We start from the raw sequence: 55,274 nt of genomic DNA on the forward strand, positions 1-55,274 counted from the left end.
AAAAGGCCCGCCCCCGCGCCTGCGCCCAAGCTTCCAGATGGACTGCCTTTGTGCCTTCCATATCCGACATGAGCCCACCCAGAAAAACGATGGTCGGCCCTGCCCCTTCGGTCTTGTGATAAGCCAGTCGCCGCCCCTGCGGCGTCTCCAGAAAATTCGTCGCTGCCATGAAACCTTCTTTCCGTTTACTGCATCATGCACGCCCCACCCCCGAGTGCAATTCCGCCCACTTCATCTTTTTTCAAATACTCCGGGGAGCGCGAGGGGCTGGCCCCTCGCCCCTACACTTGACACAGGCATATCCACCTGCCACATCAGCCAGACGCAAATAACCCGCAACCGGGCGTTCAGTGGGCGCCAAACCGACGAGGAGAGCCGACATGGCCCTGGATTCAAAATCCGTCTCTCTCACTTTCCCAGATGGCAACGCACGTTCCTATGACGCAGGGGTTACGCCTGCGCAGGTGGCTGCCGATATTTCAAGTTCGCTGGCCAAAAAGGCCATCTCGGCCACCGTTGACGGCAGGCACTGGGATCTGCAATGGCCGATCGAAGCCGATGCACAGATTGCCATCCACACCATGAAGGATGACGCACAGGCCAATGAGCTGATCCGCCACGATCTGGCCCACATCATGGCCCGCGCCGTGCAGGAGATCTGGCCTGCGACCAAGGTTACCATCGGCCCCGTTATCGAAAACGGCTGGTATTATGACTTCGACCGGGAAGAACCGTTCACGCCCGAAGATCTTGGCCTCATCGAGAAAAAGATGAAAGAGATCATCAACAAGCGCGACCCTGTCACCACCGAGGTTTGGGATCGCGAGCGGGCCATCGAGTTCTACAAGGCCAATAACGAGCCCTATAAGGTTGAGCTGATCGAAGCCATTCCCGGGGAAGAGCCGTTGCGCATGTACTGGCACGGCCACTGGCAGGATTTGTGCCGCGGTCCTCATCTGCAACATACCGGTCAGGTTCCCGGTGATGCGTTCAAGCTGATGTCCATCGCCGGTGCCTATTGGCGCGGCGACAGCAACCGCGCGATGCTGCAGCGCATCTATGGCGTGGCCTTTACAGGCAAAGAGAAACTGAAAGACCACCTGCATATGCTGGAAGAGGCCGCAAAGCGCGACCACCGCAAACTGGGTCGCGAGATGGACCTGTTTCACATGCAGGAAGAAGCCCCCGGTCAGATTTTCTGGCACCCCAATGGCTGGACCATCTACACCCAGTTGCAGGACTACATGCGCCGTCAGCAGCGCAGGGGTGGGTATGTCGAGGTGAACACGCCGCAGGTCGTTGACCGCAAGCTGTGGGAACGTTCAGGCCACTGGGACAAGTATCAGGAAAACATGTTCATCGTCGAAGTCGACGAGGAACATGCCCGCGAAAAGGCCGTCAACGCGCTCAAACCAATGAACTGCCCCTGCCATGTCGAGATTTTCAAGCAAGGTCTGAAATCCTATCGCGACCTGCCTCTACGTATGGCCGAGTTCGGATCGTGCAACCGGTACGAACCCTCTGGCGCATTGCATGGCATCATGCGGGTGCGTGGGTTCACGCAGGACGACGCCCATATCTTTTCAACCGAAGAACAGATCGAGGCGGAGACCGCCGAGTTCATCCGTTTCCTCAGCGTGATCTACAAGGATCTGGGATTCGAGGATTTTTCGGTGAAGTTCTCTGACCGCCCCGAAACCCGCGCCGGATCGGACGAGGTCTGGGACAAGGCCGAGGCGGCGCTTTTGTCCGCCACCCGTGCCGCCGGGATCGAACCGGAACTGAACCCGGGCGAAGGTGCATTCTACGGGCCGAAACTGGAATTCGTGCTAACGGACGCCATCGGGCGTGACTGGCAATGCGGCACCTTCCAGGTCGATTTCGTTCTACCCGAACGGCTGGACGCCACCTATATCGGCGCAGACGGGGCCAAGCACCGTCCCGTCATGTTGCATCGCGCCACGCTGGGATCCTTCGAACGCTTTATCGGTATCCTGATCGAGGAACACGCAGGCAAATTGCCGTTCTGGCTGGCCCCGCGTCAGGTCGTCGTCGCGTCCATCACATCTGACGCGGACGACTATGTCGCCGAAGTGGTCGAAACCCTGCGTTCTGCGGGTGTGCGGGCCGAGGCGGACATCCGCAATGAAAAGATCAACTACAAAGTCCGTGAGCATTCGGTCGGCAAAGTACCTGTCATTCTGGCCGTCGGTCACCGCGAAGTTGACGAACGTACCGTAAGCGTGCGGCGACTGGGTGAAAAACAGACCCAGGTACAACCGCTTGATGCTGTAACAAATGAGCTGGCACGCGCCGCCACCCCGCCAGATCTGCTGTAACAAACAGCGCCATATCCAAAAAAATCCGACCCCTCATATGGGGTCGGATTGTAACATTTCACCCTTTCTTCATCAAAAACAGTGTATTACGCTGCAAGGGGGCAGGCCGCCCCATGACGCGCTTGTGAGACACGGGCTCGTGAATTCAACTCTGCCCACCAAGCCACTACCTTTGTCATTGTCACAAGCAGACATACCCAGTCATCAAGAGGATTACCGAGATGTCGAAAACAGCTAAATCCCTGGTTATCGCAACCGCAGTTGCAGCCGCCGTATCGGGTGCCGCAACCACAGCCAGCGCACAGGCAAAAGAAAAGTGCTATGGCGTATCGCTGGCCGGTCAGAACGACTGTGCCGCAGGCCCCGGCACCACCTGCGCAGGCACCTCGACCGTTGATTATCAGGGCAACGCATGGACCCTGGTTGACGCAGGCACTTGCGCCGACATTGAACTGCCTGCGGAAGCAAACGGCACGCCGCGCAAAGGTTCGTTGGAAGCGCTGGAACGCGACCTGCCGGCATAAGATCGGCCTGACGATTTCAAGGGGCGGGCACCATCGCCCGCCCTTTCCCTTTCGTGATCAAGGAACTGGCCCATGTTGGATGACACCCACCGGTCAAACCGCCTGCCCGCAGCACCGGGCGTTGGCTACAAGCCGCAGCATTTTGCTCAGATACTTGAACACGCACAGCCCGTTGCATGGCTGGAAATCCATGCCGAGAACTATATGGGCGACGGCGGGCGGCCCTTGGCGCAGCTGCGGCACCTTTCCGAACATTTCCCAATCTCGGTCCATGGCGTTGGCCTGTCCATTGGCGGTGAAGGCGCGCTGGACCCCGATCATCTGGCCCGGCTGAAACACTTGGTCGGCTGGCTGAACCCCGCAAGCTTTTCCGAACATTTGGCTTGGTCCACCCATGACAGCCATTTCTACAACGACCTGCTGCCCCTGCCCTATACAGACGAAACTCTAGCGCGGGTTTGTGAACATATCGATCAGGTCCAGCACACTGTCGGGCAGCAGATGCTGCTGGAAAATCCGTCCAGCTATCTGGCCTTCGAGGAAAGCACCTGGTCCGAACCTGATTTCCTGAGGGAGATTGCCAAGCGCACCGGATGCGGCCTGTTGCTTGACGTAAACAATGTCTTTGTCTCAGCCACCAATCTGGATTTCTCGCCGCAAGGTTATATTGACGCTTATCCGCTTGAAAAAGTGTCGGAAATTCACCTTGGCGGCCATGATGAGGATGAAGACGATCACGGTCATCCGCTGCTAATCGACAGTCACGGACGAGAAGTGGTCGACCCGGTGTGGACTCTGCTGGATTATGTGCTGGAGCGTTCGGGGCCAAAACCCGTTCTGATCGAATGGGACACGGATGTGCCGGAATGGCCCGTTCTGCGGGATGAGGCCGTTCGCGCGCAATCCGCACTGGACCGGATACCGGTATGAGCGTTTCGCAATCTGAATTCCGCGCGGCCATGATGGATGCGTCAGCGCCCGTTCCCGGTGGATTACTGGATGGCGGCGCGCGCCCTGCCGGTCGCAGGTTCAGCGTGTACCGCAACAATGTTGCGGTGTCGCTGACCGAGGCGATGCATCAGGCGTTTCCCGTGATTGCCAAATTGCTAGGGGCGCAGAACATGGATGGGCTGGCTGGGATTTTCCTGCGTCAACATCCGCCCTCCTCTCCGCTGATGATGTTTTATGGCGAGGCGTTTCCTGATTTTCTGGCCGGAATGCCTCAACTTTCCCACCTTGGATACCTGCCGGACGTGGCCCGGTTGGAGATTGCCTTGCGCAAGTCCTACCACGCCGCCGACAGCGAACCTGCACCGGCAGATGTTCTAGCCGTCGAGCCCGAACAGGTCATGCAGGCCCGGTTGCAGTTTGCACCGGCCATGCAGTTGATCCGCTCGGATTGGCCCATTCACGCAATCTGGCGCTTCAACATGGAAACCAATGCTCCGAAACCGGATGCACGGGCCGAGGATGTGTTGATCACCCGCGCCGAATTTGATCCCACACCCAATCTGCTTCCGGCAGGTGGTGCAGATTGGATCGCCCATATGCTGAGCGGCGACACAATCGGTGAAGCATTTGAAAAAACGACTGCCGAACTGCCTGAATTTGATCTTGGAACCACTCTGGCACTGCTGTTGCAGGGCGGTGCAATAACCTCTGTGACTATCGAAAGGCTGGAGACATGACTGCTTTGATCTCAACCTACAATAACACCATGGGAAAACTGGACCTTGCGTCTGGCTGGTTGACCCCTACGCTGGCACGACTGGTCTTTGTTGCGGTTCTTCTGGTTTATTACTGGAACTCAGCCATGCTGAAGATCGACGGATCGATCTTTTCGCCTTCGGCAGGTGCCTTTGGACAGATATTCCCTAAAGCGGCCGAGGCTGTTCTTTATGACGTCTCCCAAATTACGTTCTTCCAACGCATCGTCATCTTCATGGGAACAATTGCCGAATTTGTTCTTCCGACCCTTCTTCTGGTTGGACTATTCTCGCGTCTGGCGGCTTTGGGCATGATCGGTTTTATCTGGGTACAGACACTTGTCGACGTCACCGGCCATGGCGTGAACCTGGGCAGCCTGTTCGACGCGGCGCCGTCCCTGATGGATCAGCGCACGATGTGGACTTTCCTGATGCTGGTGATCGTCATCAACGGCGCAGGGCCGATCTCGCTCGACCGGATCCTTCGCCTTAAGTAACTTAGAAATGTGCCTTGGGCTGGTCCGGTTTTCCCGCGGCCAGCCCAAGTATCCCGGCGATCCCGGCAAATGTGATCGGGAACATGGTGAAAACACCAAAACCAAAGGCGTAGTACATCGCAGCCGCTGATACCAGCAACAAGACCCCGGCAATCAACGCGCGCGCTGGCGCCATGGCCCCGCCCGCGATTGCAAGCAAGGGCGCGATAATCGAAATGGCTTGTACCATATCGGGATTGTCGACCTGGCTTAGAACTCCGTCAATTTCACCGACATGGTCAACCACGACCACCTTCGCATAGCCGAAGAACCCGACGATCACTCCGATCAACCCGGCGATTACACCCAACAACATTGCGGCATTACGCATTGAAAATCCTCATTGTAGCTTTCACGCAGATAAGCACCCGTTCAGGAAATGCCAAGCTGAGCACGGGTTTCAGCTGTCCAACCCAACAACAGCCTGCCATCGACTTCGATCAATGGGCGTTTCATCAGGGTCGGGTGCTCTTTCAAAAGCTCCAAAGGGGGCTTGGCACGCTGGGTTTCGTCCAATCCGCGCCATGTCGTCGATCTGGTATTAAGCAAGTCATTGCCGAACTCGGCAAAGGCCCGTGACAGCACCGAACCCGGCACACCGTCGCTGCGTACATCAGAAAATTTGACGTCTGGCAGCGATTTCAATGCCTTGCGACAGGTGTCACAGTTTTTCAATCCATAAAGCTGCATGTCTTTGACGCTCCTGCCCATGCTTTGATTTTAAGCAATCTTGCCCGCTTCTTGCGGTTATTCTTGATTTTTTACTTCACCGTGCAATGTTGAAAAAGGCGAAACACACGAATTGGACTGTTCAGCCAGTGCCAAAACAACTTTTTCGTGGTGACGCTGACCACAGCCCCCACCAATTTGTGGGACAATGCGTAAGTAGAAGGAGACACGGGACATGCCAACCGGCACCGTGAAATGGTTCAATACCACTAAAGGCTATGGATTTATTGCCCCTGACGAAGGGGGCAAAGATGTGTTTGTACATATCTCGGCCGTAGAACGGTCCGGCCTCACCGGACTCGCAGACAACCAAAAAGTTTCGTACGAGTTGCAGGACGGACGCGACGGCCGCCAAATGGCAGCTGATTTGAAACCACTGTAACGACATCCCGCTAAACACGCGGTTGATCATTAAGGATGACGGCCAATTTCCGGCCGTTATCCATCCCCCACCGGTTTCGTTCCATTACCCTCGCGCGGGCTTGGCGTCGGCGTGGGTATTCCAGTTTTCGCCCATGGCAACGATGCAGGATGTGCCTGTCGCGTAGGTGACAACCATGGTCCAGTCCCCGTGCTGACTTGCCCAGACTTCCATAATCTGTTCCGGCCCGCGAACACCCGATGCCACGCGCCGCGCACCGAACTGCCTTTCCAGTTTCTGATGCAACCGGGGCGTCTGTTCGCACAAAACCTCAGCTATGGGGGACTTGGCCTGCGCAGGCAAGGCGAGACCAAGAAACAGGCATAACAGAGCAAGATGCAAAACGCGGGCCATGGAACAAGTGTAACAATTCCATGACGACACGTATAGACAAAAGCTATGCAACTCGTTAGCTCTATTTGCGAATGATCGCCTCGAACTCACGCCATTCGCGCGCTGTCATCCCCGAGTTTTCTTGCGTGACCGCCTCTCCTGCCAGCATGCGTTGCAGGCTTTCGACCATCTGGGCAGACAGGTTCACCGCACCCAGCCGGTAATCCTCGAACGCCTTATACGCAAACGGCACCCAATCAGCGACGATCTTGCACATCGCCTCGGCATAAACGCGGATTTCATACTGAGCATGCGGATCGGCCCGCAGGCGCAGGAAGTGGAACAGATTATGCAGATCCACCTTCCAATACCATTGCGTATAAACGTTTGCGGGTAGGTTCATGCGGGCCAGTTCACGTGCTAGCCCCTGTTGCCCGTCCTGGCTGATCATGGACTCGTAATTGTCATAGCACCGCGTGCTGTCGGCCTTGAGGGTTTCCAATACGCGCGCGGCCTCTTCGCCTTCCAACGTTGCCCCACGGCCCTGATTGTTCACTTCGGACTGTGCCGCCACATGTTCTGGGGCTGGGATATAAAACTCCCGATCCAGAATTGAGTACCGTGCCGAGTATTCATTCACATTGGCGGTCCGGTGCCGGATCCACTGCCGCGCCACGAACACAGGCAATTTCACATGCAATTTGACTTCGCACATTTCGAATGGCGTGGAATGCCAGTGCCGCATCAGATACCGGATCAACCCCTCGTCATTCTGAACAGATTTGGTGCCTGTGCCGTATGAAACGCGCGCAGCCTGACAGATGGCGGCATCGTCCCCCATATAGTCGATCACGCGGACAAAGCCATGATCCAGAACCTGATGCGCTGTGTACAGGTGGTCTTCCATTCCCGCCGAGACAACTCGACGCGTGGGATGCGATTGCGCGCGTTGCGCGTCGATCTCGGCCTGTTGGTCAGGGGACAGCGGCATCGAATCTTCCTTTCTGGCAATGAGTCGCCCCCTACTATATATCGCCAATTTCGACACAGGAACCGCGATATATGCCGCAGCGGGCGCAAAAAACAAATTGCTGCCGAGGGCTCTATCGACACATCGAGGCTGAGCGCTAAGCTCTTGGCAATGTGAGTCGAAAAAGGATGGCCGAAATGGCGCTGAAATATCTTCACACCATGGTCCGCGTGAAGGATCTGGAAAAATCCATGGCGTTTTACGAGCTTCTGGGTCTGAAAGAAACACGCCGGTTTGACAGTGAAGCCGGGCGATTTTCTCTGATCTTCATGGCCCCTCCGGGACAAGAAGACGCGTCGATCGAGTTGACCTACAACTGGGACGGCGATGACGCGTTGCCAGCCGACAGCCGTCACTTCGGCCATCTGGCCTACGGTGTCGACAATATCTACGAGGTTTGCCAACATCTTCAGAACAACGGCGTTACGATCAATCGCCCGCCAAGGGATGGTCGCATGGCTTTCGTTCGATCGCCCGACAACATCTCGGTTGAGCTTTTGCAGAATGGAGAAGCACTGGAACCAGCCGAACCCTGGGCCAGCATGGAGAGCAGTGGTCACTGGTGATCCGTTGGCTGATAGCGTTTGGGCTGGTCGTTCAGGCCAGCCCTGTTAAGGCCGAGCAATGCCGCTTGGCGCTGGCCTTGGCGATGGATATTTCCGTTTCAGTCGATGAGGCTGAAGATGTGTTGCAACGGCAGGGGTTAGCCGCCGCCTTGATTGCACCCGAAGTGCAAGAGGCCTTCTTTTCTTCACCGATGCCCGTTGCCCTGGCGGTATATGAGTGGAGTGGCCGCTCAACCCAAAATGTCGTCCTGAACTGGACAATGATCGATGACGTTGGTGATCTGCTGTTCGCATCCAGCCAAATCAGTCAATCCGTCAGATCTGACAGCGGATCAGCAACAGCTATGGGCTATGCCTTGGCATATGGTGCAAGTCTTATGGGGCAAGCGCCGCAATGCCTGTATCAAACCATTGACCTGTCCGGTGACGGCACGAACAACGACGGCTATGGGCCTCAGATCGCCTATCGGCATTTTCCCTTTCAAAACACTGTCGTGAATGGGCTTGTGATCAACGCGGCGGATTTCGAGGGAGAGCTGTTCTTGATCCCTTTCTTCGAAAATACCGTCCTGCACGGGCCCGGCGCCTTTTTGGAAATTGCCACCGGGTTTGAAGATTTCGAGCGCGCCATGCGAAAGAAACTGAAACGAGAACTGAGCGGTCTGCAAATCGGAGCATTGCGGATTGAAGGCCCATGATACGTCGCGTGATCGTCTTTCTGGCTTGCCTGATTTCAGGACCTGCCCTTGGCGAGTGCCGCCAGGCCCTTGCGCTAGGGCTGGATGTGTCGGGTTCGGTCGACAGCCGGGAGTACAGGCTGCAACTGGACGGGCTGGCGTCGGCCCTGAGCCGCCCCGAAGTCAGCCAGCTGATGTTGTCGGACGGCGCAACCTCCTTGCGTCTGGCGATCTACGAATGGAGCGAGCGGGGACATGAACGGATGCTGCTGGAGTGGACAGAAGTACGGTCCCCCGCCGACCTGATCGCAATCAGTGATCGTTTGATTCGAAACTCGCGTAGCACAGCACCGCAGGGAACGGCGGTAGGGTCGGCCATGTTATTTGGCTCTTCCCTGCTTGATCAGCAAAGGGGATGCTGGCGCCGTACGCTGGATCTGTCCGGGGATGGTAAACATAACCTTGGACCGCATCCACGAGATGTGAAAGCCAGTTTACGACATGGCGGGATCACGATTAACGGGCTGGTGATCGGCGCTGACGATCCGAAGGAAGGTGATCGGAGATATGTTCAGGTGGGTGAACTTTCAGCTTATTATTCAGCCTGGGTCATTTTGGGGCCAAACGCGTTCGTAGAAGTGGCGCTGGGCTTTGAGGCGTATGAAGAGGCCATGACCCGCAAACTTCTTCGTGAGCTGGACAGTCTTGTCCTGTCTGACGCCCGCCACTGATCAATAGATATACCGTATCTGATCCGTCCAGTACCGTTCAACGCGACGCAGCGAACTGGTGATATCTTCGATGCCTTCAAGCCCAAGCACCCCCCTGCCTTGCAGGCCTTCGGCGTGACGTGCAAACAGCTTGGACACGATATTGCGGATTTCCCTGCCTTGCGGCGTCAGGCGCACGCGAACTGAACGGCGATCAATCTCGCATCTTTGGTGGTGCATATAGCCCATCTCAACCAGTTTCTTGAGGTTATAGCTGACATTGCTGCCCTGATAGTACCCACGGCTTTTCAGTTCGCCTGCCGTGACTTCGTGATCACCGATATTGAACAGCAACAACGCCTGAACCGCATTGATTTCCAATACGCCGACGCGCTCAAACTCGTCCTTGATGACATCAAGCAACAACCGGTGCAGTCGCTCCACCAGGGCCAGCGCCTCAAGATAGCTGGTTATGAAACCCTTGGTCTCTGGCGTGGAGACCTGCATTTCCATACTCATCCGACCCTCCGATTCAGTCGCGCTGTTTGACACACGATGAACCGAAAATCCGAAAAATCGGTTAAGCGGAACTTTGCCTTATTTCTGAAAGGTTTGAGCTATGTCTGCAATCAGGCTGGCAAATCGCGCCGGAGGCTGCACCTGCCCTGTAACCCATTGATAAAGGTCCTGGTCATTTTCATGCAACAGCGCGTCATATACATCCAGCCCGGCGGCATCCATGTCGGCCAGATTGCCCCCCGCATAGGCGGACAGGATAATGTCCATCTCTTTGATGCCGCGTCGCATCGACCGCATTTGCATGCGCTTGATACGCACATCCCGGGGTTCGCTCAATTCTTCTGCTCCAGCATCTGACGCATTTTCTTTTCCAGACGCGCTGCGCGTTCAGAACAGGCGCGCATTTCCGCACGGATGGCGCGCAGTTCGGCCACGGCCGAGGACAGTTCCATACCGCCTTCGCCTTCATCCACAGGCGCATCCATGCCGTCGCCCTCGCCGGTCAACAACCACATGATTGAGACATTGACCATGCCCGCCATCATCGACAGCCTGTTGGCCCGGGGTTCGGACAGATCGTTTTCCCAATCTGAAATTGTCGCCTTTTTGACCCCAAGACGCCGCGCCAGTTGCGCCTGCGTCATTCCCGCGGCTTCGCGTGCGCCTGCCAGACGGTCTCCGAATGTCGCAGAATCCGGACCGTACCAGTCGTTTTCATCATTCATTCGGGTCTCCATCTCACATTGTCTATACTGCTTGATCGTCACTCGGACGCACCCTATGACAGTCGGGCTGAACATACAAACCGAGGCCGAGCATGAGTTTTCTGTCTGCGACACTGTCACGCGTCAAACCTTCACCCACCATCGCAATGACAGCCAAGGCAGCCGAGCTGAAGGCCGCCGGACGTGATGTCATCGGCCTAAGCGCTGGTGAGCCGGATTTTGACACACCCCAGAACATCAAAGACGCCGCTGTTGCGGCCATCGCAGCAGGCAAAACCAAATACACCGCGCCGGACGGCATTCCCGAGCTGAAACAAGCGGCATGTGCCAAGATGAAACGTGACCACGGGCTGGACTATTCGCCGGCCCAGATCTCGGTCGGGACCGGTGGCAAGCAAACGCTGTACAATGCTCTGATGGCGACGATGAATGAAGGCGACGAGGTGATCATCCCTGCACCGTACTGGGTCAGCTACCCCGATATGGTGCTTTTGGCCGGGGGCACCCCTGTTGTGGTCGAAACAACGCTGGGAAACAGTTTCAAGCTGACCGCAGAACAACTGGAAGCCGCCATCACGCCCAAGACAAAGTGGTTCATCTTTAACTCACCCTCGAACCCGACGGGCGCAGGGTACAGTTGGGATGAACTGAAGGCGCTGACCGATGTTCTGATGCGTCACCCGCATGTCTGGATCATGTCGGACGACATGTACGAACATCTGGCCTATGACGGGTTTGAGTTCTGCACCCCGGCCGAGGTTGAACCCGGTCTATTTGACCGGACGCTCACCTGCAACGGGGTTTCAAAAGCCTATGCCATGACCGGTTGGCGCATCGGTTATGCTGCCGGTCCGGTTGAAATCATCGCGGCCATGCGCAAGATCCAGTCGCAATCCACCTCGAACCCCTGCTCGGTCAGTCAGTGGGCTGCCGTCGAGGCCCTGAACGGAACTCAGGATTTTCTGGCCCCGAATAACGAGACATTCAGGCGCCGGCGCGATCTGGTGGTTCGGATGCTGAACGAGATTGATGGCGTCACCTGCCCCACACCCGAAGGGGCCTTTTATGTCTATCCGTCAATCGCCGGATTGATCGGGAAGACGACGCCCGCTGGGACCGTTCTGGTAGACGACGAAGCCTTTGCAACCGCACTTCTGGAAGAGGCCGACGTGGCCGTTGTATTTGGCGCCGCCTTTGGCCTGTCGCCGAATTTCCGCGTCAGCTATGCTACGTCCGACGCGGCACTGACCGAAGCTTGCAGCCGCATCCAGCGTTTTTGTGCTTCTCTGAGGTGACCATGTCCGCCGAACTGCCTGAGTATTACTTTCGCATACGTGAAAACGGTGCTGCGGTGTTTCGGATCGATACGGAAAACCGTCAGCGCCGGATCGAGATGGACCAGATTGCCGTCATCAATATCCGCAATGGCGAGGTCAAGCCGCACGGGCAGCGGACGTTGTCAGACCGGGATCAGGCCGAGATTGCCCAATGGATGGAAGAGCGCCGGGCCCTGCTGGCCCAGCGCGACATTGACGATATCCATCGCGCGGTCGACTATCTGAATCTGACCACGCAATGGGCACAGTCCAAGGCAAGCGACACGCAGCTGGAGGATGTGACAGACAGGTTATTGATGGCCATGCACGACCTGCGTACGGTACTGGTGCGAAAAAAGGCAGATCGGCTGGACAAAGACTAGGCGGGCTCGGCCGATGCCTGTATCTGCTGTACCGAATACATCCAGAATCGGGTCATGAGAAGCACGGCTGCGAAGGCGAGACCAAGCACCAGGCCCAGCCAGACGCCGATGCCGTCCATATGACGGACAAAGCCGAAATAATACGACGCGGGAATCCCTACGACCCAATAGCTGAGCGCCGCCATGACCATTGGGATCTTGGCATCCTGCAACCCGCGCAGCAGGCCCAGCGCAATCACCTGCGCGCCGTCGACCAGCTGAAACAACGCCGCCATGGCAAGCAATCCGGTTCCGATAGTCAGGATTTGGCCCCGCTGCGGGTCATCTGTTTCCATGAACAGGGAAATCAAAGGCTCGGCGCAGGTCAGGAACAGAATGATGGTTGCCACCGACATGACCAGCGACATACCAGTCACGGAAATTGCGCCCTTTTCCAGATGCGCCCTGTCCCGACGACCCAGCGCATTGCCAGCCCGGATGGTCGCCGCATTTGATAACCCCAGGTGAACCATGAAAGTGGCTGACGCCAGATTCAGGGCGATCCCATGCGCAGCCAGCGGGACCTGACCCAGCCAGCCCATCATCACCGCAGAAGTCGCGAACAGTGAAACTTCGGCCAATGTGGTCAAGCCGATGGGTACTCCCAACTTCCATACGCTGGCAAACATTTCCCAATCCGGTCGCCAGAACCGTTGGAATAGGCTATGCTCTGGCAACGTCCGGATCACATAGATAACAACCGCGATCAGCGAAACAACTTGTGTCGTGATCGAGGCGATTGCCGCCCCTGTCACGCCCAGTTCGGGGACACCCCAGTTGCCGAAGATCAGCGCATAATTGGTCAGCCCGTTCACAGCCGCCGCCGCAATTGTGATCCACAAAACAATCTGCGTTCGCTCTAATGCCGCCAGATAGCTTTTCAACACCATCACAATGAGGGCCGGAAACAATCCCCAACCGGCAACTCGCAGATATTCGGCTGCGGTTTCAGCAATTTGCGGTTCCTGCTTCATGGCGATCAGGATCGGATAGGACCACCACAGCAAGGGCATGACAACCACGGCATACAGCAACGACAACCATAGCCCCATCCGGGTCGAGCGGCGAATGCTGGTTTCATCCCCTTCCGCCGCCGCTGTGGCAACCATGGGCATGACGGCCCATCCAAATCCCGCACCAAACAAAAACAACACGAAATAATAACTGTTGGCCAAAGTAACGGCCGCCAACGCCTCGACCCCGTACCAACCCAGCATGATGGTGTCGGTCAAGCCGATTGCGTACTGCGCCAGATGACCGCCAACCAGTGGCAGGCCGAGAACGGCAATAGCCCGAAAATGGGCCGGATATGTCATCACCTTTGTCATCGCTCCAGCCATATGCGCGCCATTGGCGCGGGACAAGAGCGGATCGGCAATATTTCATATTGAGACTTTTATGCCCGACCGTTTCCTGAGGCCGGGCATCTTTGCAATCAGCGGGCGTCGGGGTGCAGAGCCGTACCCAGAATATGCTCGGACCGGTGGATAACGTGATGCGCCTGCCCTACGATCAGCGGGTCAGGCTCGCCCACGATATCGTGATCCTTGCCAGGGTAATCCAGCGAGGACAGGAAGTGACGCATACAGTTCAGGCGCGCGCGTTTCTTGTCATTTGACTTGATGATCGTCCAGGGTGCGTCAGCCGTGTCCGTGTAAAAGAACATGGCTTCTTTCGCCTCGGTATAATCATCCCACTTGCTGAGGCTCGCCTTGTCGATGGGCGACAGTTTCCATTGCTTCAGGGGGTCGGTTTCGCGGCTTTTGAAACGGCGTTGCTGCTCTTGCTGTGTAACTGAGAACCAGTATTTGTATAGCTGAATGCCCGAGCGCACCAGCATCCGTTCCAACTCGGGCGTTTGCCGCATGAACTCAAGATATTCGTTGGGCGTGCAGAACCCCATGACCCGCTCCACACCAGCGCGGTTGTACCAGGACCGGTCATAGAACACCATCTCGCCCACGGTCGGCATCTCCTGAATGTAGCGCTGGTAGTACCACTGGCCTTTCTCTTCCCAGGTGGGTTTGTTCAATGCAACAACACGGGCCTGACGCGGGTTCAGGTGCTCCATGAACCGCTTGATCGTACCCCCTTTGCCTGCCGCATCGCGCCCTTCGAACAACAAGACAAACCGCTGCCCCGTTTCCTGCGCCCACAGCTGAACCTTCAAAAGCTCGGCCTGCAGATTGGCTTTTTGCGTCTCATACACCGACCGGGCCATTTTGCGGCCATAGGGGTATTTCCCACTTTCAAACGCCTGCCGGATTTTCTCGGGGCTGGGCGCTGAAGGGTCGGTGTCTTTGGTGAGCGTGGTCTTGATCTGGGTGGGTTCTGCGTTGGTCGTGGCAATGGCGTCCATACATCCTGTCCTTTTCTACTGTCCTGAAGGGTGGCTAGCAGAAAGCTCGGAAATGCGCTTTGATTGGTGTCAAATAGATGCCTCAAAAACCCATGATTTCCAGCGCGGATCCCTTGTTCCAATGCAGATGTCTTTTTTCAAGCTGAACGGCCATTCTTTCCACGTCAGGACATGGGGCGACAAAGCCGCGCCACCATTATTGATGCTGCATGGTTTCCCCGAATACAGCGGTGCCTGGGCCGATCTTGCGCCTCATCTGGCAGAACGCTTTTATTGTATTGCTCCGGACCAGCGCGGTTATGGCCAAAGCTGGTGTCCCGAAGGGGTGCAGAACTATACCCTGTCGCAACTGGTCACAGACATGGCCGCACTGATTGAATCCTGCGGCGCGCCCGTTGCGCTGCTGGGTCACGACTGGGGCGCATCGGTGGCTTATGGCGTTGCCATGTTCCGCCCGGAACTCGTTGATCGGTTAATCATTGCAAACGGCGTACATCCGGTGCCGTTTCAACGCGCCATGGCCTCAGGTGGCGCACAATCCACAGCCTCGCAATATATCAATCTGCTGCGAGCACCCGATGCCGCACAAAAACTGTCCGAAAACAACTTTGCGATGCTGGAACAGTTCTTTCGCCATGGTATGGGGCTGGACTGGTTGACCGAAGCTCGCATGGCCGACTACCGCACTGAATGGGCCCGACCCGGTCGGCTGCAGGCGATGCTGAACTGGTACAGAGCCTCTCCGTTGGTTGTCGCCAAACCCGGTGTCCCCGCGACAGACCTGCCTGACCTGCCGCTCGACCGGTTGCATGTCAGGTGTCCGCACTTGTTGATTTGGGGGCCGGATGACAAAGCCCTTTTACCCGAATCCACTGAGGGGCTGGAGGCGTTTGCCACCCACCTCACCCGTGTCACGATCCCTGGGACCGATCATTGGTTGCATCATCAAAACCCGCGGGCCGTGGCGCAGGCCATTCTGGAATGGACTGGCCTGACGTAATCAGGCCGCGCCCGCGCGCAACGGCAAGCCAGGCAGCCTTTGTCGCAGCGCCGACGACATCTTTAGCACCTTACCGGTGCCCCCAGTCGTCAGGGTTGTCAGAGTTGTTCGGCGACAACCCCAACTCATCACCATCGGTTGAGCACCCAAGCCCCAGAACCGTCCGGTTTGCATATGAAAAATAGGAGCAGACCTGATTGATCTCGAGGATTTCGCCATCATCCCACCCCGCGTCGCGCAGGGCAGCGACGTCCGCCTCGACCAGATCGCCCGGCGCTTCGGTCAGCTTGCGAGCATAATCCATCGCAGCCATTTGCGCCGCATCCAGCGGTGCAGCCGAGGGATCGCGCGCCTCAATCGCTGCCCTGATCGCGTTGCCACGCACCGTATCACCCAGCAAGCGCTGAAGACCTGCAAAGTGATGCTCGACGCAATACCCGCACCGGTTCAGTGAGCTGACCCAAACCCCCAGCACTTCCAGAAACCATTTCGGTATCTTGTTGCCCGAATGATGCAGCACTGCCTTGTACATGGCCATATGGCCTTCCATCGAATGCGGGCGAAGGCTGTGTGCCATCATGATGTTGTCTACGTTATTGTTCGGCCCGGTCACGCGTTCGTAGAGTTTCTTCAACTTTCCAGTCGCGTCTTCGAACGGAACGGTTCTGATCCAGCTCATTTATTCACCTCCGCTTTACCGGGATCAAAGGACTGGTTATCTGCACGGATTGCAAGCGGCTTGACAGAAAATCCACAACACCTCGCGTCCCCCTTCCCCCGGACCACATCACCTGCCATAATGGCGGAAACCCAAAAACAAGAGCAGCACCCATGCCCGAAGATCTGTTGACGCCCAGCGCCACTTCTACCTATGACGCCTCCTCGATCGAGGTGCTCGAAGGGCTGGAACCGGTTCGCAAACGCCCCGGCATGTATATTGGCGGCACGGATGAGCGTGCGCTGCACCATATGTTGGCCGAGATCCTCGACAACTCGATGGACGAGGCGGTGGCAGGCTTTGCCAACCGGATCGAGGTCGAGCTGCATTCCGACTACGCCCTGACCGTCCGTGACAACGGGCGCGGTATCCCGATCGACCCGCATCCAAAATTTCCGGGCAAGTCCGCGTTGGAGGTGATCCTGTGTACCCTGCACGCGGGCGGCAAGTTCTCGGGCAAGGCCTACCAGACCTCGGGTGGCTTGCACGGGGTTGGTGCGTCGGTGGTGAACGCGCTGTCTGATTCGATGGTCGTGCAGGTGGCGCGGGACAAGCAGCTATATGAACAACGTTTCTCGCGCGGTATCCCACTTGGCCCGGTCGAAAAGGTTGGCGCGGCCCCGAACCGGCGCGGCACAACGGTGACCTTCCACGCCGACCCGGACATCTTTGGCCATCACAAGTTCAAACCCGCGCGGCTGTTCAAGTCCATCCGCTCCAAGGCCTATCTGTTCTCGGGCGTCGAAATCCGCTGGAAAACCGCCATCGATGACGGCGAGACCCCGCTTGAGGCCTCGTTCCACTTTCCCGGCGGCCTGTCGGATTACCTGAAAGAGACGATGAACGGCTCGTCTACCTATGCCGAGCAACCCTTTGCGGGCACCGTCGATTTCAACGAGAAATTCGGCACCCCCGGCAAGGTCGAATGGGCGATCAACTGGACACCGTCGCGTGACGGGTTCATCCAATCCTATTGTAACACCGTTCCCACCCCCGAAGGCGGCACCCATGTGGCCGGTTTCTGGGCTGCGATCCTCAAGGGGATCAAGGCCTATGGCGAGTTGATCAACAATAAGAAAGCCGCGCAGATCACCCGCGACGACCTGCTGACAGGTGGATGCGCGCTGGTGTCGTGCTTTATCCGCGAGCCGGAATTCGTGGGCCAGACCAAGGACCGTCTGGCCACGGTCGAGGCGCAGCGGCTGGTCGAAAACGCGGTCCGCGACCATTTCGACAACTGGCTGGCGGCTGATACGAAATCCGCCGGCGCGATCCTCGACTTCCTTATCCTGAGGGCCGAAGAACGTCTGCGCCGTCGGGCCGAGAAGGAAACACAACGCAAGTCCGCCACTAAGAAACTTCGTCTTCCCGGCAAGCTGGTGGACTGTTCCAGTTCAACACGCGACGGCACCGAATTATTCATCGTCGAAGGCGATTCTGCGGGTGGCTCGGCCAAGATGGGTCGCGACCGCAAAACGCAGGCCCTGCTGCCCTTGCGCGGCAAGATCCTGAACGTGCTGGGTGCGGCCAGTTCCAAGCTGGGCACCAATGCCGAGATCAACGACCTGACCCAAGCGCTGGGTGTCGGGCTTGGCACCAAGTTCAACGTTGACGACCTACGCTATGACAAGGTCATCATCATGACCGACGCGGATGTGGACGGGGCGCATATCGCGTCCTTGCTGATGACGTTCTTCTTTACCCAGATGCGCCCGATGATTGACGCGGGTCACCTGTACCTGGCCTGCCCGCCTTTGTACCGCCTGACGCAGGGCGCCAAACGCGTCTATTGTCTGGACGAGGCCGAGCGCGACGAATGGCTGAAAAAAGGTCTGGGCGGCAAGGGCAAGATCGACGTGTCCCGCTTTAAGGGTCTGGGCGAGATGGACGCCAAGGACCTGAAAGAGACCACGATGGACCCCAAATCCCGGAAATTGATCCGGGTCACCATCGACGAGGATGAACCCGGCGAAACCGGCGATCTGGTCGAGCGTCTGATGGGCAAGAAGCCCGAACTGCGGTTCCAGTACATTCAGGAGAACGCGCGGTTTGTGGAGGAGTTGGATGTTTGAAGCAGTAAGCCTTCAACACTCCGAGTATTGGACGATAGCTTAGGCCTACTGTGTGAGTCTATTTTGTTGGCGTGGTGACATGGGCTCCCACTACTTTGAACTCTTCAGAAATTTCTAAGACAATTCCGTAGCTATAAATCAGGTCAAACTCAAAAAAACGCCACAATAGCGTAGGATTTCTTTCCCTATACTGTGCTACAGTCCAATAGCCTGAGACATTCCCGACAGGCTGGTTAGTTCTAGTAGTAACAAATTTTTCACTTCTGTATCTGCTGTATCCCAGTACTCGGAAGTCGTGATAACTCATCCAGCTTTGAACTCTGTCGAGCGTAACCAGACTTCGCGAAATCCGATATACGCAAACCTCTGCGTTACGTCCGTAGCCAACTCTTTCCCAATCCAGCTTTAGCAAGTTTGGGTTTTCTTTCTTCTGTTCTTCTTTGGTTAAACAGCTTTGCACATCAGGAAACTTACGGATAGCCTTTCGGTACTGCCTCCACTGAGGATGATTACTATCCACAACGCGACCTAAAAATAGAAATGGTTCGGCGTCTTGAGTGGAGAGATGATCGTATTCGATCACGCAAGAAGCCGTTGGTCGACATTCCGACCATATTTCCGATGCGCCAATCTCAGCCCTTACCGAGGCAGAGCCGACAACTAGCGCAACAATTGAAAGCAAGACTCGCATTTTTCTTTGGTCAAGCATTGGTTATCGATCTTGTCGCTTTCTAATCCTTAGACATATCCGTGCCTATTAAATGACTTCTTGAAAGTGGGGTTTTCCTCACCTCGAAGGAACAAGAGAAAATGAGCCGTTACGCATCGCGCGTAGGATGGGTGCTCTCACCGATCAGAGTCCGGCATCAAGATGGGAGTAAACACCCATCCTACTTTGCCACAACCATCGCGCCTGGCCCGAGGGTGGGTGCGGAACGCGCACGCCGTCAAACCGCAAGTTTGCCTTCGGCAAAACGGGGGCGGGTCGGGCGCGTGCTTGATGCCTTGCATCAAGCATTGACTAGGCGGAAGACACCCCAACACCACACGCGCCCTCAAAAAACCAAAATCTACTGCAATTCAAATCCCTTCGGTTTACTAATCAAACCAAGACCCGGCTTCCCTGTGACAAGCTGGCTTGGATTTAACGATTAAGGATTTGCAATGGCCCGCCTTTATGACAGTCGAAAACGTGTTCTCGTAACCGGTGGGGCCGGGTTTCTGGGCTCGCATCTGTGCGACCGGCTTCTGGATCAGGGGCACGAGGTTTTGTGCGTCGACAACCTGTTCACCGGCACCAAGCGCAATATCGACCATCTGCACAGCAACCCGCGGTTCGAGTTCATGCGCCACGATGTGACCTTCCCGCTGTTCGTGGAAGTGGACGAGATCTATAACCTCGCCTGCCCCGCCTCGCCCGTGCATTACCAGCACGACCCGGTGCAGACGACCAAGACCAGCGTCCATGGCGCGATCAACATGCTGGGTCTGGCGAAGCGGCTGAAATGCAAGATCTTTCAGGCCTCTACATCTGAGGTCTATGGCGACCCGACCATCCATCCGCAGACCGAAGACTATTGGGGCAACGTAAACCCGGTTGGTCCGCGCTCGTGCTATGACGAGGGCAAGCGCTGCGCCGAGACGTTGTTCTTCGACTATCACCGTCAGATGGGGCTTGAGATCAAGGTCGCCCGCATCTTCAACACTTACGGCCCCCGAATGCACCCCGCCGACGGGCGCGTTGTGTCGAATTTCATCATGCAGGCCCTGACGGGCGAGGCGATCACCATCTTTGGCGACGGCACGCAGACCCGGTCATTCTGCTACGTGGATGATCTGATCGAAGGGTTCATCCGCCTGATGGACACCGGCAAGGAGGTCACCGGCCCGGTCAATCTGGGCAATCCCAACGAATTCTCGATGAACGAGCTGGCCAGCGAGGTGCAGGCGCTTGTTGGCGCGGAAACCCCTATCAGTTTCAGGGAGTTGCCCGAGGACGATCCGAAACAACGTCAGCCCGATATCACGCTGGCGCGGACCCTGCTGAACTGGGAACCTACAGTACAGCTGAAGGAAGGGTTGGACGCAACGATCCGGTATTTCCGGACGCTTCAGTCAGAAGGCGCAGCCGGATAACGCGTCTTGCCATGGCTCGGGGACCGGATCAGACCGCCGTGCCGATCAGCGCGACGCCAATCGCCATGAGGACCGCGGCGCCCAGGCGTCGCATCCAGTTGCCTTCTTTCAGGAAAATGAACCCGATCAGCGCCGCAAAGATGACCGAGGTTTCCCGCAGGGCCGAAACCGCCCCAAGCGGCGCAAAGTTCTTGGCGTAAAGCACCAGACCATACGCTGTCATCGAAACCAGCCCACCCAAAAGGCCCGTCATCCATATTCTGACTGGCAGGTCTTTGAGGGTGGTGCGTTTCCTGACCCCGATAAACCCTACAATGAACAGGTGCAGAAAGGCCCCCCACGCCCAATAGCTGAGCGTATTGCCTGACAGCCGCACCCCAATCCCATCAACCACCGAATAGATCGAAATGCAGAACCCGGTTCCCAGCGCAAATCCCAGCGCGCTGCGCCCGACACCCGAACGCAGCGCCGCCCAGCTGCTCAGCTGAATGCCAACCGCGATTAAGGCGATCCCACCCCAGGCTTGCCAGGGCAGAACTTCGCCCACCAGCGCCATCGCCCAAAGCGAGACCAGTGCCGGAACAATCCCGCGTGCTATGGGGTAAACCACACTCAGATCGCCATGCTGGTAGGCCTTGCCCAGCATGAAGTAATAGCCGAAATGCACGACGGTCGAGAGCAGGATATAGACAAAGCTCTGCGTGTTCGGCAGCGGCAGCACCATCACCATAACCGCCGCCGGCAAGACCTGACCCAACGCGACCAGACCCAGCATGGTGGTGCGGTCCGCCGCCGTTTTCACGATGGCATTCCATACGGCATGCAGCAGCGCCGCCGACAGAATAATCAGAATGACGAACAGGGTCATACCCGAACCTTTCCCGCAGAATTCGTGCGTAAAAAGGGTCTTTGGCCCCATTTCACTTGGGCGTGGTGTCTGCCAAAACCGGGATTTTTGTCAAGCCGGATTCCAGTGGTCAAATTACCGCCACTGTTGGGGACGTGTCCGCAAGCCGTTTCCGGTCTCGTCCTGCACCCTTGTGCCCGGTAAGAAGTTACAACTGCACGTGATCCCGGTTGCAGGACGCGCATCACGTTCTAAGATCGGGCACATGAGTTTTGTGACAGACAACCAATTGCCCCTGCTAATCCTGTTTTTTCTGTCAGGATCGATCGGCACCGCCTTTTTGTTCCGCAAGCCAGCAGGGCACAGGGCATGGAAACTGGCCGATCTGGTCTGGGTCGTGCTGGGTGGCATCGGCGCATTGGTGGCTGTTCTGGCGGGGCTTTATACGTCGGACAGTTCGCGACTGGATCGCCAGATTGATGTAGCCTACGCCGCAACATTGGCATTCGACCGGGATGCCGCACGGTTTCGTCTGCGTTTCTGCGACCCTGCTTACGATCCTGACACGGCAGTGCTGTGCGACAAGGTTGAATTCCTGTCGGCATCAACTGCCAGCAACTCGGAATTGCCCCTGTTCATCGCCGTAACCAACGAAGTGGCCCCCCTGCAGGGCCTGCACTTCCTGTTCGGAAGTCAGGGCAAAGATGAAATGGACGAGCTGCGGGATATGACGGCAAAAGCTGATGCTTTCAATATCGACCAGTTCCTCGTATTCACGTCTCTGGACGACAAAACTCAGGTGGCCATCGACAACATGCGCCGTAAGGTACCCGCGATTGCCGGAGATTATCAGATCCTGGCACAAAGCTATGACGATCTGATCCAGCAGGTCGGCAAGTTGAAGGACGAATGGGAATACCTGCAGGCCAATGCCCATATTCTGGTTCTGCAAATCGTGGCGCTTTGTCTTGTTAGCTTTGCTGCCCCGTTTCGACTGGGAAAATCTTTGGTCGAATTGCGCCGGGCGCTCAACGTCGATAGCCCCGCGCCAACACCTGTGGATCAACCCCCAGAAAATAGCGCAGAAGTGTCCACAAGTTCCGCATGCCCCGTCGAGTCCAACCTGCCTGTTCATAGCGCTCCGCGCTCGTAAAGGCGCGCGACTCGAGTATTGCGATCCGTGGCAATGCGCGCACCAGCGCCACATCTTCCATCAAGGGTTGGTCCGGATACCCACCAGCCGCCAGATAGACATCACGCGGAACCAGCAACCCCTGATCTCCGTACGGTAAACCGAACAGCCTGCTGCGCAAATTGGCCCATCCGGCCACCCAGGTCGGCGCAAACCCACGCGCGCGAAAAGCCAACCGAAACGCAGCTGGTGCGTTGGAGGGTAGATGGGCGCTTACGCTCTCGGCCCATCCCTGTTGCAGCACGGTATCGGCATGAAGGATTAACAACCATTCACCATCAGCCTGCGCACACCCCCGGCGCAATTGACCGCCGCGCGACGGCTCACCTTTCAGAACAAGCGCGCCAACATCTTCTGCAATTCTCAACGTCTGGTCTGTTGAGCCTGCATCGCTGACGATCAGGTCCCGGATCAGTCCGGAATGCATCCCTTCCATCAGGGCTTCAAGGCACGCAGGCAAGGAACCGGCGGCATTCAAGGTTGGAATCACTACAGTGACGGGTGCGGGCACGTCCGATAACCTCTGGTCTTGACTGCGGGACTTCCTATATCACGAGGCCAAAGGCAATGACGAGGACCAAGCCATGCCCACCCGCCGCATCCTGCGCCTGACCGGCTCGGACACCGAAAACTTTCTGCAGGACCTTGTCACCAATGACGTTCGGGGGCTGGGCAATGGGCTTGTTTATACGGCGTTGCTTACTCCACAGGGCAAGTATCTGGCAGATTTCTTTCTGAAACGCGATAACGGTGGCGTGTTGCTGGACGTGGCCGAGCCACTTGCGGATGACCTGATCAAGCGCCTGAACATGTACAAACTCCGCGCGGATGTGGTGATCGAAGGCACGAATCTACACCTACAACGCGGCACAGGTCCAGCACCGGACACCGCCCTGCCCGACCCCCGTCACCCGGATATGGGTTGGCGTGTCTATTCGACTGCCCCAGAAGGCGATGACGGAACCGACTGGGACGCGCTGCGCGTTCGACACTGCATCCCCAAGGCTGGGGTCGAACTGACGCCAGACAGCTATATCCTCGAATCCGGGTTTGAGGCGCTGAATGGTGTGGACTTCAAAAAGGGTTGCTATGTCGGTCAGGAAGTGACTGCGCGCATGAAGCACAAGACCGAATTGCGCAAAGGCTTGCGGCGGGTCATTGTCGAAGGATCGGTTCCGGTGGGGACTGAGATTACCGCAAACAGCAAACCTGTCGGCACCCTGTTCACGCAATCAGGCGGACACGGGATCGCGTATCTGCGCTTTGACCGTGCGAATGCAGACATGATGGCCGGAGACATCGTGGTTCGCTTGACGGATCAAGCGTAACTTGTTGCCAAATCGGCACGGCCTTATCCGCCGTATGTTTCGTAAAGTTTGAACCCGTTACCCAGCCCTGCCAATGTGTCGGCACAGGGGCAACACGGATACCCGCATGTTTCAGCTTTACTCCGCGATTTGGCGCGCCAGCGCCGGACGGCAGATTGTCCTCATTCTGTTATCCATTGCCATTGCTGCGCTTGCCGCGGTTCCGCTTGAATTTCAACGCGATATTGTCAACCACCTTACGTCCAACGATCTTCATGTCGAAAAGCTGGTTCTGCTGGGCATCGGCATGATGATTGTCATCCTGCTGAGCCTCGCCCTGAAATGGGTTCTGGGTTTTCGCGCGGGTACATTGGGCGAAGACATGATCCGGCTGATCCGGCAACGCTTGCTGTGGCGCGCTACCGACCTGAAGGAAACGGGTGAAAATCTGCGCAAAGGTACCATGACGACCGCCATCTCAGCCGAGGCTGAGGAGCTGGGCAAGTTCGCAGGGGGCGCGTTCTCGGACCCGGTGGTTCAGGTTGGAACGCTGGTCAGCGTGATCGGGTACATATCCTCAACGCAGCCAGGCCTTGGCCTTATCGCGTTTTCCATGATTGTGCCGCAGATAATTATCGTTCTGGTGTCGCAACGCAAAGTGAACACGTTTGTCGCCGAACGCGTCCGCCTTTTGCGCAGCGCCACTGATAGGCTGACCACCGAGGATATCGATGCCGTCGAGCGGGATATCAATGCCCTGTTCGACGACATCTATGACACAAGGCGGCGCATGTTTCTTTGGAAGCTTTCGGCCAAATTCCTGCTGAGCGTAATCAACGGCGCCGGAACCGTGGGTATTCTGATGTTGGGCGGTTATCTGGTGCTGCAAGGTAAGACCGACGTCGGCACGGTGGTGGCCGCGACCAGCGGGCTTGGCCGGATACAGGGCCCGACCGCGTTCCTGATCGCCTTTTACAGACAAGTCAGTGCCAACCGCATCAAATACGAACTGATGCTGGAACTATTCGGCCCGGACCCCGCGCATTACCGGTACCGCAGCAGCGCGTAAAAAAGACCGCGCAGCGGCTGCTTGCGCGGTCTGACATTAAAAGCGACGAAACGTCACGCGCGTTCGGAATATTCCATCGTTTCGGTGTTCACGATGATCATTTCATCCTGACCGATGAACGGCGGCACCATGACTTTCACGCCATTGTCCAGAATTGCAGGCTTGAACGAGTTCGCGGCGGTCTGACCTTTTACGACCGGCTCGGTTTCGACAATCTTGCAGGTTACTTTCTGCGGCAGCGTCGCGTTCAGCGCTTCACTTTCGTAGAATTCGACAACAATCGTCATGCCATCCTGAAGGAACGGACGACGCTCGCCCAGCAAATCCGCTGGCAATTCAATCTGTTCGTATGTTTCGGCATCCATGAAGACCAGCATGCCATCGGTTTCATACAAGAACTGCTGATCCTTCTGTTCAAGGCGCACACGCTCAACCTTGTCAGCCGAGCGGAACCGTTCGTTCAGTTTCGAACCATTGCGCAGGTTGCGCAGTTCGACCTGCGCGAAAGCGCCACCCTTGCCGGGCTTCACATGGTCAACCTTGACCGCGGCCCAAAGGCCGTCGTTATGCTCAAGCACATTGCCGGGGCGAATTTCGTTCCCATTTATCTTGGGCATTACATAATTCCTTCACAAACGGTTGATGCGTCAGTTGCGCCTCCTATATCTGGCGGGAACATACCTGACAAGACAACCAAACCTAGTGCTGCACGTGCAGCGAGATATGCAAGTGACGCAACGCAACTATGCATATTAGCTGTATCCGAATCGCACTTTATCGGTCATAAGGACCGTCACGCCGAAAATTGCAAGAGCAAGAAAAACAAGGAAGACGAGATGAGAGATTTCGTTGACGGCACTGCCTTTAACAACGAACAAGGCAATCGTGCTCGCAAACTTTTCGCGGCCGTTGTGTTGGCCGCACTCGATGACGCCATTGCCGATGACAAGAAGTATGGCAATGGCCCGGAACAAATCGCCCGTTGGGCGCGCTCGCGCGATGGGCGCGAAGTGCTGTCTTGCGCGGGAATCGACCCGAACGAGCGGGTTGTCAGCGGACTGATGGAGTTCGTTGGCCGTGGCGTGCGGACCTCGGTCGCGCTGTCGCGTGAAGAAAGCGAGCGTCGCAATGCCGCTCAGCAGGCTGAAGCTGCCTGATCCAAGGCTGTTTCAACTCAGAAAAAACGCGCTCTGCCATCAGAGCGCGTTTTTCTATGCGTATCCCACCACGATCCTGGGCGTCAGGGTGAGTTCGGGGCTTCCCCTGCCCGCCCAAATCAGGTCATCTGCACCTTGACAGGTAGGAGACAATCCATGGTTCGCGCTATCATGATTCAAGGCACCGGCAGCAATGTCGGAAAATCCGTTCTGGTGGCGGGGCTTGCGCGGGCTTTTACACGGCGGGGTCTTCGGGTTGCGCCCTTCAAACCGCAGAACATGTCGAACAATGCTGCTGTTACAGAAAACGGTGGGGAAATCGGTCGCGCACAGGCCCTTCAGGCACGGGCGGCAAGGCGGGCGACGCATACGGATATGAACCCTGTATTGCTAAAACCTGAAACTGATACCGGCGCGCAGATCATTGTTCAGGGGCAGCGCGCGGGCACCATGAAAGCCGGTGATTACCGCAAGGATAAATCCAGACTGCTAAGCGCCGCACTGGAAAGCTTTGACCGGCTGTGCAACGACGCGGATCTGGTTCTGATCGAAGGGGCGGGCAGCCCGGCCGAAACAAACCTGCGCAAGGGTGACATCGCAAATATGGGCTTTGCCTGCGCTGCGAACATACCTGTAATACTTGTCGGCGACATTCACCGCGGCGGTGTGATCGCACAGATCGTTGGCACTCAGGCGGTTCTGGACGACGGTGATCTTGCGCGAATTCGGGGCTTCGCCGTCAATCGGTTCAAAGGCGATGTGTCCCTATTTGACGAAGGGCGCGATGATATTGCCTCTCGTACAGGGTGGCCCTGTCTGGGGGTCGTGCCATGGTTTCATGACGCCTGGAAGCTACCGGCCGAAGATATGATGGACATCCGCTCTCACACAGGCGGCACCTGCAAGGTCGTTGTGCCACAGCTTGAACGGATGGCGAATTTCGACGACCTTGATCCATTGTCGGCCGAACCCGGTGTGAGTGTCGAGATCATTCCGGCCGGACGCGCATTGCCGGGCGATGCCGATCTGGTTTTGCTACCGGGCAGCAAATCCACCATCGGAGATCTGGCCTATTTCCGTGCACAAGGCTGGGACATCGACCTGTACGGCCATGTCCGGCGCGGCGGGCATGTTTTGGGTCTCTGTGGTGGCTTTCAAATGCTGGGCAAGACCATTTCCGACCCCGATGGCGTAGACGGTCGACCGGGTAAGGTCGACGGGTTGGGGTTGCTGGATGTGGACACAGTCATGGGAGGACAAAAGCAAGTTGTCCTGCGTACGGCCCATGCGTTGCCGGACCGAGAGCCAGTCACCGGATACGAAATCCACATGGGCCATACAAACGGGCCGGATTGCACCAATGCATGGCTTGAGGTCGAAGGCCGCCCTGAAGGCGCGGCCAGCGCAAACGGGCGGATCAAGGGAAGCTATCTGCACGGTATCTTTTCGTCCGACGCATTCCGGGCGCGGTATTTGTCAGCGTTAGGCGTGACCTCGGACCTGTCCTATGAGGACGGCGTCGAGCAGGCGCTGGACGATCTGGCCGATCATCTGGAGCGCCACATGGACCTTGACCTGCTGCTCAGCCTCGCGCAGCCTCCGCACCGTGGCTGAGAGTTACTCCAGATCCTGAGCCGCAAGAGCGCGGGCGATCTCTCGCCTGACCATCTTGCGCACATTTCGTGTAATCCGCTCACCCATCGTTCCTTGCAGCTCGGCGCGGACAACCTCTGCGATCAGGGTGCGCAGAGCGTCTTCATCCATGTCGATCGTCCTGACATTTTCGTTGGAATCAGGTTCTTCGGCATCAGCATCAGACACAACAGCTTGAGACGACCGGATGAATTCCGCCTGATAAGGTGCGTCTTCGTCCTGCTGAACCGCGTCTGGTTCTTCGCCACCGGCAGTATCAATCGACATCGCAGCGGCAAATTCTTCTTCGACATCCCATGGCAGCGCGTGCGACGGTGTGCCCGAATATGCATCCTGGCTGTCACCGTCCGGTTCCCACTGATCTTCTGTTTGCGCAATGGCCGCTTCCAGCGCTTCGATCTTTGCACTCAGGCTGCTTGTTGCATCATCCGCCGCGGCGCGTTTCGTCTCGGCTGTTTCTGGCTTGTCCCGGTCGGCGTTCGCGGGTTGACCCGTCTGAACGATGTCGCAGGTGCGCAGCAACATCGGCTTCGCAGCATCTGAAACTTCGGCTTCTGATACAGCTTTAGCGGGAATCACCCCCAATTGATCTGGTGTGTTGATCCGCAATGCATCTGTAAGCACCAGCCGCCCCGGCTTGCGTGCCTTAGTCGTTTGATCCGCGACGGTTTTATCACGACTGTCTTCACTGACCAGACGTTTGACCGAAGACAGAACGTCTTCGATCCCTGCTTTCACGACATTATCAGACATTGTTCTCTACCGCTCTATCCTTGGATCGAGTGTAGCCAAACAATCCGCGCCTCACAACAGATAGTATTGGCGATCAGTCCCGGCGCAATGCTTTGAGAACGCGATCCAGATCCTTGCTTTGCTTGCTGACCTGTGCCGGCGCATTCTTGACCAGATTGTAATACAAAGTCGGATCATAGATTTGCACCGCCAGCCCAAGACGCTCGGCTGTCAGAAGGCCCTGCGCCTGCAACAACTGATAGGCAGCCCGTGACCGTTCGGTGCGCGAAGCGACTTCTGCCAGCTGTGCATCCAGCAAATCCTGCTGCGCATTCAATACATCCAGAGTTGTTCGCGCGCCCAGAGTTGCTTCTTCCCGGATGCCATCAAACGCCACCTGCGAGGCGTTAACGCGCTCGGTTGACGCCCTCAGACTGGCGCTGGCCGCCTGAAACGCCGCATAACGGTCGGTCACACCCTGCGTGATGTTCTTTTGAACGTTCAGAAGATTCGCGCGCGAGGCATCCCGGCTGGCCATTGCGCGGCGGACATTTGCCGCCAACCGGCCACCCGCGTAGATGGGTTGTGTGAAGTTCAGCGACACGGTGGCGTCGTTCACATAGTCATTGTTGTCATAACGCTCGGACACGCCAGCATCGGCATTCAGGCTGACATTCGGCCCAAGGTTTGCCCGTTGCTGCTGCACGACCAGATCAAACGCCCTGACCTGATGCTGCGCCGACAGAATGGCCGGGTGGTTGCGTTGCGCCAGGTTCACAGCTTCAGCTTCGGAACGCGGCAGATTGGGCAGGCTCGGCTGACCAGCCGTTCGCCCCGGTGCCTTTCCGACCGCGTTCACGTATTCGGCCTGCGCAATGCTCAATTCACCGCGTGCCACAGCCAGATCCGCCTGAGAGCTTGCCAGCTGCGCTTCGGACAATGCGACGTCCGTCCGGGTTACTTCGCCCACTTCGAAGCGGTCATTCGACGCCCTAAGTTCCTCTGCCGACACATCCACGTTGTTCTGGCGGATCGCCACGGTCTCTTCTTGCAACAGGACGCCCAGATAGGCATTTGCTGCGCGGATAAGAACCTGTTGTTCGATATCGATCAGGGTTTGCCGGGTCGATAGCACCGTTTCCTGCGCCGACTGCTTGCCCAGCACCGACGCGCCGCCATCATACAAAAGCTGGCTCAGCGTCAGGCCCGAAAAGAACCGCGACGGCTCGTTTGTCGTCACGACGTTATTGACCCGCGAACGGGTGTAATCCTGGCTGACCTGCACGGTCCAGTTGATGATTGGCCGCAACGCGGAAAGCGCAATGGCCACATCTTCATCCGCCGCTCGCAGCAACGCCCGGTTCTGCTCAAGCAAACCACTGGTGTTATACGCGCCGATGAACGCATCCGTTATGTTGTCTGCCCACGCTGCACGCCCTGGCATCACGCTCATGGCAAGTCCTGCGGTCACAGCAAACGCCCTGACCAGCTTACCTGTCGCCGAACCACGCATACCAAAATCCTCTCAAACGAAATTACACTGCCCTACAGGCAGTTTGCGGCCTTCTTTTCAACTAATCAAGGTGATAGAAAAATCTATCGGCGGACTATAGCGAAAATGCACACTCTGCCGAAAAACCTTCCAGAACCGGCGCATTGGCATTGAACACATCACGCCAACTGACGCGGCCCCCGGTTTTTCGACCAATCCGAACTGTACCCAGGTTGCCGTTGACAAACAGACACACGATCCGACCGTGATCCTTGAGTTGATCCAACAGGGCATCGGGTACCTGCTCGACACCGCCCTGCACCATGATCGCATCATAGGGGCCATGCTCCGCCACACCCTGTTCCAGCGCGCCGACGTGGATAATGGCGTTGTGCACGTCAGCTTCGGCCAAGAGGTTTTGCGCCTCGGCTGCAAGGGTTTTGTCGCTTTCAACACCCACAACCAACTCAGCCATCCGCGCGGTGACAGCCGTGGAATACCCCATTGCCGGAGCGATATCGAGGACCATCTCATCCTTGGATATGTTCAGCACGTCCAGCATTTTAGCCAGGGTCCGCGGCTCCAACATGCTGCGCCCGTCCCCCAGATCAATCAGGCCGTCCACATAGGCCGCCTCGCGTTGAGAATCGGGCACGAAGCTTTCCCGCGGAACACTCAACATCGCCTCAATGATCGGGAACTTGGTGACGTCAGAGGGGCGGATCTGCGTATCAACCATTGTGCGGCGCCGGGCTGCGAAGTCAGTCATTGGATATCTCGTCTCATTCCCAAAGATGTCGGGCTTGTGCCATATCCTGAACTTTCCAGCAACGCCCCTGTTGCCGCAACCTGAATCTTGATCACCTCCTTGGGCGTGGACGTCGGCATATTTCGATCTTGCCGGCAATTTCGCGCGCAATCCACTGGACGCCCCAGAGGAAAGCTGTTAAAAACCCAATTACACCACGGCAAGTATTTGATTTTACTTGAAAAGGCGAGTTGGCGGAGTGGTGACGCAGCGGATTGCAAATCCGTGTACACCGGTTCGATTCCGGTACTCGCCTCCAACTACATCCAAATCGCTGACTTGGCCCCGCAGTATGCCCGTGTGACGCTTGGTATTTTCAGACGTTCATGGCCCGCGATTCTGTCGAACTGCGGGCCAGATATGGCGTGTTTTTTCGGAACACCTGCCTACCCCTGCTCGTTCACGGGGCGCGATGTAGTCTGGTGTTTGCCTTACCCTCAGGCGCGCCCTTGTGGCACAACCTCGTATCCCGGCTCTTCCGGTTCATCATCCGTCATTTCGGCTGGAAAGCCCGGGGCGGTGATATCCAGGCCGGTTGCCTCTTCCAGCCGTTTGATAATATTTGGTGAAAGCTCGCGTTCGCCATATCGTGCGATACCATCGTTAAAGATGTTGATCATCACCGGGTTTATTTCCAGCGGCACCCCGGCGCGGTCGGCGACCTCCTGAAACAAACCGATATCCTTCTTCACCAGATCCATGGTGAAGGAAATATCGCGCGACCCGTTCAGGATGACCTGACTTTCGGTTTCGTGCACGAAGGATGTGCCGGACGAGATTTTGATCGCCTCATAGGTCGTGTTCAGATCCATCCCCGCAGCCTTTGCTGTAACCAGTGCTTCGGCGCAGGTAATCAGGTTGGCAGTGGCAAGATAGTTGGTCATCACTTTCAGCACCGAGGCCGAGCCCAGCTCGCCGGTGTGCAAAACCCGGCGGCCCATTGTCGTCAGGAACGGCAGAATTCGTTCAAACGTTTCCCGGTCACAGCCCGCAAAGATCGAGATATTGCCCGTCGCGGCACGGTGGCACCCGCCAGAAACCGGGCAATCCACAGCTGCACCGCCGCGTGAAATGACTTCGGCACCGAGGCGTTTGACTTCGGCTTCGTCTGTGGTCGACATCTCCATCCAGATCTTGCCGGGGCCCACTTCGGGCAACATCTCCTTCATGACTGCGTCCGATGCTGCCGGAGACGGCAGACAGGTGATCACCGCATCGCAATCGCGCATCAGCTGGGCGGGCCCTTCTGCCGCCTTTGCGCCTTTGGCGACAAATTCGGCCACCAGATCTGCGTTCAGGTCATGCACAGTCAGGTCAATGCCATTGCGCAAAAGGGATCCCGAAAGCTTGCCGCCAACGTTACCCAGACCGATAAATCCCACTTTCATATGACGCATCTCCAAGTTCGTCGTTTTCCCGTCATGCGACCACATACCGAACACGCACTTCATGCCGCCGAACGACGCCTACAGGTCGCTTTTTTCACCTTGGCTTATTTGTTGCGCGCGAACCGCTTGACAAGCGGGCCGGCGGTGCCGCATGTCCCGGACGTTGGTGTCGGCAACAGCCGATGAAAAGGGAATGCGTCAACGGTTCATCCGCCAAGCGCAGCCGCCCCCGCGACCGTGACCGGAGAGGATGCCCAATGCCACTGGCCTGTGCCGGGAAGGCGGGACATCCGACAGAGCGACCGCTCTGGCATCCGCAAGCCGGGAGACCTGCCAACACCCGAAGTTGAAACCGGGCGGGGTGTTCCGGTGTCGGGTCCATGTGCAGACGTGGTGCCCGCATGAAACCCCGTCCCCCGCGAAGAGGATTTGGGGGGATGAGAGACATGACCGAGACCGCACCGGTAGAATTACTGGTCTGCACGACTTGCCGCCGGGGTCTGCCCTTCGAGGATGATGCTGAGCGTCCCGGCACATTGTTGCACAAGGCCTTGGAACAGGCTGCCCTGCCAGATGGCATCATTCTGAAACCTGTCGAATGCCTTTCGAACTGCGATCAGGGCTGTTCCATCGTTCTTCGGGGCGGGCCGGATCGCTGGACCTTTGTTTACGAGAACCTGAACGAAATCGATCACGTCGATGTCATCATCGATGGTGTGACCAAGTATCTGGCCACAGACGATGGTCTGGTGAAGTGGCGCGACCGTCCTGAACATTTCCGCAAAAACTGCGCCTCGCGCATTCCCCCGATTGGAGGCTGAGATCATGTCGAACCTAGAAAAACTTCCCGTCACCGTGATCACCGGCTTTCTGGGCTCGGGCAAAACCACGCTGGTGCGTCATCTGATGCAGAACCCGCAGGGAAAGCGTCTTGCGATTGTTGTTAACGAGTTTGGCGATGTGGGTGTTGATGGTGACATTCTAAAATCCTGCGCGATACCGGATTGCCCTGCGGAAAACATCATGGAACTGGCAAACGGCTGCATTTGCTGCACCGTGGCTGATGATTTCATCCCGACCATCGAGGCGCTGATGGCGCTGGAACCGCGCCCGGATCACATCCTGATCGAAACATCCGGCCTTGCACTGCCCAAACCGCTGCTGAAAGCGTTTGATTGGCCTGATATCCGTTCGAAAATCACCGTTGATGGCGTGATTGCGCTGGCCGATGCCGAGGCGGTGGCCGCCGGTCGCTTTGCTCCGAACGTTGAAGCGGTGGATGCCCAACGGCTGGCTGATGACTCGATCGATCACGAAACACCCTTGTCCGAGGTGTTCGAAGATCAAATCTCGTGCGCGGATATCATCCTGCTGACCAAGCCCGATCTGGCAGGTCCGGAAGGCGTCGCGAAAGCCAAACAGATCATCGCCGCCGAGGCACCGCGGCCGCTTCCCGTTGTCGAGGTCGCCGAGGGTGTCGTCGACGTACGTGTCGTGCTTGGCCTTGAGGCTGCCGCCGAAGATGACATGGACGCCCGCCCGTCACATCACGATGGCCATCACGATCATGAGCATGACGATTTCGAAAGCATCATCGTCGAGTTGCCGGAACAGACCGACCCTGCGGAACTGGTAGCCAGAATCGAACGTCTTGCGACTGAGCTGAATATCCTGCGCGTCAAAGGCTATGCCGCCGTCGCTGGCAAACCGATGCGCCTGCTGGTTCAGGCTGTCGGCGCGCGAGTTCGTCACCAATACGACCGCCCATGGGAGCCCGGTGAAGAGCGCCGCTCGCGCCTGGTCGTGATTGCCGAGCATGACGACATCAAAGAAGCCGAAATCCGTGATATCCTCGTGGGTGTGACCGAGGTTGCCGAGTAAGTCATGCACGTCGTCTTTCGCGAAAGCCACGGGCTCGAGGAAACCGAGACCCCAACCGATCTGGGCCAAAGCCCGGGTGATCTGGTTGTGCTGTCCTTTTCCGACAGTGACCTGGGCGCTTTCGCGGCGGGCTGGCATCGCGGCGGCGGACCTGAGGGGCGGATGCCCACGATGCGGCTGGCCAATCTTGCTGCATTGAAACACCCCCTGTCCGTCGACACCTATGTTGAACAGACACTTGAAGGCGCAAAGGGCATCCTGATCCGTCTGATCGGCGGCGTGCCCTATTGGTCTTACGGGCTGCAACAGGTTCTGGCACTGGCGCAGGCCAAAGGCATCGCGCTGGCCGTTCTACCGGCGGATGGGCGCGAAGACACTCGGTTGGATGAGTATTCGACCCTGCCCCTCTCGACCCTGCGGCGGCTGGCACATCTGTGTGATACCGGCGGAGAAGTCGCGGCGCAGGCCGCATTGGCCCAGATGGCGTTAGCAGCAGGGCTTTATGCCGGCCCGGTGATGGGCGCGAAAACCCTGCCCGAATGCGGTGCGTGGTGCCCGGAACAGGGTGTCATCCCGGTGGATTCCGCGTTCGAGAACGATGCGAAACGCATTCTCGTAACCTTCTACCGTGCTTATCTGACATCAGCAGACACAGCTCCGGTCGCGGCCCTGATCCGCAGCCTGCGCGCCCGCGGGCTCCAGGCGGTGGGTTTGTTCGCCCCGTCGCTCAAGGCCCCGGCCGCTGCCGACTGGCTCAGGGAACAGGTCGTTGCCCTGAGACCATCGGCCATCATCAACGCCACTTCATTCTCAGGTAAGGGCGCGTCTGGCACGTCGCCTTTGGACGCAGCGGATGTGCCGGTGTTTCAAGTCGCCCTCGCCACGTCGCGACGCAAGGCCTGGGCCGAGGCCGAACGCGGCCTGTCACCCGCCGACCTCGCCATGCATGTGGTATTGCCCGAAGTGGACGGGCGAATATCGGCAGGCGTTGTCTCTTTCAAAGAGCCGGGCAAGCGCGATTCGCATTTGGAATACTCGCGTTTTGCGCATCGGGCCGAGCCGGATCGGATCGAGGCGATCATCGACCGGGTATCGGGTTGGCTTGCCCTGAATGACAAACCCAAGGCAGATCAGGTTCCTGCGTTGGTACTGTCCACATATCCCGGCAAAGACTGGCAAATGGCCCATGCGGTTGGTCTCGACGCGCTGGCCTCGGCTGAGGCGATGCTGTCTGATCTTTGCGGTGAAGGCTACGACATCGCGGCTGGCGATCCGGTTGCCGACGCACTCTTGGACGCCCGGATATCGTGGCCGCTTGAGGATTATCTGAGCGCACTCGCTGAATTACCCCAGACCCTGCGCACCGATCTGCACACCGTATGGGGCAATCCCGAGCAAGACCCAACTTTCGCTCATGGCGCGTTTCACTTCATGGCTTTGCGACGCGGCAAGGCACTGGTCGCACTGCAACCAGAACGCGGAACACCCGAGCTGCGGGATGACGACTATCATGACCTCTTGCGCACCCCGCGCCACAGTTATGTCGCCTTCTATTTGTGGCTGCGCAAAGGTCTAGGAGCGGATGCGCTGATCCATATCGGTGCGCATGGAACGCTGGAATGGCTGCCCGGCAAATCAGTTGCCCTATCGGCAAACTGCTGGCCCGAGGCGCTGATCCGTGACCTGCCGGTGATCTACCCGTTCATCGTCAACGACCCGGGCGAGGCCGCGCAGGCCAAACGCCGGATCGGCGCGGTGACTCTGGGCCACATCCCGCCTCCCATGAAAGAAAGCGGAACGCCGGATCGGATGGTGCGGCTGGAAGCCCTGCTGGACGAGTTTTCAAACGCGGACGGTCTTGACCCCAGACGCCGTGACCGGTTGCAGGAAGATATCCGGGAAGAAGCACAGGCCATTGGGCTGGAGAACGATCTGGGTCTGGACCAGGCCACCAGCACCGCCGAAGCAATCACCCGCATCGACCGCTTTGTCTGCGATATCAAGGAAAGTCAGTTTGGCGACGGGCTGCACGTCTATGGGCGTGTCCCGGATGTGACCGGCAGTTTCGACCCAGCCCCATCCGCCCATGCCGAACGCAAGGCCCTGATCAATGCGCTGGCCGGCAAGCGGATCGAGGCTGGCCCGTCCGGCTCGCCCTATCGGGGCCGCTCTGACGTGCTGCCGACCGGGCGAAACCTGTTTACCACCGATCCTCGGTCTGTGCCCACCCGCGCAGCCTACGCGCAAGGTGTGAAACTGGCCGAGGAACTGGTACGGCGACACTTGCAGGAGGAAGGCGATTACCCGAAAGGGCTGATTGTCGATCTGTGGGGATCGGCCACCATGCGCACGGCGGGCGAAGAATTCGCCATGGCCCTGCACCTGCTGGGTGTAAAGCCGGTTTGGGATAAGGGATCCGAGCGGGTTTCGGGTATCGAAGTGCTGCCCATCACCGACCTGAGCCGCCCGCGCCTGGACGTCACCCTGCGGGTTTCGGGCTTGTTTCGCGATGTGTTCCCCACGTTGTCAGCCCTTTATGGTCAGGCGGTTCGGGCATTGTCAGAGCGTGACGAAGCGACCGACTGGAACCCCTATGCCGGTCACGCCCCGGCTGCGCGGGTGTTTGGCCCGGCACCCGGCAGTTACGGCCTGAACATGACCCATCTGTCCGAGACCTATACGGACGAGGCGCGCGCCCAAGCCGGGGAGGCATGGCTTGAGGCCAGTTCGTACGCGTTGGAAGGTGAACACATCGCGCAGGACAAAGCGGGGATCACGGATCGTGTCGCCAAGGCCGACAGTTTTGTTCACCTCCAGGATCTGACAGAAACTGACTTGCTGCTGGCCAACGATTATGCCACGCATGAGGCCGGTTTTGCCGCCGCCAAAAACATCACTGGTGGCACCGCTCAGCTTTACCATCTGGACAACACCAACCCCGATAATCCGCGCGCCCGGACTCTGCCGGAAGAAATCAGCCGCGTCGTTCATGCCCGCGCTGCCAACCCCGGCTGGATTGCCGGGATGCAGCGCCATGGGTTTCGCGGCGCCGCCGAGATCGCGGCGACGCTGGATCACATGGCCTCATTCGCACATCTGTCGGGCACTGTCGCTCCGCATCTGTTTGATCTCTACCACGAAGCCACATTGGGCAATGAGGCCGTTGATGCCTTTCTGCAAGAGGCCAACCCGAAGGCCTATCAGGCCATGCAAGACAGGTTCCGTGCACTGCTGGAAGCGGGGCTTTGGAACACACGCCGGAATTCGATCCGGGCCGATTTGGAGGGTTTGGGATGAGTGCACCTATCGTTCAAGGATGGTGTCCCGGCGCGCATCGTCCGATGATGTCAGGCGACGGGCTGGTCGTGCGGGTCCGTCCGCGTCTGGCGCGACTGAATGCCAGGCAGGCTATTGGTTTGTGCGAACTGGCTGAACGGTTCGGCAATGGCACCATCGACCTGACCAATCGTGCCAACCTGCAACTGCGCGGCGTGGATGAGCGCGACCACCAGCCGTTGCTTGTGGAGCTTGCGGCGCTGGACTTGCTTGATGCGGAACCCGGCATCGAAGTACGCCGCAATATTCTGGTCACTCCGCTCTATCAGGCGGGCGATTTGACCGCGCGGCTGACACTGGAGTTGATTGATCGACTGGCCGAATTGCCTGCTCTGCCCGCTAAGTTTGGTTTTGCGATAGATACAGGCCCGACGCGCCTGTTGGCCTCGGATTCTGCAGATATTCGTCTGGAACTGGGTGCCGACGGTCTGATCCTGCGCGCCGACGGCTGCAAAACCGGGCGGTGTGTAACCGAGGATAACGCCATTGACAACGTGATCGCATTGGCCCTGTGGTTTTCTGAGACTTACACGGCCGAGACACGTCGCATGGCGCGGGTCACCCACGCGTTGCCACAGGAATGGCAGGGATTTGCCCCCGGTCCTGTCGGTGAAAAACTGCAACCCGGCCCCTGTGAACTGGGTGCTCTATACGGCGCGGCATTCGGCTCGCTGCCTGCGCGCAAGCTTTGTGAACTGATCGAAGCCAGCGGCGCTTCTGCCTTACGTGTCACACCGTGGCGGCTGATCCTGCTGGAAGGCGGGGCGGCGATACCCGCCCCGGATTTTGTCACTGACGTAGCCGATCCGATGATGACAACCGACGCCTGCCCCGGCGCGCCGTTCTGCCCGCAAGCGCAGGTGGAAACCCGCGACATCGCCCGGGCATTGGCACGGCGCATTCCCGGTCGCCTGCATGTCTCGGGCTGCGCCAAGGGATGCGCCCATATGGGCCCGGCCGACATCACTGTGGTCGGCAACAACGGGCGATTTGATCTTGTCAAACAGGGCCGCGCGGGGGATGAGCCCAGCCAACGCGGGCTCGACCCGGAAACACTCATGACTATGGACTTCACCTGATGCCCTATACATACGAAACCGATGGCGCGGCGATCTACAAGGAAAGCTTTGCCACCATCCGGTCCGAGGCTGATCTGGCCCGCTTTGATACCGATGAAGAGCAGGTCGCCGTTCGGATGATCCACGCCGCCGGCATGGTCGGGCTGGAGGAGTTTGTACATTTCTCACCCGGATTTGTGCAGGCCGCACGCACGGCGCTGGAAAACGGCGCGGCGATCCTGTGTGACGCGCGCATGGTCAGCGAGGGTGTGACCCGCTTCCGTCTGCCTGCAGACAATCAGGTAATCTGCACCCTGCATGACGAACGCGTGCGTCCCCTGGCCGCCGAGATGAGCAACACCCGTTCGGCCGCTGCGCTGGAACTCTGGCGCCCGTATCTGGAAGGTGCTCTGGTCGCCATCGGAAACGCGCCCACCGCGCTGTTTCACTTGCTGAACATGCTGGAAGACCCCGATTGCCCGCGCCCTGCTGCGATCATCGGCTGCCCGGTCGGATTTGTCGGAGCGATGGAATCCAAAGACGCGTTGTGGCAGGCGCAACCCGTTCCGTCCTGCATTGTCAAAGGCCGTCTGGGTGGCAGCGCCATCACCGTTGCAGCCATCAACGCCATCGCAAGCCGGGCGGAATGAAAATGGGTACCATATACGGCGTGGGCCTTGGCCCCGGTGACCCGGATCTGATGAGTGTCCGGGCCGATCGCCTTCTTCGCAACGCCAAGCACGTGGCATTCTTTCGCAAACCGGGTCGAAGCGGTCAGGCCCGCAAAATCGTCAACGGGATGATCCCCGAAGGCGCGGTTGAATTCCCGATGGAATACCCTGTGACCACCGAGATTCCGGTCACCGATCCGCGTTATAATGAATTGCTGGCCGCGTTCTATGAAGAGTGCACAGCACACCTGAAGACGCTGTCGGAACAGGGCGAGGATGTGGTGGTCCTGTGCGAGGGTGATCCGTTTTTCTACGGCTCGTTCATGCATCTTTACAATCGGTTGCGTGACGAAGCTCCGGTTGAGGTTGTGCCAGCCATCACGGGTATGTCCGGTGCGTGGACGGCCACGGGCGATCCGATCACATGGGGCGATGATGTGCTGACCGTGCTGGTTGGTACTCTGCCCGAGGAGGTTTTGGCTGAACGTATGGCGCAGACAGATGCCTTGGTCGTGATGAAAATCGGGCGGAACATCGACAAGGTGAAACGCGCGCTGAAAACCTCTGGTCTGTATGACCGCGCATGGATTGTCGAATACGCGCAGATGCCGAACCAGGCGGTGACAAAATTGTCTGAGGCCTGCGAGAAGATCACCCCATATTTCTCGATCATCGTTGTTCATGGTCAGGGGCGCCGACCATGAGCGGCTGGGTCAAGATCGCAGGCCTTGGTCCGGGGGACGAGGCGCTGGTCACCCCCGAAGTTACAGCGGCTTTGGCCGACGCCACCGATGTGGTGGGCTACATCCCTTATGTGGCCCGCGTGGCCGACCGCCCCGGCCTGACCCTGCACGCCAGTGATAACCGGGTTGAAATCGACCGCTCGCAACACGCGCTGCAAATGGCGGTCGAAGGCAGGCGGGTGGTTGTTGTGTCCTCGGGCGATCCCGGTGTGTTTGCAATGGCGGCAGCGGTGTTCGAAGCGTTGGAGAATGGCCCAACAGAATGGCGTGACATTCAGATAGATGTGCTGCCGGGGATCACCGCGATGCTGGCCGCATCTGCCCGCGCGGGCGCTCCGATGGGGCATGATTTCTGCGCCATCAACCTTAGCGACAACCTAAAGCCTTGGGCACTGATCGAAAAACGCCTGCGCTTGGCTGCGCAGGCCGATTTTTCGATGGCATTCTACAACCCCCGCTCGAAGTCTCGCCCGGAAGGCTTTGTAAAGACACTGGAAATCCTACGCGAAGAATGCGAGCCCGAGCGGGTGATCCTGTTTGCGCGCGCCGTGTCACGAGCGGATGAGGTGATCCGGGTTTCTACTCTGGCCGAGGCCACGCCCGAGATGGCGGATATGCAGACCGTGGTTATTGTCGGTTCGTCGCGCACCCGAGTCATCGAACGCAAAGGCACGCCGATCGTCTATACGCCACGCTTCACCCCGGTCGAGGATCAGGGATGAGACACCCAGTCCAGAACCTGTGTGACAGCCGAAAGCTCGGTCCGCTTAGGCAGAACAGGGCGCTCGATCATAAGCACTGGCAGGCCCAGCGCCCGCGCTGCGTCCAGCTTGGCGCGCGCACCCAAGCCGCCCGCGTTCTTGGACACCACAAGCTGCGTCCTGTGTTGCTGCATCAATGCGCAGTCATCGGCTTCTGCAAAAGGACCCCGGGCCACGACAACCTGCGCCAAAGGAAAAGGCACGCTGTCAGGCTCGTCCACCAGACGCAGCAGGTAGTGATGCTGGGGCTGGGCTGCAAAGTCTTCAAGATGCATACGCCCGACAGCCAGGAACACACGCTGCGGATCACCTGCAAGCGCATCGACGGCGGCAGTGATATCGGGCACGCGGTGCCAGACATCGCCGGGTTGCGGCTTCCACGCCGCGCGGGTCAAGGCGGCCAGTGGAACCTGCGTTGTGTGACACGCCTCAATCGCGTTCCGGCTCATCTGCGCCGCAAATGGATGGGTCGCATCCACGACATGGGTGATCGCGTTTTCACGGATGTATTGGGCCAGACCTTCCGGGCCGCCAAACCCGCCAACTCGCACCGGCAACGGCTGCGGACGCGGGGTTTCCACCCGTCCCGCATAAGAATACACAGCCGCAATCCCTTGTTCCGAAACAGCTTTGGCCAAAGCGTTGGCCTCGGTCGTGCCGCCAAGAATCAGGAGGTTGGGCATGTCTGAGTCTCCGTGGCTGACCGTTTTGGGATTGGGCGAAGATGGGCTTGATGGCCTGTCGCCTGCAAGCCGTCAAGTGCTGGACCGGGCCGAAGTGATCATGGGGCCGCCTCGTCACCTGTCGCTGCTGCCGGAAAACGAGGCTGAGCGAGTCGAATGGCCGGTGCCGTTCTCGGACGGATTGCCGATCCTGAAAGGCCTGCGCGGACGGCAGACGGTGGTTCTGGCGTCAGGTGATCCGTTCTGGTTTGGCGCGGGGTCCGTCATCGCGCGTAACTTCGATGCCAACGAGTGGACCGCCCTGCCCGGCCAGTCCACGTTTTCGCTGGCCGCCGCGCGGCTGGGCTGGCCTTTGGAAAGCACGCCGACGTTCGGCCTGCACGCTGCGCCTTTGACCCGATTGCGGCCGCATCTGGCCCCGGATCTTCATGCCATTGTGCTTTTGCGTGACGGCAAGGCGGTTGCTGAACTGGCGACATATCTGAGCGAAACCGGTTTTGCCGACAGCGCGTTGCATGTGATGCAGGCCCTCGGCGGCCCGCGGGAAAGCATCCAGACAGTGAGCCTGACCGAAGCTCTGCTGGGAACCTTCGATCATCCTGTCTGCGTCGGGCTGGAAGTGACCGGCACTGGGCGGGGACTTTCCAAGGCCTCGGGTAAGCCGGATGATCTTTTTGAAACCGACGGCCAGATCACCAAACGCCCGATCCGGGCACTGACCCTGTCCGCACTGGCACCGCAGCGGGGCGAACATCTGTGGGACATTGGCGGTGGCACCGGCTCGATCAGTATTGAATGGCTGATGTGCGACCCGACCCTGACAGCCACCAGTATCGAACCCCGCGCCGACAGGGCCGAACGCATTCGCCGCAATGCCGACGCGCTGGGGCAGGATCGGTTACAGGTTGTCCACGGTACCGCACCCGAAGCGCTGGCCGGTTTGCCCCTGCCGGACGTGGTTTTCATCGGCGGTGGGCTCAGCCCCAGTCTGCTGGCGTGGCTTCGCGACGCCCTGCCCGCTGGCACCCGGTTGGTCGCCAATGCGGTAACGTTGGAAAGCGAAGCACTGTTGGCGCGATGGCACCAAGACCTGGGCGGAGACCTGTTGCGGATCGAACTGGCACATTCTGCACCGCTCGGACCGCGGCGCGGCTGGAAATCTGCCTATCCGGTCGTGCAGTGGAGCGTGACCTTATGATCGTGGCAGGCTTGGGCTTTTCATCAGACGCGACGGCAGACAGTTTGCGCGCCGCCTATGACGCGGCAGCGGCCAGCCATGATGTCCAAGCTCTGGCGACGGTTGCCGACAAAAGCGGCCACTCTGCGCTGGCGGCCTTTGCGGAAAGCCTTGCCCTTCCGCTGCATTTCGTGGCGGCTGCCGATTTGGCCGGGCAGCGCACCCTGACATGCTCGAACCGCAGCCGTGCCGCTTATGGCACCGGCAGCGTAGCCGAAGCATCCGCCCTTGCCGCCGCCGGGTCCGGCGCGAGGCTGCTTTCACCCAGACACATTTCGGACGACCGGCTGGCCACCTGCGCCATCGCCATCGGAGGACAAACATGACCGTTCATTTCATCGGCGCCGGACCGGGCGCTGCAGACCTGTTGACATTGCGTGGGCGCGACATCATCGCCTCGTGCCCCGTGTGCCTTTATGCCGGGTCGCTGGTGCCCGAGGAAATTCTGAGCCACTGCCCCAAAGACGCAAAAATCATCAACACTGCGCCCATGGATCTGGACCAGATCATGGCCGAGATCGAAGTCGCGCATAAAGCGGGTCAGGATATGGCGCGGCTGCATTCGGGCGATTTGTCAGTCTGGTCGGCGATGGGCGAACAGATCCGCCGCCTTAAAGAAATGGGCATTCCGGTCAGTGTGACCCCTGGCGTACCATCCTTTGCCGCCGCCGCAGCGGCCCTGGGCACCGAACTGACCCTGCCGGGACTGGCGCAATCAGTGGTTCTGACCCGGACGCCGGGGCGCGCGTCATCCATGCCCGAAGGTGAAACGCTGGTGAATTTTGCCCGTACCGGCGCGACTTTGGCTATTCATCTGTCAATCGGCAATCTGGACAAGGTTATCGCAGACCTTACCCCGGCTTATGGCGCCGATTGTCCGGTGGCCGTTGTGTATCGCGCAAGCTGGCCGGATGAAAAGATCATCCGCGCAACGCTGGAAACCCTGAAAGGGTCGCTGGACGAAAGCATCTCGCGCACGGCTTTGATCATGGTCGGCCCCGCGCTGGCCGGTGAGGGTTTTGACGAAAGCTGTCTTTATTCCAGAGATTACGACCGCCGCTATCGCCCGCAAAGTGCCGACAGCCCTTGGTCAAGCTGGAGCCATGGTGATGACTAACCCTCCGGGTATTCTGATTTCAGCACCATCTTCGGGTACCGGCAAGACGACGGTTATGCTGGGCCTTTTGCGCGCGCTGGCCGAAGATGGCCTGACCGTGCAACCCTTTAAAAGCGGGCCGGATTATATCGATCCCGCCTTTCACCGGGCGGCTGCCGGGCGGGCTTCGTTCAATCTGGACAGCTGGGCAATGACGGATCCCCTGTTCAGCGCTATTTCCGCTCAGGCTGAAGGCGCTGACATTGTGGTGGCCGAGGGCTCGATGGGTTTGTTCGACGGTGTCGCAAAACCCGGCGAAGTTGGGCACGGTTCAAGCGCCGAGACCGCCCTGCGCATGGGCTGGCCCGTTGTGCTTGTGTTGGATGTGGGCGGGCAGGCACAATCAGCGGCGGCAACGGCGCTGGGGTTCAGGATGTACAATCCTGACCTGCCCTTTGCCGGAGTGATCCTGAACCGATGCGCCAGCCCCCGCCATGAACGCCTGACCCGTCTGGGGATGGAGCGCGCGGGCCTGCCTGTTCTGGGCGTCCTGCCCCGGCGTGGTGACTTGACCCTGCCCGAGCGGCATCTGGGACTTATTCAGGCGGTCGAACACCCCGATCTGGAAAGCGCCATTGTAGGTTATGCCGCGTTCTTGCGAGAACATGTGGACCTTGACGCAATCAAGCGGGCGGCTTCCTCAGGCCCCGGCGGGCCATCGTCAGCCGCGCTGCCGCGCCCCCCCGCCCAGCGGATCGCGCTGGCCCGTGATGCCGCCTTTTCCTTTACCTACCCCCACCTTTTGCAGGGGTGGCACGATGCGGGTGCCGAGATCTTGCCTTTTTCCCCCTTGGCGAACGAACCTCCGGCGGCGGATGCCGATCTGGTCTGGCTGCCCGGCGGGTACCCCGAATTGCACGCCGGAACATTGGCAGCGGCCACCACCTTCCTGAGTGGTTTGCGTAAACATGCGGAAACAAAGCCGGTGCACGGAGAATGCGGCGGCTACATGGCGCTTGGTCAGGCGCTGATCGACAAGGACGGCGTACAACATGAAATGGCCGGCTTGCTGGGCCTCGTCACATCCTACCAGAAGCGCAAGTTCAATCTTGGCTACAGAAAGGCCGAGTTGTTGGCCCCCATGCCCGGCTTTGCCAAAGGCGCAGCCTTGCGCGGGCACGAATTCCACTATTCCTCGATCGTGGATCAACCGGACACCCCATTGGCACGCGTGTTTGACGCTGAAGGGGAAGAAGGTCCGCAAACCGGATCACTGCGTGGCAATGTCACTGGCACGTTCTTTCACCTGATTGCGGAGGCGTCGGCATGAGCGGTTTTGTTTCTTTCATCGGCTCTGGCCCCGGTGATCCGGAACTGCTGACACTCAAGGCGGTGGACCGGATGCAAAAGGCCGATGCGATCCTGTTCGACGATCTCAGCAGCGGCCCGATCCTGAGCCATGCGCGCGACGATGCGGATCTGGTTGGCGTCGGAAAGCGGGCCGGTCGCCCGTCCCCCAAGCAGGACCATGTCAGCCGGTTGCTGGTGGATTATGCGCAATCCGGTCAGCATGTAGTGCGCCTGAAGTCCGGCGACGGCGGTATGTTCGGACGGCTAGAGGAAGAGCTTGTCGCCCTGCGCGCAGCCGGAATCGCCTATGAGATCATTCCCGGCGTCCCCTCAGCAGTGGCAGCGGCAGCGGCCGCAGGCATTCCGTTGACGCGCAGGCTCACGGCCCGGCGGGTCCAGTTCGTGACCGGCCATGACGTCAGTGGTGAATTACCCGACGACCTGAACCTGAAAGCGCTGGCTGATCCGCAGGCCACGACCGTCGTTTTCATGGGCAAGCGCACCTTTCCCCTGCTGGTCGAAGCCCTGCACACGCAAGGATTGCCGTTGGATACTCCGGCGCTTATGGCCGAATCCGTCTCGACCCCCGACCAAAAGCTGCAACGCGCCACGATTGGCGCGCTGGCAGAGCAGCTGAAAACCGAGATTGGCAAAGCACCGGCGCTGATCCTTTATGGTCCGCTGGCGGAGTTCGACGATGAATGATCTGAGCTTGATCGGCATCGGCACCGGCAATCCGGATCATGTAACGTTTCAAGGCGCGCAGGCGATCCGGGCGGCGGATTTGATCCTGATTCCACGCAAGGGGGAAAACAAGGCTGATCTGGCCGGGCTGCGTGAAGCGATCATCGAGCGTGTCGCCGAAACGCCGCCACAGGTCGCCTATTTCGATATTCCCCAGCGCCGGGCCGACGATGGCTACCTGCGCGGTGTCGATGAATGGCACGACACCATCGCCCTGCGCTGGCAAGCGGCCATTGCCGCGCATCCAGAGGCGCAGCATGTCGCACTGCTGATTTGGGGGGATCCGTCCCTCTATGACAGCTCACTGCGCATCGCTGCCCGGTTGAACCCGCAACCCAATACCAAGGTTATCCCCGGCATCACCGCCTTGCAGGCGCTGACCGCCGCCCATGCGATCCCGATCAATGATCTGGGCGCGCCCTACGTTGTCACAACCGGTCGTCGTATCCGGGATGAAGGCTGGCCTGATGCGGCCTCGAACGTCGCTGTGATGCTGGACGGCGAATGCTCGTTCCAAACCCTTGATTTGGCAAGTTATGACATTTGGTGGGGCGCCTATGTGGGTATGAAAGAAGAGGTTCTGATCAGTGGCCCGCTGGATGAGGTTGCGCAGAATATCCTTGAGACCCGGGCGAAAGCCCGCGCCGAACATGGCTGGATCATGGATATCTACCTGTTGAAGATGCGGCGGAAGTAACGCACGGGCACATGAACACGGGTTTGTGATGACGCGGGTCGGTCAGGTCTGGCACACAGGGTGCACCTCAATACAGGAGACGTGACAATGAAAGCCCTCATTCCCTTGCTTTGCCTGATCGCTTTACCCGTTTGGGCGCAGGACGTTCCGGCCGGATGGGCTGTGTTTCCTGCGGACAAGACCTACTCGGAACTGGTCGATGCAACCAAGGTTGCGATCAAGGACAACGGATTGATAGTGGTGACGCAGGCTGGACCCACCAAGGCAGCTGCGGCGCGCGGGATCACCATTCCGGGCAATCTGGTGATTGGCGCGTTCAACAACGATTACGCCGTAAGGGTGCTGGAAACCTCTACCAATGCGATGATCGAAGCACCGATCCGTTTCTATGTCACCGAGAACGAGGACGGAACCGCAACCCTGTCTTACAAGACCCCCAGTTTCGTGTTTGACCCTTACATTGCGGAAGGCGGGCAAGTCTTGCAGGACATTGCCGCGGAACTGGATAAAACTTTTCAATCCGTCGCTGAAGACGCAGTCAAATAGTCACACTGACGTGATCCGCCTTGCGTCTGGTGGCGTCCTCCGCAATCTGCTTCGAAACGGTTATCTCGGAGCATGACTGATGCAGGACCCCACGCCGCGCGCCGCCGATCTTCTGGCCCAACGCCTGTACGAAGCTGGGTGCCGCCACGCCTTTGGAATGCCGGGGGGTGAGGTGCTGACACTGGTGGATGCGCTTGAAAAGGCGGGCATTGCCTTTCATCTGACAAAACATGAAAACTCGGCCGGATTCATGGCCGAGGCCGTGCATCACCGCGACGGCGCGCCTGCGATTCTGGTTGCCACTTTGGGTCCGGGCGCGATGAACGGCATCAACGTGGTGGCCAATGCGTTGCAGGACCGTGTTCCGATGATCGTTCTGACCGGTTGCGTCGATGCGGACGAAGCGCTGACTTACACCCATCAGGTTATGGACCACAGCCAGGTTTACCGTTCCATCACCAAGGGCACGTTTACACTGACGGCCAAGGGTGCGGATATCATCGCAGACAAGGCGGTGTCGCTGGCCACGCAGCCGCGACCGGGGCCGGTTCATATTGATGTCCCGATCTCGGTCGCCGACACGCCGGTGACGGGTAAAAAACGCCGCCGCCTGGCCAAGGTCGCGCCTGTCAGTCCCAATGGTGAATGCCTTGAAAAAGCCCGGCGCTGGGTGGCTGAGGCCGAGCGCCCCATCGCCATTATCGGTCTCGATGTCCTCTATGACGACTCGCGCAGTGTTGTGCAGGCGTTTTTGGAACATTTCGGAATTCCATTTGTTACCACCTACAAGGCCAAGGGTGTTGTTCCCGAAGATCACCCTTTGTGTTTGGGCGGCGCTGGCCTGTCGCCTTTGGCAGACAAGCACCTTGTCCCATTGATCGAACAAGCCGATCTGGTGCTGTGTCTGGGGTATGACCCGATCGAAATGCGCCCCGGCTGGCGCGAAATCTGGGACCCCGAAGAAAAGCGCGTCATCGACATATCAGCGGTGATCAATGACCACTACATGCATCAGGCGGGTCTTAATCTGGTGGCTGACACGGGCGAGACGCTGGAGGCCATTGCCAAGGGAAACCCTGCCCGCGCAACGTGGCCGGGTGGTGAGCCCGCGCAGGTCAAATCTGCTCTGGCACAGGCCTTTCCCACTGATGAGGACTGGGGGCCCGCAGCGGTCATCGCCGAAACGCGCGCTACCCTGCGCCCCGAAACGCTGGCAACCGCCGACAGCGGCGCGCATCGCATTCTGCTGAGCCAGATGTGGGACTGCAGCGAGGAACGTGGGCTGATCCAATCCTCGGCGCTCTGCACCATGGGCTGTGCTGTCCCAATGGCCATTGGTCTGAAACTGGCCGAGCCCGACCGCCCGGTGATCAGCTTTTCGGGTGATGCCGGATTTCTGATGGTCGCCGGGGAATTGTCGACGGCGGCCGAAATGGGTGGCAATCCGATCTTTCTTGTCTTCGTAGATGCCAGCCTTGCCCTTATCGAGTTGAAACAGCGGCAGCGGCAGATGGTCAACAATGGCGTGGATTTCGGTCACCATGACTTCGCCGCCATGGGCCGTGCTTTTGGTGGGAACGGCCACACCGTCTGCAACCGGGCAGAGTTGCGCGCAGCACTTGAAGCTGCTGTAAAGGCCGAGACATTTACCGTCATCGCCGCTGAAATCGACCGGGGAGGATACGATGGCCGCATCTGAGGGCCCGCTGAAGGGCGTCAAGATTCTGGACCTCAGCCGTATTTTGGCCGGGCCGACCTGCACGCAGTTGCTGGGTGATCTGGGCGCCAGTGTCATCAAGATCGAAAACCCTGCCACCGGGGGCGACGACACGCGGCAATGGGGTCCGCCCTATGTGACCAATGCCGACGGCAACCGCTCGGACCTGAGCGCCTATTTCATGTCAGCGAACCGAAACAAGAAATCCGTGGCGCTTGATATCGCGACTGAGAAAGGTCAGGCGGAAATCCGGCGGCTGGCCTCACACGCGGATATTCTGATCGAAAATTTCAAACCCGGCGGTCTGGCAAAATACGGGCTGGATTATGCCACCCTGTCGCAGGAATTCCCCAACCTCGTTTACTGCTCGATCTCGGGTTACGGCCAAACCGGACCAAATGCCAGCAAGCCCGGCTATGACCTGATGGCGCAAGGCTATGGAGGGATCATGTCCCTGACCGGCGACCCGGAAGGCGCGCCAATGAAAGTGGGGGTCGGAATCGCTGATGTGATGTGCGGAATGTATGCGAGCGTTGGTATTCTGGCCGCACTGCGCCACCGCGACCTGACCGGTGAAGGTCAGCAGGTCGATCTGGCACTGGTTGATTCTCAGATCGCATGGCTGATCAACGAGGGCGTCAATTACCTGACTTCTGGCAACGTTCCGCAACGCCGCGGAAACGGGCACCCCAATATCGTGCCTTATGACGTTTACGAGACATCCGATGGGCATGTCATTCTGGCGGTTGGAAATGATGGCCAGTTCAGAAAGCTGTGCGGTTTCCTGGGACAACCCGCACTTGCCGACGACCCCAGATTCGTGACCAACCCGGCGCGACTGGAACACCGTGATGCGCTGAACGCCATTCTTCGGCCGGCTGTTCAACGGCTGGATACGCGATCCGTAATTTCCGGTCTTGAAGACGTGAAAGTGCCTGTTGGTCCGGTCCAGACGCTGGATCAGGTTTTTGACACGGAACAGGTAGCAGCACGAAATATGCAGATTTCGATGCAGGCCCAGCCCGGTAAGGTGAACCTGATCGGGAATCCCCTTAACCTGTCACGTACGCCTGTAACATATCGCAGCGCACCACCCACCTGCGGGGCCGATACTGATTGGGTGTTAAACGCTGAAAACCCGTTCGACGATTGAAACACTTGCACAACTAGGCGGCAAGTTGCTGAAACATGCCTTTGAATCGGCGGATTTTTTCGACTTTTTCACACACGACATTTCACCAATTCGAGAGCGGGGTCGATACTGATACGCCGCTCTCGCACACTCTGTTACATCAAACAGTGTCAAATACCGCAATCAGATTGGACCCAAGTATGAAACAAGACGTTTTTGGACAGATGAACACCTTGGCGCAGCCGGAAGCTGTCGAAGCCTGGAATGGTGTTCTGCTTGGGTTCATGGCACATGCCGCGGTTACGCCCCAACATCTGGGCAAAGTGTTGGAGCTTGAGCCCGATTTTGCTTTGGGCCATGCCGTTAAAGGCCTGTTCATGGCCCTTCTCGGTCGGCGCGAGATGATGGCGGTTGCAGTCGAGGCTTTGGCGTCTGCCAATGCTGCGATGAAACGGCAGCCCGTCTCGACGCGCGAGCGGCTGTTTGTCGATGCATTGGGGCTGTATCTTGCGGGCCAACTGACACAGGCGGTGCAAAAGTTCGAAGCGGTCCTGCGCGACCATCCGCAGGATACGTTGGCGATGAAACTCAGCCACGCGACCCGTTTCGTTCTGGGCGATCCGGACGGAATGCGCCGTTCGATCGAACGGGTTATGCCTGCATATGAACCCGATCACCCCGGTCGGGGTTATCTGCTGGGCTGCCATTCCTTCGCGCTGGAAGAAACCGGAGCCTACGAAAAGGCCGAAATCGCGGGACGTCAGGCGCTTTGGATGGTGTCCGATGATGCCTGGGGTCTGCACGCGGTGGCCCATGTCCATGAAATGACCGGCAACGCGCAGCTGGGCCTTGACTGGCTGGCCGGGCGCGAGGCGGCCTGGGCCCATTGCAACAACTTCCGCTATCACGTCTGGTGGCACAAGGCCCTGATGCATCTGGATCTGGGTCAGGTCGATCAGGTGATGGACCTGTATGACAACCACGTCCGCAAGGACAAAACCGACGATTACCGCGACATCTCGAACGGAACTTCGCTTCTGATGCGGCTTGAATTAGAAGGCGTAAATGTCGGAAATCGCTGGGAAGAACTGGCTGACCTGAGTGCCGCACGCACCGAAGACGGCTGCCTGATCTTCGCCGATCTGCATTACCTTTTGGCACTGACAGGCGACAATCGCGTCGACGCCACAGCCAAAATGCTGAACCGCATGAGCAAGGATGCAGCGCGTGCCAATGACGACACCACCCGCCGTATGGCTGATCCCGGTGTCGCGGCCGCCATGGGCCTTGAAGCCTTTGGTGACGGCCATTATGGCACGGCATTTGATCACCTGTTGGCAGCGCGCGGTTCAATGCAACTGGCTGGTGGCAGTCACGCGCAACGTGATGTATTTGAACGCATTACCATCGATTCCGGGCTTCGGGCCGGTCGTCTTGATGCGGTTGAACGCATTCTGGATGACCGTCGCGCCAAGCGCGCCGGGGGTGAAGACAATTATGCCATCGCGCGCCGCGCCCTGATTGATGCGGCACGCGACGGCGGAGACATGCAAAGCGTCCCCGCCGAATAACAAGACGACCAAGAAGGACAGAGACCGTATGGCGACCATATCGCCCGCTGCTGATTTTGCACCCGTCGCAGCCCCGGCTGCGGCCCCCGCCCGCACGCGTGACCCGCGACTGGATTTCTATCGCGGCATCGCGATGTTCATCATCCTGATCGCCCACATTCCCAATGATCCTTGGGCGAATTGGATCCCGGCGCGCTTTGGGTATTCGGACGCAACCGAGATTTTCGTGTTCTGTTCGGGCATGGCCTCGGCCATCGCCTTTGGCGGGGCGTTCCTGTACAAGGGCTGGTGGATGGGCACGGCCCGAGTGGCCTATCGCATCTGGCAGGTTTATTGGGCCCATATTGCCCTGTTCTTCTTTGTCGCCATGACAATGGCAGCGCTGGACCTGACCGGCGCGTTCGGGAAAACCTATGTCTCGTCCCTGAACCTTCAGCATTTCTTCAATGATCCCGCCCCGCAGATGGTGGGGATCTTTACCCTGACTTATGTACCGAACTACTTTGACATCCTTCCGATGTATCTGGTGGTACTGGCGCTGATGCCGCTCTACATCGCGCTGTACCGTGTCAGTTTCTGGCTGATGGCGGCTGCATCTGTGACCATCTGGTGCATCACTCAGACCGGCGCGCTGGCCCTTCCGGCCGAGCCTTGGTCGGATCGGCAATGGTTTTTCAACCCGTTTGGCTGGCAATTGCTGTTCTTCACCGGATTTGCCTTGATGCGCGGATGGATTCCCGCTCCACCGGTATCGAAATCTCTGGTCTGGGCGGCTGCCTTGTTCCTGATCCTGTCAGCTCCGTTTGGGTCTTGGAAGGTCTTCCTCTGGGTTAACAGCGCTGCGCCTGAGTTGGGCGCTGCGATCCGACAGATCTGGCCACTGACCGACGAATTGCGCGACAAGACCGAGTTTGGCGCGCTGCGATATGTCCATTTTCTGTCACTGGCCTATCTGGGCTGGGTCGCGGCTGGCGAACATGGTCACCGCCTGATTGCGACGGGCCACAGCATGGGTGCGCGCGTCTGGCAATTCCTGCTGACGGTCATCACCAAAGTCGGTCAGCAATCCCTTGCGGTGTTTGTATTTTCCATGGCAGCAGCACGACTTATCGGCGTTGCCCTCGATCAAGCTGGGCGGGATGTTGCCACCGTCTTTGTCGCCAACATAATTGGCTTTGCCATGATCATCGGCGTGGCCTATCTGGCAGCTTGGTTCAAGTCTCAACCCTGGAAATTGAAGAGATGAATTTCACCCGTCGCGCATTCCTAGTCTCGACGACTGCCTTGGCCTTTGCCCCATCGACCTATGCGACCGGGGGCGCAGTCCCCTTTGACCGCGACCACGTGATCGAACTGGCCCGCGAACTGGCCAGCCGCCCCTATGCGGAACGCGAAATGGTTCCACAAGAATGGCAGGATCTGACTTACGAACAATATCGCTCGATCCGTTTTCGACTGGACCGGGCGTTGTGGTACGAAACCGAAACGCCATTCAACGTCGATTTCTTCACACCGGGCCTGTATTTCCCCCGGACCGTCAAGGTGGAAACGGTCGAAAATGGCATGACAACACCAGTCGATTTCGATCTGGGGATGTTCGACAAATCCGAAGATGTGCCGCAATTGCCCATCGACGAGACGCTGGGCTTTTCAGGCCTGCGGCTGCGGACCGAGATGCACCGCCCCGGCAAGACGGATGAGTTCTGCGTCTGGCAGGGTGCCAGCTATTTCCGCGCTATTGGTCTGGACGAGGTCTACGGTCTGTCGGCACGCGGTCTCGCCCTGAAAACAGGCGACCCGGATGGCGAGGAATTTCCTGAGTTCATCCGTTTCTGGCTGGAGCGCCCCAAGCCCGGCCATCGGAATATGGTCGTACATGCGCTGATGGACAGTCCCAGCGTGACTGGGGCCTATCGCTTCAATGTCACGGCGGGGGCGGATTGCATTATCGACGTCGAGGCCACGCTGTTTCCCCGCGAAGACCTACCTCATGTAGGTATCGCGCCGGGCACCTCGATGTTTCTGTTCGACCAGACCAACCACAGCCGGTTCGACGATTTCCGTCCGGCCGTCCATGACAGCGACGGGCTGTTGATCCGCAATGGCGCGGGCGAGGTGTTGTGGCGTCCACTGGCAAACCCGGCCCGCCTGCAAATATCGTCTTTCGTTGACGAGAACCCGCGCGGCTTCGGGCTGATGCAGCGCAAGCGCGAGTTTTCGGACTATGCCGACCTTGAGGCGAATTATCACAAGCGCCCGGGCCTGTGGGTCGAGCCTAAGGAAGAGTGGGGCAAAGGCACCGTTACACTGGTCGAGATACCGGCCGATCAGGAAATCTATGACAACATCGTCGCCTATTGGCGTCCGGCAGAGCCCTATGCGGCAGGCAGTCGGGTTGACCTGTCCTATCGTCTGATCTGGGGTGAGGAGCCTCAGCGCACTCCGATGCCACGGGTGACCAACACCGCCATGGGCGAAAACACCTTCGGTGAGGGGCGTTTGGCCGTCATCGATTTCGAAGGCAGCGATTTGTTCGATGATATCGAGGCGATCAGTGTCTTCGTGGATTCCCCTCATGCCGAAACCTCGGACGGTGTTCTGCAACGCAACCCGGATACGGGTGGATTGCGTCTGGCGTTTTCGTTCCAGCCTGATGGGCGCGATCATGTCGAATTGCGCGCGCAACTGCTGAAAGACAAACAGCCTGCCTCTGAGGTGTGGCTTTACCGATGGACCATATGAACCGCGGTCTGCATATCATGCCGCCCGAGGCACCTCTGGCGATGCCCACGCAGAATTTCAGCGTTGGGTTCCACGATGCTGATGCCCCGTCGGGCACAGACACGGGCGCGACTGGATTTTGGCGCGCGCTTGCGTTTTCACCGGCGATGGTAGCGACATTGGGCCTGCTTTGGATCATGAGCGACTGGTTCAGCGCCCAGGGGATCAATCTGATCGAGGGCATCCTGTTGGCGCTTATCTCGTTCAACTTCTTCTGGATTTCGTTCACGGTCTGCACCGTTCTGCTGGGTATGGTTTCGCTGTCGAGACAGGATCGTCCGCAGCGCAAACGCACAGCACAGCCCCTGCGCGTTGCCCTTTTGACACCGGTATACAACGAAGTGCCATGGAACGTGCTGGGCAACGCCCGCACCATGCTTGAAGATTTGCAGGCACGCGGTGGGCAGCATCACTATGCCATGTTCATCCTGTCCGACACACGCGACCCTGAAATCGCGGCACAGGAACAAGCCAGCGTCGAAGCCCTGCGCACCACGCTCGCCCCGGGGCTGGAGTTGTATTACCGCCGCCGCGAGCAGAACACCGACCGCAAGGTGGGTAACATCGCCGACTGGGTCAGTCGCTGGGGCGCAGACTGGGACGCGATGCTGGTTCTGGATGCGGACAGCCTTATGACCGGTCGCGCCATACATCGGCTGACCGATGCGCTGGCGCGTGATCCCGGTGCCGGGCTGATCCAGAGCTATCCGCAACTGATCGGCGCGCAATCGGTTTTTGCCCGTATGCAACAATTCGCCAATGGGGTCTATGGCATCGCCTTTGCCGA

58 protein-coding genes, 1 tRNA gene, 1 pseudogene and 1 riboswitch (2 of these 61 only partly in view) are annotated in these 55,274 nt (G+C 58.5%); of the genes and pseudogenes, 40 read left to right on the forward strand and 20 right to left on the reverse strand.

Annotated elements, in window-relative coordinates; all coding sequences use genetic code 11:
• Positions 1–169: the 5' end (the start) of an alpha/beta fold hydrolase gene (locus ACR0BZ_RS08295; RefSeq protein ID WP_480919968.1), read on the reverse strand. It extends 581 nt beyond the left edge of the window; only the first 169 of its 750 coding nucleotides appear in the window; it begins with the start codon at positions 167–169; its stop codon lies off the left edge, out of view.
• A gap of 211 nt (positions 170–380) precedes the next feature.
• On the opposite strand from ACR0BZ_RS08295, the gene thrS reads away from it, so the two are divergent.
• The 5 genes from thrS to ACR0BZ_RS08320 all read left to right on the forward strand — a co-directional run bounded on the left by thrS (position 381) and on the right by ACR0BZ_RS08320 (position 5,066).
• A complete protein-coding gene (thrS, locus tag ACR0BZ_RS08300) occupies positions 381–2,339 on the forward strand; it encodes a threonine--tRNA ligase (RefSeq protein WP_480919969.1) in 1,959 nt (652 codons plus the stop codon).
• 221 nt (positions 2,340–2,560) lie between these two features.
• Positions 2,561–2,863, forward strand: a complete 303-nt coding sequence (locus ACR0BZ_RS08305) for a BufA1 family periplasmic bufferin-type metallophore (protein WP_267365389.1) — start codon at positions 2,561–2,563, stop codon at positions 2,861–2,863.
• Between the two features lie 72 nt (positions 2,864–2,935).
• Entirely contained in the window at positions 2,936–3,793 is an 858-nt protein-coding gene (bufB, locus tag ACR0BZ_RS08310; protein WP_480919970.1) for an MNIO family bufferin maturase, read from the forward strand.
• Positions 3,790–4,551 carry an HvfC/BufC family peptide modification chaperone gene (locus ACR0BZ_RS08315; protein ID WP_480919971.1) on the forward strand — a complete coding sequence of 254 codons (762 nt, stop codon included), beginning with the start codon at positions 3,790–3,792 and terminating at the stop codon, positions 4,549–4,551. The genes bufB and ACR0BZ_RS08315 overlap by 4 nt, the downstream gene beginning before the upstream one ends.
• The gene (locus tag ACR0BZ_RS08320; protein WP_480919972.1) at positions 4,548–5,066 is read left to right on the forward strand and encodes a DoxX family protein; all 519 of its coding nucleotides are present in this window, start codon (positions 4,548–4,550) and stop codon (positions 5,064–5,066) included. Before ACR0BZ_RS08315 ends, ACR0BZ_RS08320 begins: the two co-directional genes overlap by 4 nt.
• A gap of 1 nt (position 5,067) precedes the next feature.
• On the opposite strand, the gene ACR0BZ_RS08325 is transcribed toward ACR0BZ_RS08320, so the two are convergent.
• The gene (locus ACR0BZ_RS08325) at positions 5,068–5,436 is read right to left on the reverse strand and encodes a hypothetical protein (RefSeq protein WP_480919973.1); all 369 of its coding nucleotides are present in this window, start codon (positions 5,434–5,436) and stop codon (positions 5,068–5,070) included.
• A 41-nt stretch (positions 5,437–5,477) separates the two neighbouring features.
• Complete coding sequence (locus ACR0BZ_RS08330) at positions 5,478–5,795, reverse strand: ArsC/Spx/MgsR family protein (RefSeq protein ID WP_480484202.1); 318 nt, start codon at positions 5,793–5,795, stop codon at positions 5,478–5,480.
• Between the two features lie 214 nt (positions 5,796–6,009).
• On the opposite strand from ACR0BZ_RS08330, the gene ACR0BZ_RS08335 reads away from it, so the two are divergent.
• The gene (locus ACR0BZ_RS08335; RefSeq protein ID WP_008758035.1) at positions 6,010–6,216 is read left to right on the forward strand and encodes a cold-shock protein; all 207 of its coding nucleotides are present in this window, start codon (positions 6,010–6,012) and stop codon (positions 6,214–6,216) included.
• A gap of 84 nt (positions 6,217–6,300) precedes the next feature.
• On the opposite strand, the gene ACR0BZ_RS08340 is transcribed toward ACR0BZ_RS08335, so the two are convergent.
• Positions 6,301–6,609, reverse strand: a complete 309-nt coding sequence (locus ACR0BZ_RS08340; protein ID WP_480919974.1) for a hypothetical protein — start codon at positions 6,607–6,609, stop codon at positions 6,301–6,303.
• A gap of 61 nt (positions 6,610–6,670) precedes the next feature.
• Positions 6,671–7,579, reverse strand: coding sequence for an FAD-dependent thymidylate synthase (gene thyX / locus ACR0BZ_RS08345; protein WP_480484204.1), 909 nt, complete (start codon positions 7,577–7,579; stop codon positions 6,671–6,673).
• Positions 7,580–7,755: 176 nt separating this feature from the next.
• On the opposite strand from thyX, the gene ACR0BZ_RS08350 reads away from it, so the two are divergent.
• Genes ACR0BZ_RS08350 through ACR0BZ_RS08360 form a run of 3 tightly spaced genes read left to right on the forward strand, consistent with a single transcriptional unit; the run spans position 7,756 to position 9,592 of the window.
• Complete coding sequence (locus ACR0BZ_RS08350) at positions 7,756–8,184, forward strand: VOC family protein (protein ID WP_480919975.1); 429 nt, start codon at positions 7,756–7,758, stop codon at positions 8,182–8,184.
• Positions 8,181–8,882: a DUF1194 domain-containing protein gene (locus ACR0BZ_RS08355; protein WP_480919976.1), complete on the forward strand. Its 702-nt coding sequence runs from the start codon at positions 8,181–8,183 to the stop codon at positions 8,880–8,882. Before ACR0BZ_RS08350 ends, ACR0BZ_RS08355 begins: the two co-directional genes overlap by 4 nt.
• The gene (locus ACR0BZ_RS08360; RefSeq protein ID WP_480919977.1) at positions 8,879–9,592 is read left to right on the forward strand and encodes a DUF1194 domain-containing protein; all 714 of its coding nucleotides are present in this window, start codon (positions 8,879–8,881) and stop codon (positions 9,590–9,592) included. The genes ACR0BZ_RS08355 and ACR0BZ_RS08360 overlap by 4 nt, the downstream gene beginning before the upstream one ends.
• Here the strand turns inward: ACR0BZ_RS08360 and ACR0BZ_RS08365 are convergent, their stop codons facing one another.
• From ACR0BZ_RS08365 to ACR0BZ_RS08375, 3 genes are all read right to left on the reverse strand, one after another.
• A complete protein-coding gene (locus ACR0BZ_RS08365; protein WP_480484207.1) occupies positions 9,593–10,090 on the reverse strand; it encodes a MarR family winged helix-turn-helix transcriptional regulator in 498 nt (165 codons plus the stop codon).
• A gap of 78 nt (positions 10,091–10,168) precedes the next feature.
• A complete protein-coding gene (locus ACR0BZ_RS08370) occupies positions 10,169–10,393 on the reverse strand; it encodes a succinate dehydrogenase assembly factor 2 (protein WP_480484273.1) in 225 nt (74 codons plus the stop codon).
• Positions 10,394–10,422: 29 nt separating this feature from the next.
• Complete coding sequence (locus ACR0BZ_RS08375; RefSeq protein WP_267366820.1) at positions 10,423–10,815, reverse strand: helix-turn-helix domain-containing protein; 393 nt, start codon at positions 10,813–10,815, stop codon at positions 10,423–10,425.
• Positions 10,816–10,907: 92 nt separating this feature from the next.
• Between ACR0BZ_RS08375 and ACR0BZ_RS08380 the strand changes: the two genes are divergently transcribed.
• Together ACR0BZ_RS08380 and ACR0BZ_RS08385 are read left to right on the forward strand one after the other, a co-directional pair.
• Positions 10,908–12,110 carry a pyridoxal phosphate-dependent aminotransferase gene (locus tag ACR0BZ_RS08380; protein ID WP_480919978.1) on the forward strand — a complete coding sequence of 401 codons (1,203 nt, stop codon included), beginning with the start codon at positions 10,908–10,910 and terminating at the stop codon, positions 12,108–12,110.
• A 2-nt stretch (positions 12,111–12,112) separates the two neighbouring features.
• Entirely contained in the window at positions 12,113–12,514 is a 402-nt protein-coding gene (locus ACR0BZ_RS08385; protein ID WP_480473472.1) for a hypothetical protein, read from the forward strand.
• Here ACR0BZ_RS08385 and ACR0BZ_RS08390 read toward each other — a convergent pair.
• Together ACR0BZ_RS08390 and ppk2 are read right to left on the reverse strand one after the other, a co-directional pair.
• Entirely contained in the window at positions 12,511–13,881 is a 1,371-nt protein-coding gene (locus tag ACR0BZ_RS08390) for an MATE family efflux transporter (protein ID WP_480830403.1), read from the reverse strand. The two genes, ACR0BZ_RS08385 and ACR0BZ_RS08390, sit on opposite strands and share 4 nt — an antisense overlap.
• 107 nt (positions 13,882–13,988) lie before the next feature.
• A complete protein-coding gene (ppk2, locus tag ACR0BZ_RS08395) occupies positions 13,989–14,912 on the reverse strand; it encodes a polyphosphate kinase 2 (RefSeq protein ID WP_480546520.1) in 924 nt (307 codons plus the stop codon).
• A gap of 121 nt (positions 14,913–15,033) precedes the next feature.
• Here ppk2 and ACR0BZ_RS08400 point away from each other — a divergent pair, with 121 nt between their 5' ends.
• Entirely contained in the window at positions 15,034–15,912 is an 879-nt protein-coding gene (locus ACR0BZ_RS08400) for an alpha/beta fold hydrolase (RefSeq protein WP_480919979.1), read from the forward strand.
• A gap of 70 nt (positions 15,913–15,982) precedes the next feature.
• On the opposite strand, the gene ACR0BZ_RS08405 is transcribed toward ACR0BZ_RS08400, so the two are convergent.
• Entirely contained in the window at positions 15,983–16,591 is a 609-nt protein-coding gene (locus tag ACR0BZ_RS08405) for a carboxymuconolactone decarboxylase family protein (protein ID WP_480484211.1), read from the reverse strand.
• 152 nt (positions 16,592–16,743) lie between these two features.
• Here ACR0BZ_RS08405 and parE point away from each other — a divergent pair, with 152 nt between their 5' ends.
• The gene (parE, locus tag ACR0BZ_RS08410; protein WP_267364771.1) at positions 16,744–18,702 is read left to right on the forward strand and encodes a DNA topoisomerase IV subunit B; all 1,959 of its coding nucleotides are present in this window, start codon (positions 16,744–16,746) and stop codon (positions 18,700–18,702) included.
• 58 nt (positions 18,703–18,760) lie between these two features.
• On the opposite strand, the gene ACR0BZ_RS08415 is transcribed toward parE, so the two are convergent.
• Entirely contained in the window at positions 18,761–19,411 is a 651-nt protein-coding gene (locus ACR0BZ_RS08415) for a hypothetical protein (protein ID WP_480546516.1), read from the reverse strand.
• A gap of 455 nt (positions 19,412–19,866) precedes the next feature.
• On the opposite strand from ACR0BZ_RS08415, the gene ACR0BZ_RS08420 reads away from it, so the two are divergent.
• Positions 19,867–20,838 carry a UDP-glucuronic acid decarboxylase family protein gene (locus tag ACR0BZ_RS08420; protein WP_480553836.1) on the forward strand — a complete coding sequence of 324 codons (972 nt, stop codon included), beginning with the start codon at positions 19,867–19,869 and terminating at the stop codon, positions 20,836–20,838.
• A gap of 28 nt (positions 20,839–20,866) precedes the next feature.
• On the opposite strand, the gene ACR0BZ_RS08425 is transcribed toward ACR0BZ_RS08420, so the two are convergent.
• A complete protein-coding gene (locus ACR0BZ_RS08425; RefSeq protein ID WP_480564089.1) occupies positions 20,867–21,706 on the reverse strand; it encodes an EamA family transporter in 840 nt (279 codons plus the stop codon).
• A 244-nt stretch (positions 21,707–21,950) separates the two neighbouring features.
• Here ACR0BZ_RS08425 and ACR0BZ_RS08430 point away from each other — a divergent pair.
• Positions 21,951–22,706: pseudogene (locus ACR0BZ_RS08430) on the forward strand (hypothetical protein); the annotation flags it as partial.
• Positions 22,707–22,713: 7 nt separating this feature from the next.
• Here the strand turns inward: ACR0BZ_RS08430 and ACR0BZ_RS08435 are convergent.
• Positions 22,714–23,388 (reverse strand): TIGR04283 family arsenosugar biosynthesis glycosyltransferase, encoded by a 675-nt coding sequence (locus ACR0BZ_RS08435; RefSeq protein WP_480919980.1) that lies wholly within the window; start codon positions 23,386–23,388, stop codon positions 22,714–22,716.
• A gap of 73 nt (positions 23,389–23,461) precedes the next feature.
• Here ACR0BZ_RS08435 and ygfZ point away from each other — a divergent pair, with 73 nt between their 5' ends.
• Both ygfZ and ACR0BZ_RS08445 read left to right on the forward strand, forming a co-directional pair.
• Positions 23,462–24,205 (forward strand): CAF17-like 4Fe-4S cluster assembly/insertion protein YgfZ, encoded by a 744-nt coding sequence (gene ygfZ, locus ACR0BZ_RS08440; protein ID WP_480919981.1) that lies wholly within the window; start codon positions 23,462–23,464, stop codon positions 24,203–24,205.
• 106 nt (positions 24,206–24,311) lie between these two features.
• The gene (locus tag ACR0BZ_RS08445; protein ID WP_480919982.1) at positions 24,312–25,253 is read left to right on the forward strand and encodes an ABC transporter transmembrane domain-containing protein; all 942 of its coding nucleotides are present in this window, start codon (positions 24,312–24,314) and stop codon (positions 25,251–25,253) included.
• Between the two features lie 53 nt (positions 25,254–25,306).
• Here ACR0BZ_RS08445 and efp read toward each other — a convergent pair whose 3' ends face one another.
• The gene (gene efp, locus ACR0BZ_RS08450) at positions 25,307–25,870 is read right to left on the reverse strand and encodes an elongation factor P (RefSeq protein ID WP_209503361.1); all 564 of its coding nucleotides are present in this window, start codon (positions 25,868–25,870) and stop codon (positions 25,307–25,309) included.
• 219 nt (positions 25,871–26,089) lie between these two features.
• On the opposite strand from efp, the gene ACR0BZ_RS08455 reads away from it, so the two are divergent.
• Both ACR0BZ_RS08455 and ACR0BZ_RS08460 read left to right on the forward strand, forming a co-directional pair.
• Positions 26,090–26,410, forward strand: coding sequence for a DUF6280 family protein (locus ACR0BZ_RS08455; RefSeq protein ID WP_037310273.1), 321 nt, complete (start codon positions 26,090–26,092; stop codon positions 26,408–26,410).
• A gap of 156 nt (positions 26,411–26,566) precedes the next feature.
• Positions 26,567–28,024, forward strand: a complete 1,458-nt coding sequence (locus ACR0BZ_RS08460; protein WP_480919983.1) for a cobyric acid synthase — start codon at positions 26,567–26,569, stop codon at positions 28,022–28,024.
• A 3-nt stretch (positions 28,025–28,027) separates the two neighbouring features.
• Here the strand turns inward: ACR0BZ_RS08460 and ACR0BZ_RS08465 are convergent, their stop codons facing one another.
• From ACR0BZ_RS08465 to ACR0BZ_RS08475, 3 genes are all read right to left on the reverse strand, one after another.
• A complete protein-coding gene (locus ACR0BZ_RS08465; protein ID WP_480919984.1) occupies positions 28,028–28,816 on the reverse strand; it encodes a hypothetical protein in 789 nt (262 codons plus the stop codon).
• A 73-nt stretch (positions 28,817–28,889) separates the two neighbouring features.
• On the reverse strand, positions 28,890–30,308 hold the full coding sequence (locus ACR0BZ_RS08470; RefSeq protein WP_209503355.1) for a TolC family outer membrane protein: 1,419 nt from the start codon (positions 30,306–30,308) through the stop codon (positions 28,890–28,892).
• A gap of 94 nt (positions 30,309–30,402) precedes the next feature.
• A complete protein-coding gene (locus ACR0BZ_RS08475) occupies positions 30,403–31,056 on the reverse strand; it encodes a protein-L-isoaspartate O-methyltransferase family protein (RefSeq protein WP_480919985.1) in 654 nt (217 codons plus the stop codon).
• A 224-nt stretch (positions 31,057–31,280) separates the two neighbouring features.
• On the opposite strand from ACR0BZ_RS08475, the gene ACR0BZ_RS08480 reads away from it, so the two are divergent.
• Positions 31,281–31,354: transfer RNA gene (locus ACR0BZ_RS08480), tRNA-Cys, on the forward strand.
• A gap of 178 nt (positions 31,355–31,532) precedes the next feature.
• On the opposite strand, the gene ACR0BZ_RS08485 is transcribed toward ACR0BZ_RS08480, so the two are convergent.
• On the reverse strand, positions 31,533–32,528 hold the full coding sequence (locus tag ACR0BZ_RS08485; RefSeq protein WP_480484275.1) for an NAD(P)-dependent oxidoreductase: 996 nt from the start codon (positions 32,526–32,528) through the stop codon (positions 31,533–31,535).
• 102 nt (positions 32,529–32,630) lie between these two features.
• Positions 32,631–32,835: riboswitch (cobalamin riboswitch) on the forward strand.
• A gap of 94 nt (positions 32,836–32,929) precedes the next feature.
• Here ACR0BZ_RS08485 and ACR0BZ_RS08490 point away from each other — a divergent pair.
• The 7 genes from ACR0BZ_RS08490 to cobJ are packed head-to-tail and all read left to right on the forward strand — an operon-like array spanning position 32,930 to position 40,894.
• A complete protein-coding gene (locus ACR0BZ_RS08490; protein ID WP_480919986.1) occupies positions 32,930–33,304 on the forward strand; it encodes a DUF1636 family protein in 375 nt (124 codons plus the stop codon).
• 4 nt (positions 33,305–33,308) lie between these two features.
• A complete protein-coding gene (gene cobW / locus ACR0BZ_RS08495; protein WP_480546504.1) occupies positions 33,309–34,364 on the forward strand; it encodes a cobalamin biosynthesis protein CobW in 1,056 nt (351 codons plus the stop codon).
• A 3-nt stretch (positions 34,365–34,367) separates the two neighbouring features.
• Positions 34,368–37,661: a cobaltochelatase subunit CobN gene (gene cobN / locus ACR0BZ_RS08500; protein WP_480919987.1), complete on the forward strand. Its 3,294-nt coding sequence runs from the start codon at positions 34,368–34,370 to the stop codon at positions 37,659–37,661.
• The gene (locus tag ACR0BZ_RS08505; protein ID WP_480919988.1) at positions 37,658–38,779 is read left to right on the forward strand and encodes a cobalamin biosynthesis protein CobG; all 1,122 of its coding nucleotides are present in this window, start codon (positions 37,658–37,660) and stop codon (positions 38,777–38,779) included. Before cobN ends, ACR0BZ_RS08505 begins: the two co-directional genes overlap by 4 nt.
• Positions 38,779–39,408, forward strand: coding sequence for a precorrin-8X methylmutase (locus ACR0BZ_RS08510; RefSeq protein WP_480919989.1), 630 nt, complete (start codon positions 38,779–38,781; stop codon positions 39,406–39,408). The genes ACR0BZ_RS08505 and ACR0BZ_RS08510 overlap by 1 nt, the downstream gene beginning before the upstream one ends.
• Entirely contained in the window at positions 39,405–40,133 is a 729-nt protein-coding gene (locus tag ACR0BZ_RS08515) for a precorrin-2 C(20)-methyltransferase (protein WP_480585086.1), read from the forward strand. The genes ACR0BZ_RS08510 and ACR0BZ_RS08515 overlap by 4 nt, the downstream gene beginning before the upstream one ends.
• The gene (gene cobJ / locus ACR0BZ_RS08520; RefSeq protein WP_480909814.1) at positions 40,130–40,894 is read left to right on the forward strand and encodes a precorrin-3B C(17)-methyltransferase; all 765 of its coding nucleotides are present in this window, start codon (positions 40,130–40,132) and stop codon (positions 40,892–40,894) included. Before ACR0BZ_RS08515 ends, cobJ begins: the two co-directional genes overlap by 4 nt.
• Here the strand turns inward: cobJ and ACR0BZ_RS08525 are convergent.
• Entirely contained in the window at positions 40,885–41,616 is a 732-nt protein-coding gene (locus ACR0BZ_RS08525; RefSeq protein WP_480919990.1) for a cobalt-precorrin-6A reductase, read from the reverse strand. The genes cobJ and ACR0BZ_RS08525 overlap by 10 nt on opposite strands.
• Here ACR0BZ_RS08525 and cbiE point away from each other — a divergent pair.
• The 13 genes from cbiE to mdoH form a co-directional block, all read left to right on the forward strand.
• Entirely contained in the window at positions 41,615–42,814 is a 1,200-nt protein-coding gene (gene cbiE / locus ACR0BZ_RS08530; protein WP_480919991.1) for a precorrin-6y C5,15-methyltransferase (decarboxylating) subunit CbiE, read from the forward strand. The genes ACR0BZ_RS08525 and cbiE overlap by 2 nt on opposite strands.
• Positions 42,811–43,179 carry a cobalamin biosynthesis protein gene (locus ACR0BZ_RS08535; protein WP_480504562.1) on the forward strand — a complete coding sequence of 123 codons (369 nt, stop codon included), beginning with the start codon at positions 42,811–42,813 and terminating at the stop codon, positions 43,177–43,179. Before cbiE ends, ACR0BZ_RS08535 begins: the two co-directional genes overlap by 4 nt.
• On the forward strand, positions 43,176–43,970 hold the full coding sequence (gene cobM, locus ACR0BZ_RS08540; RefSeq protein ID WP_480919992.1) for a precorrin-4 C(11)-methyltransferase: 795 nt from the start codon (positions 43,176–43,178) through the stop codon (positions 43,968–43,970). Before ACR0BZ_RS08535 ends, cobM begins: the two co-directional genes overlap by 4 nt.
• Positions 43,957–45,279 (forward strand): cobyrinic acid a,c-diamide synthase CobB, encoded by a 1,323-nt coding sequence (locus ACR0BZ_RS08545; RefSeq protein ID WP_480919993.1) that lies wholly within the window; start codon positions 43,957–43,959, stop codon positions 45,277–45,279. Before cobM ends, ACR0BZ_RS08545 begins: the two co-directional genes overlap by 14 nt.
• Complete coding sequence (gene cobA, locus ACR0BZ_RS08550) at positions 45,276–46,004, forward strand: uroporphyrinogen-III C-methyltransferase (RefSeq protein WP_480919994.1); 729 nt, start codon at positions 45,276–45,278, stop codon at positions 46,002–46,004. The genes ACR0BZ_RS08545 and cobA overlap by 4 nt, the downstream gene beginning before the upstream one ends.
• Entirely contained in the window at positions 45,997–46,740 is a 744-nt protein-coding gene (gene cobF / locus ACR0BZ_RS08555; protein WP_480919995.1) for a precorrin-6A synthase (deacetylating), read from the forward strand. The genes cobA and cobF overlap by 8 nt, the downstream gene beginning before the upstream one ends.
• 87 nt (positions 46,741–46,827) lie before the next feature.
• Positions 46,828–47,286 carry a DUF302 domain-containing protein gene (locus tag ACR0BZ_RS08560; RefSeq protein ID WP_480919996.1) on the forward strand — a complete coding sequence of 153 codons (459 nt, stop codon included), beginning with the start codon at positions 46,828–46,830 and terminating at the stop codon, positions 47,284–47,286.
• A 79-nt stretch (positions 47,287–47,365) separates the two neighbouring features.
• The gene (locus tag ACR0BZ_RS08565; protein ID WP_480919997.1) at positions 47,366–48,985 is read left to right on the forward strand and encodes a thiamine pyrophosphate-binding protein; all 1,620 of its coding nucleotides are present in this window, start codon (positions 47,366–47,368) and stop codon (positions 48,983–48,985) included.
• Positions 48,972–50,156: a CaiB/BaiF CoA transferase family protein gene (locus tag ACR0BZ_RS08570; RefSeq protein WP_480915057.1), complete on the forward strand. Its 1,185-nt coding sequence runs from the start codon at positions 48,972–48,974 to the stop codon at positions 50,154–50,156. Before ACR0BZ_RS08565 ends, ACR0BZ_RS08570 begins: the two co-directional genes overlap by 14 nt.
• 179 nt (positions 50,157–50,335) lie before the next feature.
• A complete protein-coding gene (locus tag ACR0BZ_RS08575; protein WP_480919998.1) occupies positions 50,336–51,706 on the forward strand; it encodes a tetratricopeptide repeat protein in 1,371 nt (456 codons plus the stop codon).
• A gap of 28 nt (positions 51,707–51,734) precedes the next feature.
• Positions 51,735–52,952, forward strand: a complete 1,218-nt coding sequence (locus tag ACR0BZ_RS08580; protein ID WP_480919999.1) for an OpgC family protein — start codon at positions 51,735–51,737, stop codon at positions 52,950–52,952.
• The gene (locus tag ACR0BZ_RS08585) at positions 52,949–54,448 is read left to right on the forward strand and encodes an OpgD/OpgG family glucan biosynthesis protein (RefSeq protein ID WP_480920000.1); all 1,500 of its coding nucleotides are present in this window, start codon (positions 52,949–52,951) and stop codon (positions 54,446–54,448) included. Before ACR0BZ_RS08580 ends, ACR0BZ_RS08585 begins: the two co-directional genes overlap by 4 nt.
• Positions 54,445–55,274: the 5' end (the start) of a glucans biosynthesis glucosyltransferase MdoH gene (gene mdoH / locus ACR0BZ_RS08590; RefSeq protein ID WP_480920001.1), read on the forward strand. It continues 1,042 nt past the right edge of the window; the window shows 830 of its 1,872 coding nt (coding positions 1–830); it begins with the start codon at positions 54,445–54,447; its stop codon lies beyond the right edge, outside the window. Before ACR0BZ_RS08585 ends, mdoH begins: the two co-directional genes overlap by 4 nt.

The sequence above is a fragment of the Ruegeria sp. P8 genome, assembly GCF_056534665.1.

Coding starts and splice junctions, on each gene's coding strand:
- ppk2 (WP_480546520.1), bottom strand. CDS start 14,912: ATGGACGCCATTGCCACGACCAACGCAGAACCCACCCAGATCAAGACC.
- ACR0BZ_RS08315 (WP_480919971.1), top strand. CDS start 3,790: ATGAGCGTTTCGCAATCTGAATTCCGCGCGGCCATGATGGATGCGTCA.
- ACR0BZ_RS08360 (WP_480919977.1), top strand. CDS start 8,879: ATGATACGTCGCGTGATCGTCTTTCTGGCTTGCCTGATTTCAGGACCT.
- ACR0BZ_RS08455 (WP_037310273.1), top strand. CDS start 26,090: ATGAGAGATTTCGTTGACGGCACTGCCTTTAACAACGAACAAGGCAAT.
- ACR0BZ_RS08400 (WP_480919979.1), top strand. CDS start 15,034: ATGCAGATGTCTTTTTTCAAGCTGAACGGCCATTCTTTCCACGTCAGG.
- cbiE (WP_480919991.1), top strand. CDS start 41,615: ATGTCTGAGTCTCCGTGGCTGACCGTTTTGGGATTGGGCGAAGATGGG.
- ACR0BZ_RS08580 (WP_480919999.1), top strand. CDS start 51,735: ATGGCGACCATATCGCCCGCTGCTGATTTTGCACCCGTCGCAGCCCCG.
- ACR0BZ_RS08470 (WP_209503355.1), bottom strand. CDS start 30,308: ATGCGTGGTTCGGCGACAGGTAAGCTGGTCAGGGCGTTTGCTGTGACC.
- ACR0BZ_RS08325 (WP_480919973.1), bottom strand. CDS start 5,436: ATGCGTAATGCCGCAATGTTGTTGGGTGTAATCGCCGGGTTGATCGGA.
- cobJ (WP_480909814.1), top strand. CDS start 40,130: ATGAGCGGCTGGGTCAAGATCGCAGGCCTTGGTCCGGGGGACGAGGCG.
- cobM (WP_480919992.1), top strand. CDS start 43,176: ATGACCGTTCATTTCATCGGCGCCGGACCGGGCGCTGCAGACCTGTTG.
- ACR0BZ_RS08560 (WP_480919996.1), top strand. CDS start 46,828: ATGAAAGCCCTCATTCCCTTGCTTTGCCTGATCGCTTTACCCGTTTGG.
- ACR0BZ_RS08335 (WP_008758035.1), top strand. CDS start 6,010: ATGCCAACCGGCACCGTGAAATGGTTCAATACCACTAAAGGCTATGGA.
- ACR0BZ_RS08485 (WP_480484275.1), bottom strand. CDS start 32,528: ATGTGGTCGCATGACGGGAAAACGACGAACTTGGAGATGCGTCATATG.
- ACR0BZ_RS08525 (WP_480919990.1), bottom strand. CDS start 41,616: ATGCCCAACCTCCTGATTCTTGGCGGCACGACCGAGGCCAACGCTTTG.
- cobN (WP_480919987.1), top strand. CDS start 34,368: ATGCACGTCGTCTTTCGCGAAAGCCACGGGCTCGAGGAAACCGAGACC.
- bufB (WP_480919970.1), top strand. CDS start 2,936: ATGTTGGATGACACCCACCGGTCAAACCGCCTGCCCGCAGCACCGGGC.
- ACR0BZ_RS08365 (WP_480484207.1), bottom strand. CDS start 10,090: ATGAGTATGGAAATGCAGGTCTCCACGCCAGAGACCAAGGGTTTCATA.
- ACR0BZ_RS08415 (WP_480546516.1), bottom strand. CDS start 19,411: ATGCTTGACCAAAGAAAAATGCGAGTCTTGCTTTCAATTGTTGCGCTA.
- cobA (WP_480919994.1), top strand. CDS start 45,276: ATGAGCGGTTTTGTTTCTTTCATCGGCTCTGGCCCCGGTGATCCGGAA.
- ACR0BZ_RS08380 (WP_480919978.1), top strand. CDS start 10,908: ATGAGTTTTCTGTCTGCGACACTGTCACGCGTCAAACCTTCACCCACC.
- ACR0BZ_RS08375 (WP_267366820.1), bottom strand. CDS start 10,815: ATGAATGATGAAAACGACTGGTACGGTCCGGATTCTGCGACATTCGGA.
- ACR0BZ_RS08330 (WP_480484202.1), bottom strand. CDS start 5,795: ATGCAGCTTTATGGATTGAAAAACTGTGACACCTGTCGCAAGGCATTG.
- ACR0BZ_RS08505 (WP_480919988.1), top strand. CDS start 37,658: ATGAGTGCACCTATCGTTCAAGGATGGTGTCCCGGCGCGCATCGTCCG.
- parE (WP_267364771.1), top strand. CDS start 16,744: ATGCCCGAAGATCTGTTGACGCCCAGCGCCACTTCTACCTATGACGCC.
- ACR0BZ_RS08305 (WP_267365389.1), top strand. CDS start 2,561: ATGTCGAAAACAGCTAAATCCCTGGTTATCGCAACCGCAGTTGCAGCC.
- ACR0BZ_RS08370 (WP_480484273.1), bottom strand. CDS start 10,393: ATGCAAATGCGGTCGATGCGACGCGGCATCAAAGAGATGGACATTATC.
- ACR0BZ_RS08585 (WP_480920000.1), top strand. CDS start 52,949: ATGAATTTCACCCGTCGCGCATTCCTAGTCTCGACGACTGCCTTGGCC.
- thrS (WP_480919969.1), top strand. CDS start 381: ATGGCCCTGGATTCAAAATCCGTCTCTCTCACTTTCCCAGATGGCAAC.
- ACR0BZ_RS08475 (WP_480919985.1), bottom strand. CDS start 31,056: ATGACTGACTTCGCAGCCCGGCGCCGCACAATGGTTGATACGCAGATC.
- ACR0BZ_RS08490 (WP_480919986.1), top strand. CDS start 32,930: ATGACCGAGACCGCACCGGTAGAATTACTGGTCTGCACGACTTGCCGC.
- ACR0BZ_RS08510 (WP_480919989.1), top strand. CDS start 38,779: ATGCCCTATACATACGAAACCGATGGCGCGGCGATCTACAAGGAAAGC.
- ACR0BZ_RS08405 (WP_480484211.1), bottom strand. CDS start 16,591: ATGAGCTGGATCAGAACCGTTCCGTTCGAAGACGCGACTGGAAAGTTG.
- thyX (WP_480484204.1), bottom strand. CDS start 7,579: ATGCCGCTGTCCCCTGACCAACAGGCCGAGATCGACGCGCAACGCGCG.
- ACR0BZ_RS08535 (WP_480504562.1), top strand. CDS start 42,811: ATGATCGTGGCAGGCTTGGGCTTTTCATCAGACGCGACGGCAGACAGT.
- ACR0BZ_RS08465 (WP_480919984.1), bottom strand. CDS start 28,816: ATGTCTGATAATGTCGTGAAAGCAGGGATCGAAGACGTTCTGTCTTCG.
- cobF (WP_480919995.1), top strand. CDS start 45,997: ATGAATGATCTGAGCTTGATCGGCATCGGCACCGGCAATCCGGATCAT.
- ACR0BZ_RS08445 (WP_480919982.1), top strand. CDS start 24,312: ATGTTTCAGCTTTACTCCGCGATTTGGCGCGCCAGCGCCGGACGGCAG.
- efp (WP_209503361.1), bottom strand. CDS start 25,870: ATGCCCAAGATAAATGGGAACGAAATTCGCCCCGGCAATGTGCTTGAG.
- ACR0BZ_RS08515 (WP_480585086.1), top strand. CDS start 39,405: ATGAAAATGGGTACCATATACGGCGTGGGCCTTGGCCCCGGTGACCCG.
- ACR0BZ_RS08565 (WP_480919997.1), top strand. CDS start 47,366: ATGCAGGACCCCACGCCGCGCGCCGCCGATCTTCTGGCCCAACGCCTG.
- ACR0BZ_RS08460 (WP_480919983.1), top strand. CDS start 26,567: ATGGTTCGCGCTATCATGATTCAAGGCACCGGCAGCAATGTCGGAAAA.
- ACR0BZ_RS08575 (WP_480919998.1), top strand. CDS start 50,336: ATGAAACAAGACGTTTTTGGACAGATGAACACCTTGGCGCAGCCGGAA.
- ACR0BZ_RS08385 (WP_480473472.1), top strand. CDS start 12,113: ATGTCCGCCGAACTGCCTGAGTATTACTTTCGCATACGTGAAAACGGT.
- ACR0BZ_RS08350 (WP_480919975.1), top strand. CDS start 7,756: ATGGCGCTGAAATATCTTCACACCATGGTCCGCGTGAAGGATCTGGAA.
- ygfZ (WP_480919981.1), top strand. CDS start 23,462: ATGCCCACCCGCCGCATCCTGCGCCTGACCGGCTCGGACACCGAAAAC.
- ACR0BZ_RS08340 (WP_480919974.1), bottom strand. CDS start 6,609: ATGGCCCGCGTTTTGCATCTTGCTCTGTTATGCCTGTTTCTTGGTCTC.
- ACR0BZ_RS08545 (WP_480919993.1), top strand. CDS start 43,957: ATGGTGATGACTAACCCTCCGGGTATTCTGATTTCAGCACCATCTTCG.
- ACR0BZ_RS08420 (WP_480553836.1), top strand. CDS start 19,867: ATGGCCCGCCTTTATGACAGTCGAAAACGTGTTCTCGTAACCGGTGGG.
- ACR0BZ_RS08570 (WP_480915057.1), top strand. CDS start 48,972: ATGGCCGCATCTGAGGGCCCGCTGAAGGGCGTCAAGATTCTGGACCTC.
- ACR0BZ_RS08390 (WP_480830403.1), bottom strand. CDS start 13,881: ATGACAAAGGTGATGACATATCCGGCCCATTTTCGGGCTATTGCCGTT.
- cobW (WP_480546504.1), top strand. CDS start 33,309: ATGTCGAACCTAGAAAAACTTCCCGTCACCGTGATCACCGGCTTTCTG.
- ACR0BZ_RS08320 (WP_480919972.1), top strand. CDS start 4,548: ATGACTGCTTTGATCTCAACCTACAATAACACCATGGGAAAACTGGAC.
- ACR0BZ_RS08425 (WP_480564089.1), bottom strand. CDS start 21,706: ATGACCCTGTTCGTCATTCTGATTATTCTGTCGGCGGCGCTGCTGCAT.